The following is a 57,671-nucleotide window of genomic DNA, read 5'->3' as shown; positions in this document are numbered from 1 at the left end:
TGAAGAAGAGGTGAAAGGCAAGGAATACACCACCTACACCAACAGCCGCGTGATTGACCGTCCTTTAAAAATAGGTTTTGTTTCCGCCGACTTTCGTAACCATGCAGTCGCCAAGTTTGTCATTCCATTTTTTGAAGAACTGCACAAGCGTGAAGGTTTTATCACTTACGCCTATTCCAACCATGGAGCGGTCGATGATTCGATGCTGCGGATTAAAGAAAACATGGATGTCTGGCGCACTGTGGTGCAGTGGTCAGATGACAAATTAGCCGAAAAAATCCGGGAAGACCAAATTGATATTCTAGTGGATATGAGTGGCCATACTGCTGGGGACCGACTGAAGGTTTTCGCTCGACATCCAGCACCTGTTCAAATAACCTGGATTGGTTATCCTGGGACGACTGGCTTGAAGGCGATGGATTATATTTTTATAGAAAATACAGTACTGCCAGATAGAAATATAAATAATCAATTTGCTGAAAAAATAATTAGAGTTCCTAGGTCTTATGCATTCGATGCAAGTAGAGAACTGCCTGATTTGAAACAGGAGTTGTCTAATAATAATTACATTACATTTGGTTCGTTCAATCGGTTGAATAAAATTAACCGCGAGATAATAGCTTTATGGTGTGACGTTTTACGAAAAATTCCTGATTCTCGACTCCAAATGGCAGGTATGCCAAGCGGTGGTGCTCCAGAAGAATTATTGGCGTGGTTTAAAGAAGAGGGTATTTCTGAGGATCGGCTTTATTTTTATCCTCGATCTGGATTTATTGAATATCTTAAATTACACAACCAAGTGGATATTTGTTTAGATACTTTTCCTTATACAGGTGGAACTACAACTTTACATGCACTCTGGATGGGCGTTCCAACGCTTACTTTAGCTGGAGATACTTATCCTAGCGCACAAGGTGCGGCTGTTAATAATAGACTTGGGCTGGGTAAGTATCTGGTTGCTAATAATAAAGAAGATTTCGTTGCTAAAGCATTGTTTTTGAAGAAAAATAATCATCTTACTAAGGAAATTAAATCTTCTTTAAGAAGTCATATGCTTGAAAATTATATAAGTGATCTGAATTCTTTAATCAATGGATTTGAAAAAAGTATTTGTATTATTTGGAGTAAATGGTGCAGTGGCCAGAAGCCAACTTACTTCGAAATAAAAAATGAAGATATTTCTTATGAAGAGAAGAAGATTGTTATTTAATCTATTTTTTGAAAGCTTAGAATTCTGGGATCACTTTTTTTATCAGTAATTTTTTTTACGATGCATCCATAATGAAGAGGAAATAAATTTCTTCCTGGGGTATCTAACTTTTGAAAATAAACCATTTCAAAATCGCGCAAGAGAACTTTCAACCCGAACTCTGTGAATCTCCAGCAGTCTGGAATAGGACCATGGATTCTGGCATTGAGCGGAGTCGTGAAAAGAACATGGCCGCCAATTTTAGTTATTCTTTTTATTTCTTCGATGGCGGAAAATGGATCTACAACATGCTCGAGTACCTCGGTGCATACGACTGAATCATATGTTTCGTTATTAATCTTAGAGTTAAATGTTGTTATATCTCCTAAAATATCTGGAGATGTTGTATTTGTAATGTCAAAAGTGTGAGATTGATATTTTTTTTCTTTTTTATACTTTCCTTGATTTCCTATATCCAGCAATAAATCGCCTGGTTTTACATATTGATCAATAAACAATTCTCTTATATCATCAATAAATTTTCTTGAAATTGGAATATGGTGGTTATCAAATTCAGATGGTAGAGGCATTTTTAGAAAAAAGTTAGTTGATAATTCGATATGAGTAATATTTTTTGATTTATTTTTTATTTTTTAAATTTTTCTCATCTACCCCTATTAAACAGAATGCAAGCATAGTATTCTCTATATGATAAATATTCATTCCAATATCTAAGCTATCTATGTAATTGGTTAATTCTGGAAAGTCTTTGCTTTTGTAGTCATGCCAAATAATAGTGCCTGGATTGTTTTTGTCCAACATGGCTAATGCTTTTTCAGTATCATTTTTTACGTATGAAACTTCGTGATTAGCATCTACAAAAATAAATTGAAATTTATTTAAATATGGGGAAGGATCGAATTTTTTTGAATCTGTTAGTAACTGCTTAACTAAATTGCTGTTTTTTGATTCTATATATTTTCTTCGAGATTTTATAGATGTTAAAGCATGTTCTTTATCTGATGCAATAAATTCGACTCCTTCGATATTGGGCAAATCAAGAGTATAGATAACGGGCTCTTGATCATAACTGTTTGGGTAGTTTTCTAAGAGCAATCGTGTTGTAATGCCTTTATATGTTCCAAACTCAAAAATTCTTTTTGCTTTTGTTATACGTAAAAGCTTAATAAGTGAGATGGATTCAAGTGTGGTTAATGAGCCTGCACCTTGTGCAGGAGGCATAAAAAATTTTACCTCTTCTGGAAAGTTGTCCTCAATTGAAAGCAACTGACTAGGCCTTATATTAATGGTGTTCTTCATGATCTATATATAAAAGAGTATTGTGTTTAAAGTGAGATTAGTTTTTTCTGTACCACTGTAAATAATTTTCAATTCCTTTCTGTATATTTATTTCTGGATGCCAATTAAATATTTCTCTTGTTAAACTTATGTCTAATATTACACTTGGTATATCAAAGTTTCTTTTTTCTTTATAAATAATTTTTGGTTTTGTATTTGTGGTAGATGATATTACCTTCACAATTTCATTGATTGATAAGCCAGTGCCGCTACCTGCATTGAATATTCCAGTTTTATCTGTAGTTAAGACAGAAAAAGTTAGACTTGCTAGATCTCTAACATCAAAATAATCACGAATAATTTCACCATCTCCCCAAATTTCTAAAGCTTGTTGTTGTTCTATTTTGTGAACAAAATTGGCAATAATACCTTGTCCGGATAAATAATTTTGTCGAGGACCATAAGGATTAGCAGCTCTGATAATTGAGTAGTTTAGTCCATGTAGTCGATGATAAATTTGCAAATATTTTTCTATTGACAGCTTTGTAATTCCATAAGAGCAGAGTGGATTGGTTGGGTGCTCTTCATTCATAGGAAGGTATTGTGGTATTCCGTATACTGTCCCTCCAGAAGACATAAATATAAATTTTTTAATTTCATATTTAACGCATAAATCCATTATTTTTATGCTTTGTACAACATTGCTTGTTATATCAAAGGGTATATCTTCATTTGAATTTTTTGGTAGTGTTGTGGATATGAGATGAATAATATGAGTTATATTATTCTTTACTATAGTATCTTCTATATATAATAAATCTGAAAAATCACCATTGATATAAAAAGTATTATTTTTATCTTCTTTTGAATTTTTGTCGTAAACAAAGGTTTTTATTAAGTTTTTACTTAATATATCTATGATGTGGCTGCCTATAAATCCGTATCCACCTAAGACTAAGACGTTCATATATCTTCTATCTTGCTGAGTATCCACCATCTACGTTGATGACGGTTCCTGTAATGAAATCACTTGCTTTGGATGCGAGAAAAATTGCAGCGCCTTTGAGGTCTTGAGGTGTTCCCCAACGATTTAAGGGCGTTCTGAGTAAAACTTCTGCACTTCTATTTGGATCTGAAATTAGCTTTGTATTCAAACGCGTATTAATATAACCAGGTGCAATAGCATTCACACAAATACCTTTTTTAGCCCAATCATTAGATAAGGCTTTGGTGAGCTGGGTTACGCCACCCTTTGAGGCTGCGTATGCAGGTATTGTAATACCACCAAAATTCCCCATAATGGATGAAATATTAATGATCTTGCCATATGAATTTTGTAGCATTTTCTGTGCCACTTGCTGAGAATACAAAAAAGTAGCGGTAAGATTAATTTCCAAAACATCATCCCAATCTTTTTCTAGAAAAAATTCACTTGAATTTCTTCGCTGTATCCCAGCAGAATTAACCAAAATATTAATGCTGCCTTGAAAAATATTTTCTGCAGCAGTGATGGATTTTTTTATTTCATCTCTATTTTGTACGTTTGCTTCTAATGCGTGAGCTGATAATTTTTTATCTTTCATAGATGTTGCCAGCTCATGTACTCTAGGGTCTATGTCTAAGACTATTACAGTAGCACCTGCTTCTGCAAGACCTTCTGCGATAGCAAAGCCTATATCTCCAGCGCCACCTACGACGAGTGCACTTTTTCCACTTAGATCAAATAAATTCATAGCTTTATCCCATAAACATGCCACCGTTCACATCTAAAACCGCACCTGTAGTGAAGCTAGATTCTTGACTGGCAAAATAACAAACTGCAGATGCAACTTCCTCTGGAGTACCAATACGACCCAATGGGAATTTTTTAATTAGTTCTTTTTGTGTTTCTATATCGCGCATTCTATTCATCTCTGAGTCTATAGTTCCTGGTGCTACACAATTTACTGTAATCCCATAGGGAGCAAGTTTTCTGGCTAATCCATAGGTTAATGAGATTATGCCACCCTTTGATGCGGTATACGCTAATCCATTGGCATAGCCGCCCATTCTTCCTGCATTTGATGAGATATTGATAACTCGAGGTGCCGTACCCTTTTTTAGATAAGGAAGGCACTTTTGCGTCATAAAAAACGCACCTCTTAAATTAACATCTAAAACACTATCCCAGTCTTCCTCAGTTGTTTGCTCTACACTGGTTATTTCTAATAGAGCCGCATTGTTTACTAATATGTCAATAGATCCATGGTGCTGATTTATATTGGCTATTAATTTTTCCAAGGATGCAGTATGAGTTATATTGCTTTGCCAAAATGAAACGTTAGAGTTGCTTTGGTTTAAGTATTCTTTTGCAGAATCAAGATTGGATTTTTCTGAGCTGATGATAGCAACTTGCATTCCTGCTGCTAGAAATTTTTCTGTGATAGATAAACCAATATTTTTTGACCCTCCAGTAACAATTGCTGTTCTATGAGCATAAGTAAATATATTATTTTTCATGACCATTCCAAAAATCTAAAATCATATCTTGTTTTTTATTGTCTTCAATAATTAAATTATCTTTGATAAAGTTTATTGTTTTTTGTACTTCTGATTTTTCTTTGGCAGTAGTATAAATTCTGCAAAAAACTTGGCGCTCTGTTCCTAGCATATTATTTTCAATAATGTCATTTGAATTAAAGCGTTGAATAAAGTTGATGACATTGGGGTGTGATTTTATTTCAGCTATGCCAGATATTTTTCCAATCGTTCCTGCTTTTAATAAAACCCATAAAGTCGCAGCATGTTCCCCAGAAAATAAGCAATTATTCTTTTCACTGAAGTTGCCACTATACATAGATCCTGTCATGGCAAAATTGATCAACATTTCTCTATGATCAAAATTATTAAAGTGTTTTAAATAAATATGTGGCGCTTCGCCTTGTATCCTAAATCCAGGATCGTAAGCATAAAAATTCTCTTGATCAACAAAGAATTGAATCAGTAAGACTCCATTATGTACACCAAGTTTTTTAAACATTAAAACAAGTTTTGGGTGTATTTTTTCAATGAATATTTCTTTATACTTACTGGGGTATTCTGCTGCAATGCAGACAGAGCTAGATGTTCCTTGTTTTTTTGTTTTATATCTATCGGCAAGAGCTGATAAGTAAACTTCCCCATTGATGAATGTGTAATAGGCAAACATATCATCACATTCCATGTATTTTTCAATAAGATATTCTTTTTTTATCGAGACTTCTAAGGCTTTTTTTATACCAATTTCTGCTTCTATAGGTGTATTGCAAATAGAAATACCAACACCTGCACCACTATCCACGGGTTTGATAACGACAGGATAAGCTAATTTATTTAGATCGCTATCTGTACTATAGCTTGGTATAACATTTATATTATTTTTGCTGCAAATTCCTGCGAAATTGGATTTCGAAGAAAAATAGTTAATAATTTCTTTAGTTGCGTAGCAGGGGAAATTATTCTCTCGGCATATTTTTTCATAATATGGAACTAGTGGATCGGCCACTCCAACTAAAACACCTCCCACTTGTTCATTTTTAATAATTTTATTTATCTTGTCCGTCTCTCTTACGTCAATATTATAAGTGCTGTGCGCATTTTTTTTTGCAGGAGCATTTGGATAAGGATCTATAACAATAGTGTGTAGTCCCATCTTGTTGGCAACGTCAACAATAGCACCTGTTTCTGGATTTCCTCCAAGAATAATAATCTTTTGTTTTTTCATGACTTATTTTAGTGGAGAGAAGTTTTCAGAATTAAATCCAAGTAAATTAATAAAATCATTTGTATTTTTTACTCCTAGTGTCGCAAAACGAATCTTTTCTAAATCTAGGTTGTATTTTTTTGTAATACTTAAAAACTCATTTATTGTTTCTTGATTGAAAGATGGTATTAGCAGGTAATCAAAATCACACGTGTTAATGAATTCTGGAGGTTTTATGGACATTTTTGTCAAATTGTTTTCATGATGATCAATATCAAACCAGTCTTTAATTTTATAGTCTGTATTATTTTGAATTTGCCTATAGGTGTGCTGACCAAATGATCCAGAATTGTAGATGGATATAATTGATTTTTCTTTAATTGATCCAAAAATAAGAAGATTTTTATAAATATCATTATTTCCAATAAATCCGCCTGCTCTTATGATGCAGATCGATTGAAAATACTTTTGAAGTTGTTTTTTTGTATCTTCTGGAAGTGCTGATGCTAAATACTGAAATGCTATAGCTATTTTTTTTATTTCATTATCTGTATTAAAGTTGATGGACTTTAATATAGAGTTTGATCTTTGCCTGTAATTGTATGCATTAATATTTGTTATATATATGGATTTTGAATTAAAAATTATGGGGTATAAAAGTGCGGCATCTTCGCCAACCATGATTTCATTAGGTATAGTTTCTTGAAACTTCTTAACTAAATTGGATTTAAATAATTTTCCCCATGAATAGGTTTTAATGCCATGGTTTGTTATTTGCTCATCCCAGATGATTTTTTGTATCAGGTATTTTTCTATCTCTGCTTGAGTGTATTTACCTGGAGTAATATGATTTTTTATTGTTTTAAATTTTCCTAGCAACTCTCTTTTATAGTTTCCTATAACTAAGTCTACATCATATTCTTGAATATATTTAAGATATTGATCTATGCAGTCAGTATCTATCCAATCATCACCATCAATATAAAAAATATAATCTCCAGATGCCATGCGTACACCGGATTTTCTTGCGGATACAAGACCACTATTTTTTTGTGTAATTATTTTTATTCTGGAGTCGGATTTTCTGAAGAATTCACAAATCTCTAAAGCGTTATCAGTAGATCCATCATCTACTAAAATGATTTCAAGATTTTTATAAGTTTGGTTTGTAATGCTATGAATACATTGAAATAAATATGGCGCTAAGTTATATATTGGGACTACAATAGATATCAAAGGTGTCATTATTGATGCTTGCAGTGTGTGTTGGTATTCCTTGTGTATCATGATTTTTTATTTCAAATAAGTAGCCAGCGAATGGATATTTATTAATTTCATCTTTCTTTATTCCTATACTAGCGGAGCTGACTAATAGATTTTTATTATCTTTCCCGAAAAAACATATATTAGTAATATTTGGTGCTGGTAAATGAATTTTTTTTAAAATATTCCCATTCGGATGAATCCTCATGATACATCCGCTTCCCCACATAGCTACCCATAAATTATTTTCTTTGTCAAAACACATGCCATCAGGAAAACCGTGGGTTGGGCTAAATTTTGAAAAAATTTGTTTATTTTTAATTGTTCCATGATTTACAGAGAAATCATAGCGATAAATAATACCTTCCAAGGTGTCATTGATGTACATAAATTTTTCATCAGGAGAAATCAATGGGCCGTTCACAACGGAGAAGCCTCTGTCATGTATTTTTAGGCCCTCTCCCGTAGAGTAACTTGCAACCTCACCATCTTTGGCAGAGTTATCCACATTGTTCATGCTCCCATACCAAATTCTGGCGTGTGAGTCTATGCAGGCATCATTTAAGCGGCAGTATTTTTTCTCTGGAAAACTTTTGTCAATCCAATTTAAATTCTTTGGGTAATGAGTATTAAATAAAGCAATTCCACTCTGTAGGCCGACTAAGTATATATTTTTTGTTTTTGTTGGAAATACCCAGCCTATAGGTTCTTGGAAAGACCAAGATTCATAAGTTCTGGTTTTAGGATTTATTTTTACAAATAATTTTTTTAATATATCTGTCATTAATATGGATTGATCGTTAGCATCCCATACTAGCCCTTCACCCAGCGTAAATACCTTATTTATATATGGTGTGCATACAGTATCATTCATATTTTTTGAGTTTTGTTCAGAGTGGGTCATGAAGTCTGCTGGATATTCCTCCGCTGATGTCTATACATGCGCCGTGCAAAAATCTAATTTTTTCTGAAGAAATAAAAAAAGCAAGTTCTGCAATTTCATTTGGGGTTGCTATTCTTTTTTGGGGATGATAGCTTTCTAATAGTCTCATGCTTTCTGGGGCATTTTTAAACCCATCGTGCAGCATAGGCGTTTCTACAGATGCTGGTTCTATACAGTTAATTCTTACCGTATCTTCGTAGTCAAGTGCCAAGCCTCTGGTTAATGCAGCCAATGCTGCTTTGGTCGTTGCATAAGCTACAAAGCCGGGTTTGGTGAGTTTTGTGTGTATGCTGCCAATGTTTATAATATTCCCGGTATTTTTGGTCATCTTATTTTTTAAATGTGATATTAGAATATAAGGTGCAATCACATTAATGTTATAAGATGTCATGAATTCTGTTTCATCAATGGGGTGTGAAGTCGATACATACTGATAAGCAGCGTTGTTAATTAATATGTCAATATGATTTTTTTCTAGCCAGGTTTCTATTTTTTTAAAAGTAATTTCTTGTATATTTTTATTCAGAACAAATTGATTCAAATCTGTTTTTATGAAAAAATCTACATTCTGGTCTTGTATTTCTTTGATATCAATAGCGCATATTTTATATCCAGATCTTTTAAATTTTTCAGCGAGCGCTTGTCCGATAGCACCACTTGTTCCAGTAATAATTGCATGTTTATGCATTGCTTCACCTTATTTCTGAAGATTTAATAATGTCAATAATTTTTATTTGATTTTTTAAAGAAAGTTCTGGAAAGATTGGTGCGCATAAGACTTGCTCCGAAAATTCTTTTGAATTTAAAATGTTGCTTTTGTTTGCTGATGAAAGATTTTTATACATCGGAAAATCAGTAATCAACGGATAAAAATACCGCCGTGCATAAATACCATGCTCTTTGAGCTTTTCATACAAAGCATCTCGGCTTAAAGGGTATTCAGGCCCAACAAGAATCGGAAAGTATGAATGATTGGCCACAGTCTGGTGGCCTTGGGGTAAGCAGGTAATTCCTGGCACATGGGCCAGTTGCTCGCGGTAATAGGCATCAATTTCGGCCCGGCGCTGCATGACATGTGGCATGTGTTCCAGTTGCAGCAGGCCAAAAGCGGCGTTGATTTCACTCATTTTGGCGTTGATGCCTGGGGCGACTACGGTGACCTCGTCCACAAAGCCAAAGTTTTTCAGGTGATCAATGCGCTGTTTGGTTTTGGCATCGTGGCAGATGATGGCGCCGCCTTCAAAGGTGTTGAAGACCTTGGTGGCGTGAAAGCTCAGTACCGATAGGTCGCCGTGGCGCAAGATGCTGCCTCCGGCATCTTGCACGCCAAAGGCATGGGCCGCGTCGTAGATGACGCGCAGGTTGTAGTTGTCGGCAATTTTTTGAATCGCTGCGGTGTCGCAGGGGTTGCCGTAGCAGTGCACGGGCAGGATGGCGGTGGTTTGCGGGGTGATCGCCGCTTCGATTTTGGCGGGGTCCAGGTTGAGGGTGTGCGGCTCGATATCGACAAACACGGGTGTGCAGTTTTGCCACAGCAGGGCGTGGGCCGTGGCGACAAAAGAGTAGGGGGTGGTAATCACTTCCCCCTTAATGCGCAGCGCTTGCAGGGCCGTAATAAGGGCCAGGGTGCCGTTGCTAAACAGGCTGATGTGCGGCACCCCCAGATAGCGGCACAGTGCTTGTTCGAGTTGCTGGTGAAAGGGGCCGCCGTTGGTCAGTACTTTATTGGCCCAGATTTGCTCCAGGTAGGGGATGAACTCCTCCAAGGGGGGCAGGTAGGGCTGGGTAACGTAGATTTTTTCTGCTGCCATGGCGCGGTCAGTCCCTTGTGGTGGTTTTTCAGGGGGATGGGGATGTGCATAAAGAGTAGCAGCATCTGCTTGCGCTAAAGGGCAGAGAAGGCCAGAGAAAAGGCCAGTTTTGAGGGTGCATGCGGGGGTGTACACCATAAAAAATAGCTGCTAGCGCTTTATTAGCTTTAATTTCAGATAAAAAACTACCTGAAATAAAGCAATACCAAGCGGTAGCAGCTAATTTTTTTAAAGCGATCGGCTTAGAACGTGTTCACGATCTGCGCGCGAAGGGGTGCGGGATGCGGATCGGGATGGGCTGCAAGGCGCAAACCACAGACATAGCCGTAGCTATGGCGAGGATTTGCAACGCCGCAGACCGCCCGAGGCCGCGACCGCACACCCGCGAGGAGATTGTGAACACGTTCTTAGCCTTGCAGCAGCTGCAGCACGTTTTGCGGAATTTGGTTGGCCTGGGCCACCATGGCGGTGCCCGCCTGTTGCAGGATCTGCGTGCGGCTGAGGTTGGCGGTTTCAACGGCAAAGTCGGCATCAATGATGCGCCCCCGTGCGGCAGCCAGGTTTTCCACCTGGATGTCGATGTTGTTTACGGCCGTCTCAAACCGGGTTTGAATGGCCCCCAGCGTGGCGCGGGCGCTATTGACTTGGTCGATGGCGCTATCGATTTTCTTCAGGCCAATCCACGCCCCTGCTTGGGTGCCCACATCAATGTCGTTGATACCGCGTGCGTCAATTGCTGCACCAGTAGTCGGTCCTGCCGTCGAGCCGCCAATGGTGCCGGTGGCATTCAAAATGCCCGTGGCACTGGCGCTAAAGCCCGCAAAAGTAACCTGCACCGGATCGCCATTGGGGTCGGTTTTGCCAGACATGATTTCAACGGTGTACATCTCTGAACCTTCTTGTTTGGTCAGGTAGGCCACCACGCCGGTGTCAGCGCTTTTGTTGTTGATGGCTTCAATGACCTGGCCCAGACGCTCTTGCGGGCTGCTGGCAGGGGGGAGGGCGGGCAGGTCGGTGGTGCCACCGGGTGTCAAGGTAACCGTCAAGCTGCCTGCTGAAATAGCATCCATATAGCTGGCGATGCTGGCCGTGCCTGCGGTGTCGATATTTGTTTGTGCGGAGGAGGCGTAAGAGATCGACGAGATTTTTTCTGCACGCGTATCCACCAGTGCGCCCAGCGTGATGTTGTCCCCCGAGTTGGCCCCCACCTGAAATACTGCCCCGGCAAAACTACCGTCCAGCACTTTTTGGCCGTTGAAGTTGGTCTGTTTGGCCACGCGGTCCACCTCGTCGGCCAGCTGTTTGACTTCCAGCTGCAGAGCTTCGCGGTCGCCCTTGCTGTTGGTGGCGTTGCCCGCTTGCACGGCCAGCTCGCGCATGCGCTGCAGCATGTCGCCAATTTTGCCCAAAGCGCCTTCGGTGGTTTGCGCCAGTGAGATGCCATCGCTGGCATTGCGCGAGGCCACCGTCAGGCCTTTTACCTGGGTGTTCATGCGCTCAGAGATGGCCAGGCCAGCGGCATCGTCTTTGGCGCTATTGACGCGCAAACCCGAAGACAGGCGCTGCATGGTGGTGTTCAGAGACTGTCCCGAAAACGTCAGGTTGCGCTGCGCGTTGATCGAGGCGATGTTCGTATTGATAGTGGCGGCCATTGCTGTGATTCCTTCAGTTAGGCAAAAAAGTGCAGTTGCTTCGCATCGCTGAGAAAACCTAGGCGTTCAAAAGCGGCAGGCAACGCGAGCGATGGGAAGGATTCTTCCCTTTTCACCCTGGGGAAGTAGGGGAATAAGCACCGGGTTTTGCGGCTTTCTTCGGTGTTTGTGCTGTTTTTGTTTTTAAAAACAAGAGCTGTCTGCGCTTACTGATCAATGGTTTTAGGCCGTTTTTATTAAAAACTGCTAAAGCTTTCTGAACAGCGCCCGATAACTCATCTGTACGCAGCAGGCACCCCATGCCACAACCGCCCACAGAGGCCAGGCAGCCTGCAGCGACAAGCAAAACTTGTTCAAGCAACACACCGACTGTTTAAAGGAATCGCACCATGGCCATGTCAATCAACACCAACGTCGTCTCGATCAACGCCCAGCGCAACCTGGCCTTGTCCGGCGGCTCGCTGGCTACGTCGATGCAGCGCCTGTCCTCGGGTTTGCGCGTCAATAGCGCCAAGGACGATGCCGCTGGCTTGGCCATTGCCGAGCGCATGAGCACCCAGGTGCGTGGTTTGGCAGTGGCCTCGCGCAATGCCAATGATGGGATTTCTTTAGCCCAAACCGCAGAAGGCGCTTTGAGCAAAGTTGGCGACATGCTGCAGCGCATGCGTGAGCTGGCCGTGCAAGCGGGCAACGCCACCAACAGCAAGAGTGACCGCGAAGCGCTCAATGCCGAGCTGGTGCAACTGCGCGATGAGGTGGACCGCGTGGCCAAAACCACCAGTTTTAACGGCAAAAAAGTGCTGGACGGCAGCTTCACTGGTGGCGTATTCCAGGTGGGTGCCAACTCGGGCGACAACATCACGGTGGGGGCGCTGGCCAATACCAAGGTGGATAAGCTGGGCAGCTCCATGTATGGCGCTTCTAAAGTAGCCATCGCCACTGCCAACGTGCAAAACACCACCACAGCGGTTTCTATTACGGTGCAAGGCGCTGCTGGCTCGGCCACGATCACCATTGATGCAGATGCTGACCGTACCGGCGAAGAGTTGCTGGGCAGCATGGTGCAAAGCATCAACTCCAAAACCGCCGATACCGGGGTGGTGGCGTTTTTGAACAAAACAGCGACCGGCTACGACATTGAATACCGCAGCAGCGCCGATGCCGCAGGCTCTACCGCTGTGGCAACGATTACGACGAATGGACAGGGTACCTTGGCCATTGCCGGAGCTACTACAAACTTGGCCGCAGCCGACCAGGCAGGCATCCACAAAATGGACATCAAAACCCAAGCCGCCGCCTGGGAGTCGCTGCAGCGCATTGACAGCGCCCTGGACAAAGTCAGCTCTGCCCGTGCCGAGCTGGGCGCTATCCAGACCCGATTTGAAAAGTCCATCGAGAACATCGACATCCAGCAAGAAAACATCTCAGCGGCTCGCGGTCGGATCACCGATGCGGACTTTGCCCAAGAAACGGCCAACTTGAGCCGCACCCAAATCTTGCAACAAGCGGGCACCGCCATGGTCGCCCAAGCCAACCAATTGCCGCAGCAAGTGCTGCAGCTGCTGCAATAACGGGAGGGCTGCGCAACCGGCAAGAAGCAATCTGACAAGGGGTGAGAAAAAAGCCCCGTGCTTTTTCTCCCACCCCTTTCGATAAAAACGCCTGGCCCAAGCATTTGAAAAACATATTTCAAAGCTTGGGTGCAGGCATATCAACCAACGGTAGATCCATCAAGAAGGGGAATCAACATGGGTATGTCTATCAACACCAACTCGGTGTCCATCAACGCCCAGCGCAATCTGGGCTTGTCAGGCAACTCCTTGGCCACCTCCATGCAGCGCCTGTCTTCGGGCCTGCGTGTGAACAGCGCCAAAGACGATGCTGCTGGCCTGGCCATTGCCGAGCGCATGAACACCCAGGTCAAAGGCCTGGCGGTGGCCTCGCGCAATGCCAACGACGGTATCTCGCTGGCACAAACGGCCGAAGGCGCTTTGGGCAAAGTGGGCGACATGCTGCAGCGCATGCGCGAGCTGGCCGTGCAATCGGGCAACGCCACCAACAGCAAAACCGACCGCGAAGCGCTGCAAGCGGAATTGAAGCAACTGCGCGATGAAGTGGACCGTGTGGCCAAAACCACCAGCTTCAACGGTGCCAAGCTGCTGGACGGCAGCTTCACGGGGGCGGTGTTCCAGGTGGGCGCCAACTCGGGCGACAACATCACGGTGGGGGCGCTGGCCAATACCAAGGTGAATCAGCTGGGCAAGGCCAACTATGCGGAGGCTGGGATTACCGCTCCGTCGATCACAGGCGGCATGATGGCGGGCACCACACCGATCACCGTGACCATTACCGGGGCCGATGGTGCGACGGCAACGGCAACCATTGCCAATTCGAGCGATGCAACCGATAAAGAAGCATTGGGCAAAGTGCTCCAGGCGATCAACTCGAAAACTGCCGATACTGGAGTGACTGCCTTCTTGGAAGATGGCGCGATTCAGTTCCGTGGCACCATCAAAGATGGTGGTACCTACTCGGCGATTAATGTTGCTTTGAGTGGCGGCACCTCTGCATCGCTGGGAACCATTGCTGGTGCTACCCAAAAGAACACTGTGGGTATTCACGATGTGGATATTGGTACCCAAAAAGGTGCGTGGGATGCGCTGCAGAAAATCGACAGTGCCATCAACAAAGTCAATACCGCCCGGGGCGAGCTGGGTGCCATCCAGACGCGTTTTGAGAAAACGGTGGAAAACATCGACATTCAAAACGAGAACCTGACTGCTGCCCGGGGCCGCGTGGTGGATGCCGACTTTGCGCAAGAAACCGCCAACTTGAGCCGCACGCAGATCCTGCAGCAAGCAGGCACTGCCATGGTGGCCCAGGCCAACCAACTGCCCCAGCAGGTCTTGAGCCTGCTGCGTTAAGCGGTGGTGATGCCCACCGGCTTGGCAAAGCGCCTTTGGATGCTTTGCCAGGCAGGTGGGGTGTGATAGTTTTGCTTTTTGATAGCAGCCTTGGGCAACCTGGGCTGCTTTTTTTTGGCTTTTAAAAATTTTTTAGTAGCTATTAGCGCTTGCTGTTCAATGATTTTTAGGCTTTTTTATTAAAAGTTGCTAAAGCTTTCTTAACAGCGCCCGATAACCCATTTGTACGCCGCAGGCACCCTATGCCACAACCGCCCACAGAGGCCAGGCAGCCTGTAGCGACAAGCAAAACTTGTTCAAGCAACACACCGACTGTTTAAAGGAATCGCACCATGGCCATGTCAATCAACACCAACGTCGTCTCGATCAACGCCCAGCGCAACCTGGCCTTGTCCGGCGGCTCGCTGGCTACGTCGATGCAGCGCCTGTCCTCGGGTTTGCGCGTCAATAGCGCCAAAGACGATGCCGCTGGCTTGGCCATTGCCGAGCGCATGAGCACCCAGGTGCGTGGTTTGGCAGTGGCCTCGCGCAATGCCAATGATGGGATTTCTTTGGCCCAAACCGCAGAAGGCGCTTTGGGCAAAGTTGGCGACATGCTGCAGCGCATGCGTGAGTTGGCCGTGCAAGCGGGTAACGCCACCAACAGCACCAGTGACCGCGAAGCGCTCAATGCCGAGCTGGTGCAACTGCGCGATGAGGTGGACCGCGTGGCCAAAACCACCAGTTTTAACGGCAAAAAAGTGCTGGACGGCAGCTTCACTGGTGGCGTATTCCAGGTGGGTGCCAACTCGGGCGACAACATCACGGTGGGGGCGCTGGCCAATACCAAGGTGGATAAGCTGGGCAGCTCCATGTATGGCGCTTCTAAAGTAGCCATCGCCACTGCCAACGTGCAAAACACCACCACAGCGGTTTCTATTACGGTGCAAGGCGCTGCTGGCTCGGCCACGATCACCATTGATGCAGATGCTGACCGTACCGGCGAAGAGTTGCTGGGTAGCATGGTGCAAAGCATCAACTCCAAAACCGCCGATACCGGGGTGGTGGCGTTTTTGAACAAAACAGCGACCGGCTACGACATTGAATACCGCAGCAGCGCCGATGCCGCAGGCTCTACCGCTGTGGCAACGATTACGACGAATGGACAGGGTACCTTGGCCATTGCCGGAGCTACTACAAACTTGGCCGCAGCCGACCAGGCAGGCATCCACAAAATGGACATCAAAACCCAAGCCGCCGCCTGGGAGTCGCTGCAGCGCATTGACAGCGCCCTGGACAAAGTCAGCTCTGCCCGTGCCGAGCTGGGCGCTATCCAGACCCGATTTGAAAAGTCCATCGAGAACATCGACATCCAGCAAGAAAACATCTCAGCGGCTCGCGGTCGGATCACCGATGCGGACTTTGCACAAGAAACGGCCAACTTGAGCCGCACCCAAATCTTGCAACAAGCGGGCACCGCCATGGTCGCCCAAGCCAACCAATTGCCGCAGCAAGTGCTGCAGCTGCTGCAATAACGGGAGGGCTGCGCAACCGGCAAGAAGCAATCTGACAAGGGGTGAGAAAAAAGCCCCGTGCTTTTTCTCCCACCCCTTTCGATAAAAACGCCTGGCCCAAGCATTTGAAAAACATATTTCAAAGCTTGGGTGCAGGCATATCAACCAACGGTAGATCCATCAAGAAGGGGAATCAACATGGGTATGTCTATCAACACCAACTCGGTGTCCATCAACGCCCAGCGCAATCTGGGCTTGTCAGGCAACTCCTTGGCCACCTCCATGCAGCGCCTGTCTTCGGGCCTGCGTGTGAACAGCGCCAAAGACGATGCTGCTGGCCTGGCCATTGCCGAGCGCATGAACACCCAGGTCAAAGGCCTGGCGGTTGCCTCGCGCAATGCCAACGACGGCATCTCGCTGGCACAAACGGCCGAAGGCGCTTTGGGCAAAGTGGGCGACATGCTGCAGCGCATGCGCGAACTGGCCGTGCAATCGGGCAACGCCACCAACAGCAAAACCGACCGCGAAGCGCTGCAAGCGGAGTTGAAGCAACTGCGCGATGAAGTGGACCGTGTGGCCAAAACCACCAGCTTCAACGGTGCCAAGCTGCTGGACGGCAGCTTCACCGGGGCGGTGTTCCAGGTGGGCGCCAACTCGGGCGACAACATCACGGTGGGGGCGCTGGCCAATACCAAGGTGGATCAGCTGGGCAAAACCACTTATGCCGCTGTCAGCCACGCGTCTATTACCGATACGCAAAAGAATGCTGCTGGGGCTGCGCTGACGAGTGCTGCGGCGACGATCACGATTACCGGGGCCAATGGTGTCTCGGTAACGGCAACGGTTGCCAAAGGCGATAGCGTCACAGGTGACGAGGCTTTGGGCCGTGCTTTGCAGGCCATCAACAGCAAAACCTCGGATACTGGCGTGGTGGCTTTCTTGTCCACTGATGGCAAGTCGATTGAATACCGTGCATCGGTGAAAGACGGTGAAACAGCAGCCTCGGTGGCAGTGGGGTCTGCGCAGACGGACTTCAATGCGCTCATTTCTGGCACGGGTGCTGAAAAGAAAGTTACCGGTATTGCAGCCGTCGATATTGGTACCCAAGCTGGCGCGTGGGAAGCTTTGCAGCAAATCGACAAAGCCATCGACAAAGTCAATACCGCCCGGGGCGAGCTGGGTGCCATCCAGACGCGTTTTGAGAAAACGGTGGAAAACATCGACATTCAAAACGAGAACCTGACCGCTGCCCGGGGCCGCGTGGTGGATGCCGACTTTGCGCAAGAAACCGCCAACTTGAGCCGCACGCAGATCCTGCAGCAAGCGGGCACTGCCATGGTGGCCCAGGCCAACCAACTGCCCCAGCAGGTCTTGAGCCTGCTGCGTTAAGCGGTGGTGATGCCCACCGGCTTGGCAAAGCGCCTTTGGATGCTTTGCCAGGCAGGTGGGGTGTGATAGTTTTGCTTTTTGATAGCAGCCTTGGGCAACCTGGGCTGCTTTTTTTTGGGGCGCTTTTTATGCCCAGCCCAAGCTGCTGAGGTCATTGACGGCAATCGGCATGTCGCGCCACAGGCCGCGCAGGCCGGTTTTGGCGATGGTGATCCATTGCGGTTGGTACAAAAAGACGTTCACACAATCTTCGGCCAGCAGGCGCTGGGCATCGGCCAGGAGCTGCAGGCGCTCTTCGGGGTTGGCGCTGGCCTGGATGCGTGCGTACAGCGCGTTGAAGCGGCTCGATTGGTAGCCCCAGTAGTAATCGGGCTTGGCGTAGTTGCCTAAATCCAGCGGTTCGACGTGGCTGATCAGGGTCAGGTCGTACTGTTTGGCACCGTAGGTTTGGCTTAGCCACTGTGCCCATTCCACGTTGATGAGCTGCACTTGCACGCCCACCTGCGCCAGTTGGGCAGCGATGACTTCTCCGCCCTGGCGGGCGTAGGGGGTGGGCGGCAGCGTCATGTGCAGCTTCAGCGGCAAGGTCACACCGGCCTCTTGCAACAGCTGGCGCGCTCGCTCGGGGTTGAAGGGGTTGATGCCGGTGGTGTCGATGTAGCCCGGGGCGTTGGGGGTGTAGTGGCTGCCAATGGGCACGCCAAAGCCTTCGGCCGCGCCGGTGATGACGGCCTGGCGGTCGATGGCCGCAGCCAGGGCGCGGCGCACGCGCACATCGTTCAAGGGCGGGCGGGTGTTGTTGATGCTCAGAATAGTTTTGGCCCGCGAGCCGCTGATGAGCACCTGAAAGCGCGGGTCGCTTTGGAATTGCGCCACGCTGCGCACGCCGATGCGCGGGAAGGCATCCACATCGCCGGCCAGCAAGGCGGTGGCCTGGGCGGCGGCATCGGGGATAAAGCGGAAGGTGACGCGCTGCAGGGCGATGCGCCCGGCTTCGCGCCATTGGGGCCAGGCCAGCAGGGTCAGGCGGCTGCCTTTTTGCCATTGCTGCACGCGGTAGGGGCCGGTGCCGACGGGGGCGGTGGCGTTGGTGGCAGCGCTTTGGGGCTCGACGATGATGGCAGTGGCCTGCCCCAGCAGAAAGAGCAGGTCGGGGTTGCTGTGGGCGCTTTCGATCACCACGGTGAAGCGGTCTTTGGCGGTGACCTTGAGCTGCGCGAACAGGGCTTTGTCCTTGTTGGTGCTGGTGCTGCTGGCGGCGCGGGCAAAGCTGAACTGCACGCTGTCGGCGGTGAGCGGCTGGCCGTTATGAAATTGCGCATCCTGGCGCAGGTGGAAGGTGAAGGTTTTTAAATCGGGGGCCACTTCCCAGCGCTGGGCCAGCAGGGGCAGTACCGTGCCTTCGGGGGTGATTTTGGTGAGGGTTTCAAACAGGTTGTAGTGGACGATTTCGCCAATCGCCGCTGCCGCGCTGACGGTGGGGTCCAGCAGGGGCGGCTCCAGCGCCATGCCCAGGGTGAGGCTGTTTTTGCCGGCGCTGCCTGTGCTGCTTTGGGCCCAGGCGGGCCAGGGCAGGCTGCTGGCCAGGGCGCTGGCCAAAAGGGTGCGGCGATGGAACATGAAAATCTCCTAAAAAAGAAGCTGGTAGCGCTTTGTAGTCAATGTTTAAAAGAGGTTTTTCTTTTGAAACCATTGATTGATCAGCGGTGCCAGCTATTGATTGTGGTGCGCAGCATAGCGCTGGCGGGCGGCGCCGGGCGTGATGGTGGGCACGCTGCGCAACAGGGCTTGCGTGATGGGGTCGTGCGCAGCCCGCTGCAGTTGCTGGGGGCTACCGCTTTCTACCACTTCGCCCGCGTGCAGCACCAGCATGTGGTGGCACAGGTGGCTAATCACCGCCAGGTCGTGGCTAATGAGCAAATAGGCCAGGCCCAGCTCTTGCTGCAGCTGTAGCAGCACATTGAGTACCTGGGCCTGCACCGAAACGTCCAGGGCGCTGACCGGCTCATCCAGCACCAGCAGGCGCGGGCGCGTGATGATGGCCCGCGCAATGGCAATGCGCTGGCGCTGGCCGCCAGAAAAACTGTGGGGATAGCGCTGCGCATCGTGCGGGTGCAGGCCCACATGCTCCAGCGCCTGGGCCACGCGCTGGGCGATGTCTGCGGGCGCAAGATTGCCGTGGGCGGTCAGCGGCTCGGCAATGCTCCAGCCCACACTGCGGCGCGGGTTGAGGGCGGTGGCCGGGTCTTGAAACACCATGGCCATGTGCTGGCGCAGCGGGCGCAAAGCGGCGGCGGGCAGGCGGTGCAGGTCTTGGCCATCGAGGAGCACTTGGCCGCTGGTGGGCGATTCCAGCACCAAAATCAGCCGCGCCAGGGTGGATTTGCCGCTGCCCGAGGCACCCACCAGCCCCAGGCAGCGCCCGGCGTGCAGCTCAAAATCGACGTTGTTGAGCACCCTTTGCTGCGCGGGCAGGGCCAGCCAGTGGCGCCGGGGGGCGGGGTAGCTTTTGCACAGTTGGCGCACTTGCAGCAGCGGCGGGGGCAGGTCGTGAAGGTCCATGGCGGTGCAATCCCTCGTCGTTAATCTTGCCAGTGCTGGGTGTTGCCGCCGCGCAGGGCCTCGGGGCGCAAGCACCAAGCATGGTGGGCTCCCAGGCTGGTGTGCGGGGCTTGGTGTGGAAAGAAGCTGGGAATGGCGATGCGCGGCGGGGTTTGCGCCTGGCACTCGGCCTGGGCAAAGCTGCAGCGGTTGGCAAAGGGGCAGCCGTGGCCCAAGTCGGCCAGGCTGGGCACCTGGCCGGCAATGGTTAAAAGCGGGTAGGGCTGGCCGCTGGGCTGGCGTGGAGCCCCTAAACGGGGTCGGGCGGCCAGCAGGGCGCGGGTGTAGGGGTGGGCCATGTGGCTGAACAGGGCCGCGGTGGGGCCGCTTTCCACCACCTGGCCGCCGTACATGACGAGCAGGTCGTCGGCGTTTTGCGCCACCACGCCCAGGTCGTGGCTGATGAGCAGCAGGGCCATGTCGCGCTCTTGCATCAGGCGGTGCAGCAAATCGAGAATGTGCTGTTGCACCGTGGTGTCCAGGGCGGTGGTGGGCTCGTCGGCCAGCAAAATATCGGGCCCGCAGGCCAGGGCCATGGCAATGGTGATGCGCTGGCGCTGCCCGCCGGAGAACTGGTGCGGGTAGTCGGCAAGGCGGTTGCGGGGGATGCCCACTTGGGCCAGTAAATCGGCGGCCTGCGCCCAGGCGGCCGCGCGGCCCAGGCCCTGGTGCAGGCGCAGGGGCTCGGCCACCTGGCGGCCAATGGGGTGAACGGGGTTGAGCGCACTGCCCGGGTCTTGAAACACCATGGCAATGCGGTTGCCGCGCAGTTTTTGCCAGGCCGCTTCGCTTTGGCCCAGCACTTCGTGCGTGTGCAGGCGGATGCTGCCGCTGACTTGGCTGCCCTCAGGCTGCAGGCCCAGCAAGCTCAGGGCCAGCAGGCTTTTGCCGCAGCCCGATTCGCCCACCACGCCCAGGCAACTGCCGCGCTGCAGTTTGAAGCTGATCTCGCGCAGGGCGTGCAGCCGCCGCCCGTCGGGGGTGGGCAGCAGCAGGTTCAGGCGGGCAACATCCAAAATCACCATGGCGAGCGTCCTTGCGTTGGCGGGGCCAGCAGCTGGCGCAGGCCCTCGCCCACAAGCTGAAAGCCCAGCACGGCCAAGGCAATCGCCAGGCCGGGGTACAGGGCCAATTGCGGGGCCTGGTAGAGCAGGCTTTGCGCCTCGCTCAACATGCGTCCCCACGAGGGTGTTGGCGCCTGCACCCCCAGGCCCAGGTAGGACAGTGCCGCCTCGGCCAAGATGGCCAGGGCAAACTGGCTGCTGGCTTGGGCCATCAGCACCCCGGCGCAGTGGGGCAGGATGTGCTCCCAGGTAATGCGCCACCGGCTTTTGCCGCAGGCGCGGGCCGCAAGCACATAGTTTTGCGCCCACACGCTGGCGGCGCTGGCCCGCGCCAGGCGGGCAAAGATGGGGATGTTGAGCAGCGCAATCGCCAGCACCGCATTGCCCAGGCCCGGCCCGCGCACGGCACTGAGCAAAATGGCCGTGAGCAGCGCCGGAAAGGCCAGGCTGAAATCGGCCAGGCGCAGGGTCAGTTGCTCAACCCAACCGCGCCGGGCGGCGGCCAGCAGGCCCAGGCCCGTGCCCAGCAGCAGCCCCAGGCCCACGGCCACCAGGCCCACGGCCAAGGTGCTGCGGGCACCGACCAGCAATTGGCTGGCAATATCGCGGCCATAGGCATCGGTGCCCAGCCAGTGCTGGGCGCTGGGCGGGGCAAAGCGCTGGGCCAGGTTCATGGCCTCAAAGGCGTGGGGTGTCCACAGCCACGACAGGGCGGCGGCCAGCACTAGGGCGGTGGTGAGCAGCCCGCCCAGGAGCAGGGCAAGCGGGCGCGGCGGCCGTGTTGCGTTCATGGCACTCATCGCCCCGTTCCGGACAGGCGCACACGCGGATCGAGCCAGGCGTGCAGCACATCAACCCAAAAATTCACCACGATGACCATCGCCACCAGCAGGAGCACGCCGTTTTGCACCACCAGCAGGTCGCGGTTGGCAATGGCCTGAAACAGCAAGCGGCCCAGGCCGGGCAGGTAAAACACGTTTTCCACCACGATGGCCCCGGCCAGCAGGTTGGCAAACTGCAGCCCCAGCAGGGTCAAAATCGGCCCCATGGCATTGCGCAGCACATGGCCCCAAAGGATTTGGTGGCGGCCCAGCCCCTTGGCGCGGGCGGTGCGCACAAAGTCTGCGCCCACATGCTCCAGCACCGCCGAGCGCGTCAGCCGCGCCAAAATGGCCGTTTGCACCCCCGCCAGCGCCAGCGTGGGCAGGATCAGTGCCTGCAGGGCGGGCAGCAGGCCGCCGCCAGAATCCTGCGTCCAGCCCGGAAAACCCCCGGCGCTGACCCACTGCAGGCGCACGGCGAACACCACAATCAGCAGCATGGCCAGCCAAAAGCTGGGAATGGCCAGGCCCAGCTGGGTGCTGCCCATGAGCAGCTTGTCCGGCCAGCGGCCCTGGTAGGCGGCGGCGTACAGCCCCATGGGCAGGGCCAGCAGGGCGCTTACGCCCAGGGCCAGCAGGGCCAGCGGCACGGTCAGCTGCAGGCGCTGCAGCAGCAAATCGGCCACGGGCTCGCCATAGGCGTAGCTTTGCCCCAAATCACCGTGCAGCAGGCCGCGCAGCCAGCCGGTAAAGCGCGGCCAGGCGGGGGTGTCCAGGCCCAGCTGGGTGGCCAGGGCGGCCACGGCCTGCGGGTCGGCATCCGGCCCGAGCAGCACCTGGGCGGCATTGCCCGGCAGCAGGTGCAGCACGGCAAAGATCAGGGCCGCCGCAGCCAACAGGGTCAGCAGCAAAGACAATAGCTTTTGCCACAGGAAATAAGCCATATTAAAAGGGTTTTATGCAAAAAATAGCCATGAAATCAGCGTTATCAGCTCTCTTTTTTGACTTCTGGCCGGGGCGGCTTGGGGCGCGGCGGTGTGTTGGTGTTGATTTGTGCGGTGGCCTTGTCCATCGCGCCCGCCACCAGCAGGGGCCAGGCTTTGAGGCTGTGGGCAATGCTCTCTTCAATGGCCTGCTGTTGGTCGCTGGGCGCTTTTTTCAGCACCCAGCTGGTGACTTCGCTTTTGTTGCCCGGATGGCCGATGCCCAGGCGCAGCCGCCAGTAGTCGCCACTGCTCAGCTGGGCGTGGATGTCGCGCAGGCCGTTGTGGCCGCCGTGGCTACCGCCTTTTTTCAGCTTGACTTGGCCGGGGGCAAAGTCCAGCTCGTCGTGTGCCACCAAGATTTGTTCGGGCTGGATTTTAAAAAACCGCGCCAGCGCCCCCACCGATTTGCCCGACAGGTTCATAAACGTTTGCGGCTGCAGCAGCCACAGCGCTTGCCCCTGCACCGTGGCGCGGGCCGCCAGGCCCCAGTAGCTGCGCTCGGGCTGCAACTGGACTTTGAGCTCGCGGGCGAGGGCATCAATCCACCAAAAGCCAGCGTTGTGGCGGGTGGCGGCGTATTCCGGGCCCGGATTGCCCAGGCCGACAAATAACTTAATCATGGGCGGCGATTATCGTAAGCGCGGTAAATCTGCGCAGAGGGTGCAGAAAAGACAATGGCCCACCGAAGTGGGCCATGGCTGGGTTTTTACGCCGGGGCGCAAAAATTATTTTTTGCCTTTTTTGGCAGGGGCGGCGGGGGCCGGTGCAGCGCCTTCGGCCGGGGCCACTTCGGGCAGCTTGATATTGACCAGGGCGGGGTTTTTGTTGGAGCCACGCACCACGGCTTTGACACCGTAGGGCATTTTGGTCAGGTTGTTCAGGCCCAGGGCGCTCTTGACGGTCAGGCCCGACAGATCGACCACGATGTTCTCGGGCAAGTGGGCGGGCATGCACACCACGGCCAGTTCGTGGATCAGCGGGGTGACGGTGCACTTGTCTTCTTTGACGGCGGGCGAGTTCTCGACACCTTCAAAGTGCAGGGGCACGCGCATTTCGATTTTGGTCGTTTCGTCCACGCGCTGGAAGTCCACGTGCAGGATTTGCTGTTTGAAGGGGTGGTATTGCACATCGCGCAGCACCACTTTGGTGGTTTTGCCGTCGATGTCCAAGTCCAGCACGCTGGAGTGGAACACTTCTTTTTTCAGTGCGTGAAAAATCGCGTTGTGGTCCATTTCGATCAGCTGGGGCTGTTCGCCAGCACCGTAAACGATGCCAGGGGTCTTACCGGTAAAGCGCATACGGCGGCTCGCACCCGTACCTTGTTGTGCGCGTGTAGTGGCTGCAAATTGCATGATGTCAAACTCCAAAGTGGTGGGCCGCGACCAGCCTCACCGGGTTAAGAAAAGACGGCAGGTGCCGTCTTTGGGGGGGAAAGCAATAGTGCCCGAGGGCTTTAGTCTTCTTCAAACAGGCTGCTGACTGATTCGCCGTTTTGCACCCGGCGGATGGTTTCGCCAAACAGCGGTGCCACCGAGATCTGGCGAATTTTGCCGCAGGCCTGGGCCGCTGCGGACAGCGGAATGGTGTTGGTTACCACCACCTCGTCCAATGCGCTGCCGCTGGCAATGCGCTCAATGGCCGGGCCCGAGAAAATGGGGTGGGTGCAGTAGGCATACACCTGCTTGGCACCGCGCTCTTTGAGCACTTCGGCCGCTTTGACCAAGGTGCCAGCGGTGTCGATCATGTCGTCCATGATGACGCAGTTGCGCCCTTCAATGTCGCCAATGACGTGCATCACTTCCGAGACGTTGGCCTTGGGGCGGCGCTTGTCAATGATGGCCAGATCGCAACCCAGCTGCTTGGCCAGGGCCCGTGCCCGCACCACGCCACCCACGTCGGGGCTGACCACGATCAGGTTGTCGTAGTGCTGCTGGCGCAGGTCTTTGAGCAGCACCGGCGAGGCAAAGATGTTGTCCACCGGAATGTCGAAAAAGCCCTGGATCTGGTCGGCGTGCAAGTCCATGGTCAGCACGCGCGATACGCCAGCGGCTTGCAGCATGTTGGCCACCACCTTGGCGGTAATGGGCACGCGCGAGGAGCGCACGCGGCGGTCTTGTCGGGCGTAGCCAAAATAGGGGATGACGGCGCAGATGCTCTCGGCCGAGGCGCGTTTGAGGGCATCGACCATGACCAGCAACTCCATCAGGTTGTCGTTGGTCGGGGCGCAGGTGGGCTGGACAATGAAAACGTTGCGCGTGCGCACGTTTTGCTTGATTTCGACGGTGACTTCGCCATCGGAGAAGCGGCCCACATCGGCATCGCCCAGGGTTGTACCGAGGTAGTGGGCGATTTCTTCGGCCATGCCACGGTTGGCATTGCCGGTAAACACCACGAAATTAGAGGGTAAGGAGGGCATAAGCTATCCCCGCGCGGGGTGCTAAAAGAAAAGCAAAAAATGTGGCAGGGGAGGAAGGACTCGAACCCTCGCATGCCGGAATCAAAATCCGGTGCCTTAACCAACTTGGCGACTCCCCTACACGGATCAATTCGTCTCTTGTTTTAATCCTGTGCCCATTCAAGCAATGGGTGTTTTTGCAGATTTTCACAAACCTTGGATTGCCAAGCGGTGCTGGCAATGCAGGTGGTTTGCTCAATTTTGGCAAATACCGCGCTTCCTGAGCCCGTCATTTTAGCGGCAAAACCTTGTTGTCCTAAAAACGCGATGGCGCTTTGAATTTCAGGGCACAGGCTGCTGGCAACGGGCTGCAGGTCATTGTGGCCAAAACCGTAGTGATCTGCTGCAAAGCCCGCTATTGTAGCCAGTTTTGTGGCGCGTTGCAGCGATGGGTTCGAAAAAATTTTTCCTGTGTCCAATCCCGCCTGGGGTTTGAGCACGATGAACCGCGCTGGGGGCAGGGTGGCCGCGCCGGTCAGGGGGGTGATTTGCTCGCCCACGCCTTCCACCCAGGCATTGCGCCCGCGCAGGAAAAAGGGCACGTCGGCCCCCAGCGTCAAGCCAATGCGCTCCAGGTCAGCGCGGGGCAAATGCAGCTGCCACAGGCGGTTCAAGGCCAGCAAGGTGGTGGCGGCGTTGGAGGAGCCGCCGCCCATGCCAGCCTGCGCAGGAATGGATTTTTCCAGGCCAATGTGTGCGCCTTGGGTGCAGCCGGTGGCCGCTTGCAAGGCGCGGGCGGCGCGCACGCACAAATCGTCGGTGGGCAGTGCGGTGGTGCTGGCCAAGTCGCTGCGGGAGATGGTGGGGCTGGCGGTGCGCTCAAAGTGCAGTTGGTCTTGCCAGTCGATCAGCATGAAGACCGATTGCAGTAGGTGGTAGCCATCGCTGCGCCGACCGGTGATGTGCAGAAATAAATTGAGTTTGGCCGGGGCGGGAACGTCGTACAGGGTGCGCATGGGGAAGGGGAGCGATAGGGAGTTTGCGCAGAACACGCGCCAAGCCCGCGTTGCTTAAGGGGCGGGTTGCAAAATAATTTTCAACTGCGCTTGCGGCAGCGGGTCGGTGCGGCGGGCGCTGATGCGGCCTTGGGTGTATTGGCCCAGGTCGGCGTGCCAGCCTTGGGCTTGCAGGGGGTGGCCTTGCAGCCAGGCGAAGAAAGCCTCAATCGGCACGGCGGTGCCCAAGCTGCGCTCAATCAGGGCGGGCAGGGAGTCGGACGCGGTTTCTTCGCTGCCCTGGCGCAGCCAGGCCCCGTCTGGGCTCCAGTGCAGCAAGGCCAATTGCGAGCCCAGGGGGCTGAAAATATCCAGCTGCCCGGCGCTGGGCGTGCCTTGCAGCTGAAAGCTGGCGCTCCAGCTGTCTTGCGGGCTGCCGTCGGGGTTGAGTATTTGTAGTGCCATCCGCCCATTCCACGTGTTTTCAGTATCTTTTGATACTGAAGTTGTTGTAGAGCAAGCGGCTAAAGCACTTAAAAGAATAGCGCAGACCAGGCGCTGCCACCAGCGACTGAGCGAGGGATGGCGGGCCAGCGCGGGGCGCAGTGTGGGCGTGTGGGCCATGGAGTGCATAGAGTGCGCGAAAGGCTTAGGGCTGGACGTTCAGGCGCTGCAAAGTTTCGCGCAGCACGGCGTTGTCTGGGTCGCGCTGCAAGGCGGCGCGCCACAGGCTGCGGGCGCGTGCGGGGTCGCCAGAGACCCACAGCACTTCGGCCAGGTGGGTGGCAATTTCGACATCGTCGCGCAGGCGGTAGGCGTGTTCGAGCAGGGACAGGGCTTCGGGCAGATTGCCCTCGCGGTAGGTGAGCCAGCCCAGGCTGTCGGTGATAAAGGGGTCGTTGGGGGCGTACTCCAGTGCTTTTTTAATCAGGCGGCGTGCCTCGGGCAGTTGCTCGCCGCGATCGGCCAGTGAATAGCCCAGCGCGTTGTAGGCGTGGTGGTAGTCGGGGTGGCGCGCCATGATGCTGCGCAGCAGCTGTTCCATGGTGTCGAGTTGGCCAATTTTTTCGGCCAACAGGGCGGTTTCATAGGTGATGTCGGGGTTTTCCGGGTCTTGGGCTTGCAGCTGCGCTTGCAGAGCATAGGCCTGGGCGTAGGCCCCGGCATCGCGCAGCAGTTGCACTTCAGCTTGCTGTTTGCGCTGGGTTTGTTGCTTGCCTTCGGCGGGCAGGGCGTGCAGCAGCTGGCGCGCTTGCTTGAGCTTGCCCTGGCGGGCCAAGACGGTGGCCCTCAGGGCTTGCACGGTGAAATCGTTTTCAGTTGGCGGGATGCGCTCCAGCCATTGCTGGGCCAGGCCATGATTTTTGGCCGCCAAAGCGCTGCGGGCACCGAGCAGGCCCGCTTGCTTCCAGGCGGCGCTGCGCTGCTCTGGCGTGGCCAGGGTGGGGATGAGGTCGGTAAAGCGTTGCAGCGATTGCTCGGCATCGTTCCACTGGCCTTGTTGGGCGTGGGTGGCGGCCAGGGTGAACCAAGCTTCTAAATTGTCGGGGGCTTGGGCGACGGCGGCATCGAGCTGGACTTGGGCCGGGGCCAGGCGCTGCTGGTCGAGCAAGACTTTGGCATAGGCCAGGCGGATGGCCAGCGCGGGGGTGCGCTCTAAATAGGCTTGCACCAAGGGCTCGGCCTGGGGGACGTGGTTTTCTAGCAACTCCAGCGCCAACAGGGCGGCGGCCCCATTGTCGGGGGCCAGTTGCTGGGCGTGTCGGGCCGCTTCTAGGGCGGATTCTTTTTGCCCTGCGGCCAAGCGCATGTGGCCCAGCATGGCCCATGCGGCAGGGGCATTGGCGGTGTCGTTCAAATCGGCTTGCAGGGCTTGCTCGACCACGGCGGCGGCCAGCTTTTTATCGCTGGCATGGCGGTAGAGCTGGGCAATGGCCAGGTAGGCGGCGGCTTTGCTGCCGGGTGGGGTGGCGGCCAGTTCTTGGCTGAGGGGCTCGACCGTGTCAGAGACGCGGTTGAGCATGAGCAAAATTTGCAGCAGGTAGCGGTTGGCCAGGCGCGATTGCGGGAAGGCTTGCTGCCACGCCCGTGCCGAGCGCAAAGCCAAGGGGCCGGAGCGGGCACGCAAGGCCACTTCGGTGGCGCGTTGGTACAAGGCTTGGAGGTTGGTTTTGCCCGCCGCATCCAGGAGCAAGGCCACGGCATCTTGGGCATCGCCTTGGGCGGCCGTCATCTCGCCCAGCAGCAATTCGTACAGCAGCGGCGCATCCAGTGGGATGCGGCTGACTTCATCGGCAGGCTCGGCATCTACAGTGGGGCTGGGCGCTTGGGCGCTGGCATGCCAAGCGCTGAACAAGGCGGCACTGAGCGTGAGCAAGCGCCAAACGCGGGAAAAGGTGCTGGGGCGAAGTAGTGAGGCCATCTGGCCATAATAATCGCGGATGCGCTTGGCCTTTTTGATCCTCTCCTTGATTTTTCTGCCCCACCATGCCTGAGTTACCCGAAGTTGAAGCCACGCGGCGCAGTTTTGCCGATGCCATTGCGGGCGCGCGCATTCTGTCGGTGTCCCTGGGCAAGCCGCTGCGCTGGCCGCTGGGGTGTGCGCCGCAGGATTTGGTGGGGCGCCGGGTGCTGCAGGTGCGTCGCCGGGGCAAATACCTGCTGCTGGACTTAAGCCAAGGCCTGTTGCTGCTGCACCTGGGGATGTCGGGCAGTTTGCGCTTTGCGCCGCACTCCCCGCAGGCCCCCGGTTTGCCGGCCGCTGGGGCGCACGAGCATTTTGAGTTGGTCACCAGCCAGGGCACGCTGCGCTTGCACGATCCGCGCCGCTTTGGTGCGGTGGTGGCCGTCAGCGGGGAAGACGACCCCCGGGCCCGCAAGCTGCTGGATGGTTTGGGCATGGAGCCTTTGGACCCCAGCAGTTTTACCTGGGCGCGTTTTGCCGCCGGATTGCAGGCCCGCCGGGCCCCGATCAAAACGGTGTTGCTGGCGGGCAAGCTGGTGGTGGGGGTGGGCAATATCTATGCCAGCGAGGTGTTGTTTCTCAGCCGCATTCACCCGGCCACACCGGCCTGCGACATCAGCGCGGTCAAGGCGCGGCGCTTGTTCACGGCCATTGGGCAGGTGATGGCGCAGGCGGTGGAGTTGGGCGGCACCACGCTGCGTGATTTTTCCAACGCCTTGGGTGTGAATGGGCACTTTCAGCATGCAGCGCAGGTGTATGGCCGGGCGGGGCAAGCCTGCCACGCCTGTAGCCAGCCGATACAACTTTTACGCCAAGGCCAGCGCAGTAGCTATTACTGCCCGCGCTGCCAGAAAACGCCGTGAAAGCGGGCCCATGGCGGCCCCAACCGCCGGCTGTTTTGCCAGTGGCGCGGTTATAGTTCCCCGAATATGCATCGACACTTCTTCAGGAGAACCACAGGTGGGCCCATCGTTTAACGAGCAATTTGACCAGCTGGGCGAATGGCGCAAAGGCTTTGCCAACCAATTGGCGCAGTTTCGCAGCTGGTTGGGGGAGCACGAGTTGCTGGATGCTGCGGTGCAAGAGCATCTGCACCGCCTGGAGGCCCAGCTGCTGGATGACAAGGTGTGCGTGGCCTTTGTCGCCGAGTTCTCCCGGGGCAAGTCGGAGCTGATCAACGCCATCTTTTTTGCCCATTACGGGCGGCGCATCATGCCTGCATCGCCGGGACGCACCACCATGTGCCCCACAGAATTGGGCTATGACCCGGCCCTGCCCGCCTGCATGCGGCTGTTGCCCATTGAAACGCGCGAGCAGACCTACAGCTTGGCGCAGTGGCGTAGCCGCCCCTCCACCTGGGTGCAGTTGCCGCTGGATGTGAACGACCCTGAGCAGATGGCGGTGCAAATCTCCAAAGTGGCAGAAACCCGCACCGTTACGGTGCAGGAAGCCCGTGCCCTGGGTTTTTGGAACGATGAGCTGCCCCAAGACAACCCCATGGTCAATGCGCAAGGGCTGGTCGAGATTCCCCGCTGGCGGCACGCGTTGGTGAACATCGCCCATCCCCTGCTCAAGCAAGGGCTGGTGATTTTGGACACCCCAGGCTTGAACGCCGTCGGGGCCGAGCCAGAGCTGACCGTCAATCAGATTGCCCAGGCCCATGCCGTGGTGTTTTTGCTGGGGGCCGATACCGGGGTGACCAAGTCGGACCTGGCCATTTGGCAAGAGCATTTGTTGCCCAGCCACCGCGAGGGCGAATCGCACCTGGTGGTGTTGAACAAAATTGATGCGCTGTGGAACGGCATCGACAGCACAGAAAAAGTGCAGCAGCAGCTGGAGCGCCAGCGCCAGCTCAGTGCCCAAATGCTGAAAATATCGCCCCAGCGCATCTTGCCGCTGTCGGCGCAAAAAGGGCTGCAGGCCAAGCTGGAGCGCCGCAACGATTTGCTGCAGGAAAGCGGCCTGCCCGCCTTTGAGGATGCCCTAGCCCAGGGCATCTTGGCGCACCGCCAGGCGATCTTGCTCTCGGCGGTCACCGGCGGGGTGCAGCAAATGCGCGCCCAGGTGCGCCGGGCGATTCAAATCCGCCGCCGCGATTTGGATGAGCAGATGATGGAGCTCAACAGCCTGCGCGGCAAAAACACCACGGTGATCGACAGCATGCGCCAGCGCATCGAGCAAGAGCAACGCAGCTTTGAGGCCAGCAGCACCCGCATCCTGGCCTTGCGCACGGTGCATTTGCGCTTGATGAACCAGGCGTTTCAGCATTTGGGCTCTACTTCGCAGCGCAAAGAGCTGGAGCAACTGGCCCAGGCGCTGGAGCATTCGGGCCTGAAGCTGGGCGTGCGCAAGGTGTACGCCGCCACCTTCGAGCGCCTGCGCGAGCTGGGCAACCAGGTGCGCGCCGCCGGCACCGAGGTGCAATCCATGCTGGGGGCCAGCTTTAAAGACTTGAACGCAGAGTTTGGCTTTTCCCTGCTGCCGCCCGAGCCGTTGCAGCTGCACGATTTTGAAAAAAATCTGGCGGAATTGGAAGAAAGCTATTTGCAATACCTGGGCTTTGGCAACGTCTTCAAACTGGCCAACCCGCTGTTTGGCGAGCGCCTGATCAAAGCCCTGGGCATGCGGCTGCGCTCGATTTTTGAAAACGCCGCCAACGACCTGGATTTGTGGAGCAAAGGGGCCACCGCCCAGCTTGATGCCCAATTAAAAGAGCGCAAACGCAGTTTTGCCCGGCGCATTGAGGCCGTTGATCGCATTCAAAGCGCGGCCAGCGGCTTGATGGAGCACATCGCGCAAATTGAAAGCGCAGAAGCGCAGCTGCACGCCATCGACCAGATGCTGACGGACAAGACCGAACTGCTGCTGCACCTGCCGGTGCTGGAAGGGGCCGCCTGTGCAGTGCAGCCCCTCCAGGACTAAGCCATCCCCAGCCGCTACACTGCACCGTTTTTTTGACTGCGCCGCCCAAACCCTGGGGTTTTGAGGCGGCGCTGTGTTTATGGATGCTTTTGCTTTGACCCCGCCGCGCACAGCCCCTGTGATGCCCCCTGTGATCGCCCCCACTTTGGTGCAATGGCAAGCCCAGCATGGGCGCAACCACCTGCCCTGGCAGGCCACGCGCGATCCGTACCGCGTTTGGCTCTCTGAAATCATGCTGCAGCAAACCCAGGTGGCCACCGTGCTGGGCTACTACAGCCGGTTTTTGGCGGCGCTGCCCGATGTGGCGGCTTTGGCCGCCGCCTCCACCGATGACGTGATGGCGCTGTGGAGCGGCCTGGGCTACTACAGCCGCGCCCGCAACCTGCACCGCTGCGCCCAGGCCGTCATGCGCGAGCACGGTGGGCAATTTCCGCGCAGCGCCGCCGTGTTGGCCACGCTGCCGGGTATTGGCCGCACCACGGCGGCGGCGATTGCGGCGTTTTGCTTTGAGGAGCGCTCCGCCATTTTGGATGCCAACGTCAAGCGCGTATTAACGCGCGTGCTGGCCTTTGAGGGCGATTTGGCCCAGGCCGCCCAGGAAAAAGCCCTGTGGGCGCTGGCCGAGCAGCTCTTGCCCGAACACGGTCACGATATGCCGCGCTACACCCAAGCGCTGATGGACTTGGGGGCCACCGTGTGCACCCCGCGCCAGCCCGCTTGCAGCCAATGCCCGCTGCAAGCGGTTTGCCAAGCCCACCAGGCCCACGCGGCCGAGCGCTACCCCATCAAAACCCGCAAATTACGCCGCAGCAGCCAAGCCTGGTGGCTGCTGTTTTTGCGCGACAGTGCCGGGCGCTTTTGGCTGCAGCGCCGCCCCGAAAAAGGCGGTGCCAATGCCATCTGGGCCGGCTTGTTCAGCCCCTTGATTTACCCCGACGCGCCGGCGCTGGAGCAGGCCTTGGCCAGTTTGCCAACTACTTTGACAAGCACTGTGCGCATCGCCCAGCGCCGCGATCTGCCCGTGCTGGCGCATGTGCTGACGCACCGTGATTTGTTTTTGCACCCGGTGGTGGTGCAGCTGGAGGCGGATGCCCACGTGCTGGATGTGGCCAGGGACGAGGGCGCTTGGTGCTCGCCCGCGCAGGCCTTGGCCTTGGGGCTGCCCGCTCCGGTGCGCAAGTTGATGCTTGAGTTTTAAGAGCTTCTTCCGCTTTAAATACAATGTTTTTAGGTATTTTTGTGCTAAAAATGTTGTAAATAAAGCGGGTCTAGCTCTTTTATTATTTTATGGTTTGCTGGCCACCCGCGCATCCATCTCCCGATGGCGCAGCAAGGTGTTCCATTGCGTGCGGAAATGCGCCGCCAATTGCTCGGTTAAAAACACCGACCGGTGCTGCCCCCCTGTGCAGCCGACGGCCACCGTCACATAGCTGCGGTGGTTGGCCTGCAGGGCGGGCAACCAGTGGCTGACAAATTGCGTGATGTGCGTTTGCATGGTTTGCACATTGGCCTGCTGGCGCAGGAATTCTTGCACCGGGGCATCTTTGCCGGTAAGTGGGCGCAAACTGGGGTCGTAGAACGGGTTGGGCAGCATGCGCACGTCAAACACGTAATCGGCATCCAGGGGCAGGCCGTACTTGAAGCCGAAGGACTGAAAAATCAGCGTCAGTTGGTTGGCCGGGGCTTCAATAAATGCCTTGACGTAGTTTTGCAGTTGCGGCCCCCGGATGTTGCTGGTGTCGATCACGTGGGCGCATTCGCGCAGGCTGCTGAGCAGTTCACGCTCGTGCTCAATCACCTGGGCCAAGGCCCCGCCATCGGGCCAGTCGGTGGGGGCCAGCGGGTGGCGGCGGCGCGTTTCAGAGAAGCGCCGCACCAAGGTGGGCGTGTTGGCATCCAGAAACAGCGTGTGCAGTTGCACGCCCTCGCCCCCTAAGCGTTGCAATTGTTCCAACTGTTTGGGCAAGTGCGGCAGGCTGGTGGCGCTGCGCGCATCAATGGCAATGGCCACGCGCTGGCCGTGGTGGGCATGCTGCAGGCGCACAAACGCCGGGAGCAGCTCGGGCGGCAGGTTGTCCACGCAGTAGTAGCCGGCATCTTCCAGCGCTTTGAGGGCGATGGATTTGCCCGAGCCGGACAGGCCGGTGATGAGTACAACTTCCAGGGTCATAGCGCAGCTTTCCCAATGGCAGCAGGTGCGGCCTGTGCCTGATTGTGTGCCTGGGCCAGCATTTCGCGGGCGTGGGCCAAGGTGGTGGGGGAGATGGTTTGCCCGCCCAGCATGCGGGCGATTTCTTGTTCGCGCTGCTGGGCGTTGGTGGGCAGCACTTGGCTGGTGGTGCCAGTTTTGCGCCGCTGTTTGCGCACCACGCAATGCTGGTGGGCAAAGGCGGCCACTTGCGGCAAATGCGTGACGGCCAGCACTTGGCGGTTGGCACCCAGGCGCTGCATGAGCGCCCCCACGGTTTGGGCCACTGCGCCGCCAATGCCGGCATCGACTTCGTCAAAAATCAAGGTGCCCGCGCTGCCTTGGGCACTGGTGGCCACGGCCAGCGCCAGAGAGATGCGCGACAGCTCTCCGCCCGAGGCGACTTTGCCAATCGGCCGGGGCGTGGCCCCCGGGTGGGCGGCCACCAGAAACTGCACCTCGTCCAGGCCGTGGGCGCTGGGCTCGGCCAGGGGCAGCACCTGGGCGCAAAAACGGCCCCCCTGCATGCCCAATTCCTGCATGGCGCTGGTAATGGCCGCCTCCAGCTGGGCAGCGGCGTGGTGGCGCTGGGCAGACACCGCTTGTGCCGTGCTGCGGTAGCGCTCCAGCGCGTGGGTGACGGCCTGGGCCAGGGCGGGCAGGTCGGTGGCAGCGTCCAGGTCGGCCAGCTGTGCGTGCCAGGTGTTCAGCAGCTGCGGCAGTTCTTGCGGCGGGTGTTTGAAGCGCCGGGCCAGTTGCAGCCACAGGCCCAGGCGCTCATCCAGGGCGGCCAGGCGCTCGGGGTCCAGGTCGGCACGCTCTAAGTAGCGTTGCAGGCTGTGCTGGGCATCGTCAAGCTGTGCCAGGCACGATTGCAGCGTGGCGCTGATGTCGGCAAAGCCTGGCTCCAGGTGGGCGTGGGCATCGAGTTGGTGGCTGGCGTAGGCCAGGGGGCGCTCGGCCCCGGTTTCTTCGTTATTCAGGGCGGCCAAGGCGTGTTGCGCTGCTTCTAGCAGGGTTTGGGCATGGGCCAGGCGGGTGTGTTGGGTGTTCAGTTCTTCCCACTCATCGGCTTGGGGGGCGAGTTTTTCCAATTCGTCGATGTGCCACTGCAGGCGCTCGCGCTCTTGCTGGCGTTGCGCTTGGCGCTGTTGGGCGTGCTCGAGTTGCTGCCGGGCTTGGCGCCAATCGTGGTAGCGCTGGCGCAGTTCGGTGCTGTGAATGCCGGCATAGGCATCGAGCAGGCCGCGCACGCTGTCAGCGTGCATCAGGTTTTGCCAGGCGTGCTGGCCGTGGATGTTCACCAGTTGTTCGCCCACCTGGCGCAATTGCGTGGCGGTGGCGGGCTTGCCGTTAATCCAGGCGCGGCTGCGGCTTTGGGTGTCGATGGTGCGGCGCAGGGTCAGCGCCTGGGCGCTGGGCAATTCTTGGCTTTGCAGCCAGGCGGCGGTCGTGGCGTGCGGGGTGAAGACCAGGGTGATTTCGGCCTGCTCCGCCCCTTCGCGCACCACGCTGGCATCGGCACGCGCGCCCAGGGCCAGTTGCAGGGCATCGAGCAAAATGGATTTGCCAGCGCCCGTCTCGCCGGTCAGGGCGGTAAAGCCGGTGGCCAAGTCCAAGTCCAGCGCCTGCACGATGACAAAGTCGCGCAGCGTGATGCGTTTGAGTGTCATGGTCGGTAGCTTCTTTCGTTCCAGCCCAATTTTTTGCGCAAGGTGGCAAAGTAATTCCAACCCCGGGGGTGCAAAAAACGCACGCTGTGCTCGGAGCGGCGCACGTAGATGCGGTCGCCATGCAAGATGGTGGGCAGTGACTGCATGTCGAAATTGGCGCTGGCATCGCGCCCGCCAATGACTTGCAGCATGACCTCGCCGCTGTCCGGAATCACGATGGGCCGGTTCGAGAGCATGTGGGGCGCAATCGGCGCAATCACCCACGCGGGCGTGCTGGGGTGCATCATCGGCCCGCCCGCCGAGAGGGCGTAGGCCGTCGATCCCGTGGGCGTGGCCACAATCAGGCCATCGGCACGCTGGTCGGACAAAAAGCGCCCATCAACCTCGATGCGCAGCTCCAGCATGCCTGCGGTCGCGCCGCGATTGACCACCACATCGTTTACCGCCAAGGTTTCAAACACGCAGTTGCCCTCGCGCACCACGCGGGCGTGCATGAGCGGGCGCACGTCTTCGTCGTATTCACCCAGCAAAATCGGAAACAGCGTTTCGCGGTAACTGCTCAAAGGGATGTCGGTCACAAAGCCCAAGCGCCCTTGGTTGATGCCCACCAGCGCCGTGCCGTACTTGGCCAAATGGCGGCTGATGCCCAGCATGGTGCCATCGCCCCCCACCACCACCGCCAAAGCGCAGTGCTGGCCCAGTTCATCGACCGTCAGCGTCGGAAAGCGCTGGTGCAGCCCGGTGTGCAGGGCGGTATCCGCTTCCACCACCACCTCGCAGCCTTTGGCGTGCAAGAACTCGGCAATCTCGGCCAACGGCTGGTGCGCCGGGTTGGTCGGGGCGCTGTAGCCAGACAGTTGGTGGTACTTGCCGATCAAGGCAACATGGCGGAATGTGGGACTCATACTGAGAAATTACATCATATTAAAATGCCCGGATGCTCGATGATCGCGCCAAGTTGCTGCTCAAAGTGTTGGTAGAACGTTATATCGCCGATGGTCAGCCCATCGGCTCGCGCACGCTGTCGCGCTCTTCCGGCCTGGAGTTGTCACCAGCGACCATCCGCAACGTCATGGCCGACCTCGAAGAGCTGGGCCTGATTGCCAGCCCGCACACCTCGGCAGGTCGCATCCCCACGGCCCGGGGCTACCGCCTGTTTGTCGATACCATGCTCACCGCCCAGCGCCAAGCCTTGGTGGCCCCCCAGCTGCCGGCCGAGCAACCGCAAAAAGTCATCGCCAACGCGGCCCATCTGCTGTCCAACTTGTCGCAATTTGTCGGCGTGGTCATGGCCCCCAAGCGCAGCTCGGTCTTCAAGCAGATCGAGTTCGTCAAACTCTCTGAGCGGCGGGTGCTGGTCATCATCGTCGCCCCCGATGGCGACGTGCAAAACCGCGTCATGTTCACCGATAGCGAGCTGGACAGCAGCCAGCTCATCGAAGCGGCCAACTACCTCAACAGCCACTACGCCGGGCTGGACATCGAACAAGTGCGCGAACGCCTGCGCACCGAAGTGGAACAACTGCGCAGCCAAGTGGCCGATTTAATGCAGGCGGCCGTGAATATCAGCGCCGAGGCGCTCAGCCCCGCCACGCAAGAGGAGCAAGTGGTGATTGCCGGGCAAAGCAATTTGCTGGCCGTCAGCGATTTCTCCCACGACATGCACAACCTGCGCCGCGCGTTTGATTTGTTTGAGCAAAAAACCCAAATCCTGCGCCTGCTGGACTTTTCCAGCCAGGCCGAAGGCGTGCGCATCTTTATCGGCGGCGAAAGCCACATCGTGCCCATCGAGGAGCTGTCGGTGGTCAGCGCCCCCTACGAGGTGGACGGCCAAATCGTCGGCACCCTGGGCGTGATCGGCCCCACGCGCATGCCCTACGACAAGATGATTCAGATTGTGGACATCACCTCCAAGCTGGTGAGCAACGCGCTTAGCCACCAGCGCTAGCCGTTGGCCATGGTTTTGACCGCTACAATGCAAGCCCTCTTGGGCCCCTAGCTCATGCTTGGTTAGAGCAGCGGACTCATAATCCGTTGGTGCGGGGTTCGACTCCCCGGGGGCCCACCAAAAATTGAAAAGCCACTCTTTGCAGTGGCTTTTTTTACGTGCTTGAGCTTGGGCACCGCGTTGGAAAAGTGGGGGCTGTTGGCTCAGAGTGCGCATAAAAACTCCGGTTGGCAGCTGTCACAATGTTTGATTGCGACAAAAAATGTCGCAATTCATAGTATTGCGTCATACTACGCGCCATGAATAGCGTCAAACCACAGCAAGAACTCGACGTGTTGGCCAATGTCATTGCGCATCACCCTGAAGGGGTGAACGCTCAAGAAGTGTTGCAGGAATCAGGGCTGGCCTTGCAACGCCGAAGCCTTCAGCGCAGATTGGCTGTATTGGTTGAGCAAGAGCGTATTCGGGTGCAGGGGCAAGCCAGGGCCGTGCGCTACTTTCCAGTTCTGCAAGGTGAAAGCCCAAGTGGTGTGGATGCTTCAAGCGCAAAGATGGAGACCGGGCCATATGTTCCCATCAGCGCTGAAGGTGAAGCCATCAAGGCGTATGTGCGTCAGCCCCGGCACCTGCGCAAGCCTGTGGTCTATCGCACAGAATTTTTGGAGCAGTACCACCCCAACCACACCGCGTACCTGCCTTTGAAGTTGCGTGAGCAGCTGCATGCCCTGGGGCGCTCACCTGCCGAACAAACACCCGCTGGCACCTTTGCCAGAGACATTCTCAACCGCCTGCTGATTGATCTTTCCTGGGCTTCTTCGCAACTCGAAGGCAACACCTACAGCCGCTTGGATACCGCACGGCTGATTGAGTTTGGCCAGGTGGCGGAGGGCAAGGATGCGTTTGAAACGCAGATGATTCTGAACCACAAGCAGGCCATCGAATTTTTGGTGCATTCGCCCGAGCAAGCTGTGGTGTCGCAGGACACCATCGTGGCCTTGCATGCGCTGCTCTCTGATGGCTTGATGCCTGACCCCGCCATGTGTGGCCGCATTCGCAGTCGTGCCGTAGAAATTGGTGGCAGCGTGTACCTACCAGTGGCTTTGCCCCAACGCTTGGAAGAGTTGTTCGGCATCGTGGTGGGCATGGCCGCAGAAATAGAAGACCCGTTCGAGCAAGCGTTCTTCCTCATGGTGCACCTGCCGTATTTGCAGCCCTTTGAGGACGTGAACAAGCGGGTGTCGCGCTTGGCTGCCAACATTCCTTTCATTCGCCACAACCTGTGCCCACTGTCATTCATTGATGTGCCGCCGCAAGCGTACGTGGACGCGATGATCGGTGTGTACGAACTCAATCAGGTTGATCTGCTGCGGGATGTCTTTGTGTGGGCCTATGAGCGTTCATGCCAGCAGTACGTGGCTGTGCAGCAAAGTTTGGTGCCGCCAGACATCTTGCGCTTGCGCTACCGGCACGTGCTGGGTGAAGTGATTGCAGCTGTTGTTCGCAGCGGCCAGCCAATCAATGCGGTGAGTGTCAGCGCCATGCTGCCTGCAAGTGTGCAGCCTGAAGACCGCGCGCACTTCACACAGTTGGTGCTCAAAGAACTAGCGGGCTTGCATGCCGGCAATGCCGTGCGGTTTGGATTGAGGCCGCTAGAGCTGCTTGGGTGGAAGCAAGGCACATGTGAACCCTGACGGGGCTGCACGGATCGAGCGCGATGGCCAAGTGCAGGCGACGTCGCAGTTGTAGCAAGAAGCGTGTGACATCTTCTTGCTCTCTTACCAGTGTTGTATGGGGTCAAGACAGTCGCTCTTTGGCCAGCTTGGCACCTTCGGCCAGGGCTTGGAGCTTGCGCCATGCGATGTTGCGATCCATCGGGGCCAGGCCGCAGTTGGTGCAGGGGAACAGGCGCTCTTTGGGCACAAACTCCAGCGCCCGGGCAATGGTGTCGGCTACTTCTTCAGGGGTTTCGACCACCTCGGTGGCCACATCAATCACGCCGACCAGCACGTCCTTGCCCGCCAGCAACTGCATCAGATGGGGCGGCACGTGGGAGTGGATGCATTCCAGGCTGACCTGGTCGATGCGGCTTTGGGCCAGTGCCGGGAAGATGGTTTCGTACTGCCGCCACTCATCGCCCAGGGTGCTTTTCCAGTCGGTATTGGCTTTAATACCGTAGCCGTAGCAGATATGCACGGCCGTGGTGCAGGTCAGGCCCTGGGCGGCGCGTTCCAGTGCCTGCACGCCCCATTCGGCGGCCTCTTGCATATAGACGTTGAAGGCGGGTTCATCAAACTGGATGATGTCCACCCCATCGGCCTGCAGGGCCAGTGCTTCTTGGTTGAGCAGCTCGGCAAAGGCGAAGGCCATTTTGACTTTGTCGCCATAGAAGCGGTCGGCCACCGTATCGACGATGGTCATGGGGCCAGGCAGGGTGAATTTGAGTTTTTTCTTGGTATGGGCGCGGGCCAGTTGGGCTTCAAAAGCGTGCACCCGGCCTTTGAGGCGCAGCGGGGCCACCACCTGCGGCACCATCGCGTCGTAGCGGTTGTTGCGGATGCCCATCGTGACTTTGTTCTGAAAGTCGATGCCTTCGACCTGCTCCAAAAAGCCATGCACAAAGTGCTGACGCGCTTGCTCGCCATCGCACACGATGTCCAAGCCTGCATCTTCCTGGGCCTTGATCCACAGCAAGGTGGCATCGGCTTTGGCTTGCAACAGCGCATCGCCCTCGGCTTTCCATTGGGGCCAGAGTTTGTGGGTTTCGGCCAGCCAGGCGGGTTTGGGCAAGCTGCCGGCGATGGAGGTTGCAAACATGCGGGGGATTCCTTTCATACCAATAAAAAGCCGTGCGCACTGGCTGCAGGGGGCGCAGCGGTGCGCACGGACTGGGTGGCCCGCATGGTAGAGGGGTCTGTGAGTGAAAGAAAATGGTTTTATTTCACCCATCTATGAATGGTAGTCATGTGAGCACCCCCAACCCGCTGGGCTGATCTGTGCTGATTTGGGGCGATCTGGGCTGCTGGCTACTCCACCACCGTCAATTTAGCAATCGCCAGCGCCAGCCATTTGCTGCCGTGGCGCGGGAAGTTCACTTGGGCGCGGGCATCGTCGCCCACGCCTTCGATGGCCAGGACGCGGCCTTCGCCAAACTTGGCGTGGAACACGGTTTGGCCTTTGGTAATGCTGCCAGTGTTCTTTGAAGCAAGAGCTGTATCCGCTGATTTAATAATGTTTTCAGAATTAAATGTATTTGAAAACCTTGTTGAGTAAGCGGAAGCAGCTTCTTTTTTAGGACTAAAACTGCCAAACCCGCGTGCGCTGAGGTGCTTTACGCAGGCGCTGGGCAGCTCATCGAGAAAGCGGCTGGGCAGGTTGAAGCTGGTGCGCCCGTGCAGCATGCGGCTTTGCGCGTGGCTCAGGTACAGGCGCTGGCGGGCGCGGGTGATGGCCACGTACATCAGGCGGCGCTCTTCCTCCAGACCGCCCTTGTCGCTCAGGGCGTTTTCGTGGGGGAACAGGCCTTCTTCCAGGCCGACGATGAACACGGCATCAAACTCCAGCCCCTTGCTGGCGTGTACGGTCATGAGCTGCACGGCATCCTGCCCGGCCTGGGCCTGGTTGTCGCCCGCCTCCAGTGCAGCGTGGACGAGGAAGGCTTGCAGCGGCGAGAGGGTTTCGCCGGTGTCGGCATCGGTGCCAGCCAGCGGTTGGTTGAGCAGCGGCAGGCGGGGGTCAATGCCCTGGCTGGCCGGGCTTTGCGTGAGCGCGGCGGGGGCGGCGCTGGCCGTTTCATCCAGCGGCAGGGCGATGGCATCTTTGCCAAAGCCTTCTTGCAGCACAAAGCTTTCGGCGGCGTTGATGAGTTCGTCCAGGTTTTCCAGGCGCTCCTGACCTTCTTTGTCGGCGCGGTAATGCTCTTGCAGGCCGCTGGCGTGCAGCACATGTTCGATGGTGTGGCGCAGGCTTTGCCCGGCCACGGCTTCGCGCATCACGTCGATCAGGGCGTGAAAGCTGCGCAGCTTGGCCCCGGCCGCGCCGCTGACCAAGGTGGTGGCATCCAGCAGGCTGCAGCCGGTCTGGCGGGCTTCTTCCTGCAAGGCTTCGATGCTGCGGGCGCCGATGCCCCGGGCCGGAAAGTTCACCACGCGCAAAAAGCTGGTGTCGTCCTGCGGGTTCTCCAGCAGGCGCAGGTAGGCCAGGGCGTGCTTGATTTCCGCGCGTTCAAAAAAGCGCAGGCCGCCATACACGCGGTAGGGGATGCCGGCATTGAACAGGCGGCTTTCCAGCACGCGGCTTTGGGCGTTGCTGCGGTAGAGCAGGGCGATTTCCTGGCGCGGGAAGCCGTCGTTTTTGGTGAGCGCCTGGATTTCCTCGACCAGCCAACGCGCTTCGTCCAGATCGGTGGGCGCTTCGTGGATGCGCACCGGTTCGCCCGCGCCCTGGTCGGTGGTCAGGTTTTTGCCCAGGCGCTGGCTGTTGTTTTCAATCAAGGCGTTGGCGCAGTCCAGGATGTTGCCGTGGCTGCGGTAGTTGCGCTCCAGCTTGATCTGGTGCGGCACGGCAAATTCGCGCAAAAAGTCTTGCATATTGCCCACGCGTGCGCCGCGAAAGGCGTAGATGCTTTGGTCGTCATCGCCCACGGCCAGCACGCTGCTGGTGCCGACGATGCGCCCGTCTTCCATTTCCCCGGCCAGCAGTTTGAGCCACTGGTATTGCAGCTTGTTGGTGTCCTGGAACTCATCGACCAGCAGGTAGCGAAAGCGCTGTTGGTAGTGCTGGCGCAAGGCCGGGTGGTCGCGCAGCAGCTCGTAAGAGCGCAGCAGCAGTTCGGCAAAATCAACCACGCCCTCGCGCTGGCACTGGTCTTCGTAAAGTTGGTACAGCTCGACCTTTTTGCGCGTATCCGGGTCGTGCGTAGGCACATCTTTGGGGCGCAGGCCGTCTTCTTTGCAACTGGCAAAAAACCAGCCCAGCTGCTTGGGCGGGTAGCGCTCGGTATCCACGTTGAAGGCCTTGCACAGCCGCTTGATGGCCGAGAGCTGGTCTTGCATATCCAGAATCTGAAACGTGGCGGGCAGCCCCGCCGCCTGGTGGTGCGCCCGCAGCAGGCGGTTGCACAGGCCGTGGAAGGTGCCCATCCACATGCCGCGCAGGCTGATGGGCAGCAGGGCGGACAGGCGCGTTTGCATCTCTTTGGCCGCTTTGTTGGTGAAGGTGACGGCCATGATGCCGCCGGGCGAGGCATACCCCATGTGCAGCAACCAGGCAATGCGCGTGGTCAGCACCCGCGTTTTGCCAGAACCGGCCCCTGCCAAAATCAGCGCATGGCCTTGGGGCAGGGTGACGGCGGCCAGTTGCTCGGGGTTGAGGCCGTGCAGCAGGGGCAGGTCAGGGGCGTTGGGGGAGGAGGGAGAAAAAAGTGGGGCAGACAAAGGCATCGGGCGATTGTAGGAGGGGCCGCCGCCGGGGCACTGCCGCCAGGTTGGTTTATTGCGACGCAATTTGTCGTAGCAGGCAGGCATCATGGCCTCCAGATGAATGGAGCTGCTATGGTGAAAAAATATTTTCGTACTCGACCCACTTACAACGCCACCGAGGCCCTTGCTCCGATTGTGCGGTTGTGGATTTTGCGCATCTTGCACCCTCTGGGGGGCTACAAAGAGTGGGTGCAAAACCACGGTTTTCGCTGCGATGAGTTGGCCAGCGCCCTGGGGCTGCAGGCGTGGCTGGACGAAGGCGAACGCCCTTTTGATGCGCGAGCGGTGCGTCTAGAGCTGCGCCAACGCTATAGCGCCGCCGAAAGGCAACGCCACCGAGTCCACCCCCACGCCATCATGCGCAGCAACACCCAGCGGCTGGCCGCGCTGGCTAACCTGAGTCCTGTGGATGAGCAGATTTTGGCGTTTGCCTGTGCCATTCACCAAGAGCCGTTGTTGGAGTCTGCGGCGGATTATTTGGGTAATTTGTCTTCTGCCCGCGTAGCGGCTTGCTTGGCGGTGATTTTGGATTTTCCCGTGCAGGACATTCGCACCGCTTTGGCACCGCAAGCCGTTTTGAGCCGCACCGGCTTGGTGGTGCTGGACCGCAGTGGCCCACGCCAATTGCGGGGGTGTTTGGACTTGCTCTCAGGCAGCTTTGCCGACCGCATGCACAGCGAAACCAACGACATCTTGCAACTGCTGCGTGGTGTCGTGCAAGCGGCCCCACCTGCGCAATTGGCTCTGGAGGACTATCCCCACATCCAGCCCCAGCTGGACATCGCCCTGCCTTACCTGCGCCAAGCCAGCCAGCAAGGCCAGCACGGCGTGAATTTTTTCATCCATGGCAGCCCCGGCACGGGCAAAACCGAATTGGCCCGCACCCTGGCTGCGGCCTTGGGCTGTGAGCTGTTTGAAGTGGCCAGCGAAGACAGTGATGGCGATCCCATCAATGCCGAACGGCGTTTGCGTGCTTTGCAAGCGGCACAAAGCTTTTTCAGTCAGCGCCGGGCGCTATTGATGTTTGATGAAGTCGAAGATGTTTTTAACGATAGCACCCACCCACTGGGGGGCAAAAGCACCGCCCAGCAGCGCAAGGCCTGGGTCAATCGCATGCTGGAAAGCAATCCGATGCCCACCTTGTGGCTCTCAAACAGCGGGGCGCTGGATGCGGCCTTTATCCGCCGCTTTGATATGGTGTTTGAGTTGCCCGTACCGCCGCAAAGCCAGCGCTTGCGCATCATCGACCAGCAGTGCCAAGGCTTGTTGGATAGCCCAGCGATGCACCGCATGAGTCAGTCCGAGCACCTGGCTCCTGCCGTAGTGGCCCGGGCGGCCAAAGTGGTGCGCAGCATGCAAGCATGCCCCCTCGAGCAAGACCAAAGTCAAACACCATGCCCTGCCGTGGCGCTGGAGCGCTTGGTCAATAACACCCTGCAAGCCCAGGGCCACCCCAGTTTGCAGCGCCAAGCAGCCAACCAACTGCCCCAGGTGTACGACCCGGCCTTCATCCATGCCGATGCTGACCTGGCCGCCATTGCCCAAGGCGTCGCCAGACACAAAAGCGCCCGCTTGTGCCTGTACGGGCCACCAGGTACCGGTAAAACCGCTTATGGCCGCTGGCTGGCGCAGCAGCTGGATATGCCACTGCTGGTCAAGCAGGCCTCTGATCTGCAATCGATGTGGGTGGGGGAATGCGAGAAAAACCTTGCCCACGCCTTTCGTGCCGCCGAACAGGATGGTGCGCTGCTGTTGATCGACGAGGTGGACGGCTTTTTGCAAGACCGCCGTGGCGCACAGCGCAGTTGGGAAGTGAGCCAAGTCAATGAAATGCTCACGCAAATGGAAAGCTTCAGCGGCGTATTCATCGCCACCACCAATTTGATGCACGGGCTGGATCAGGCCGCGCTGCGGCGCTTTGACCTGAAAGTGAAACTCGATTTTTTGCGCCCTGAGCAAGCCTGGGCGCTACTGCTGCGCCACTGTGCGCAGCTGGGGTTGGCCACGCCTGGCAGTTCTGAGCAATCCCGCCTGGCACGGCTGCGCTATGTCACGCCAGGGGATTTTGCGGCGGTGCTGCGCCAGGGGCGATTCAGGCCGCTGGCCGATGCGGCGGCGCTGGTGGCGCAGTTGGAAGCGGAGTGTGCCTTGAAGGAGGGAGCGAAAGGGGTGATGGGATTTGTGTGAGCAGCCTCACAGATCAGTAAAAATGAATCTGATTGCAAAAACAATAGCATTTGAAAAGACAAGGACAAGCACATGACCATCCAAGCCACTGGGGTGAGCGCCATCAGCATCGGCGACCTGCTGGAGCAAAACCTGCGCATTCCTCAATACCAGCGCCCCTACAGTTGGCAACCCGCCACCGCTTTGCAATTGCTGGATGACCTGCGAGATGCGCAGGCCAGCAAGGCACAAATCCCTTACGTCCTGGGAGCGGTCATTCTTCATGCGCGTGCGGGCTGGCTCGATGTGGTCGATGGCCAGCAAAGGTTGCTGACCTTGAAGATGATTTTTGCCATCCTTCAATCCGACCACGCCCTGGCCCTAGACAAAGCGGCTGACAACAATCCGGTCAAACTGGTTTGGCAGGCGCTTGAGCAGAAATTGGCAAGGCTGGATGGAAAGGGAAAAGACGATCTTCTGGACTTCATCCGCACCCGCTGCCAGTTGGTGCGCATCGTGACCGACGATGTGGATGAAGCCTTTCGGGTGTTCGATTCCCAAAATTACCGAGGCAAACCACTGGCCCCCCACGATCTACTCAAGGCCTACCACCTGCGCGAGATGCGTGGCGAATCGACGGCAATGCAAGCGGCTGTGGTGCAAGCCTGGGAATCGGTCGATGACAAACAACTCAACCGACTGTTCTCAACCTTTCTGTACCGCATTGCCTGCTGGTCGCGTGGCAAGAGTGCGCCGGGATTTTCGATACACGATATTGGAATGTTCAAGGGTATTTCGCCCAAAGCCCGCAGTGGATTTTTGCTGCCCAGCGAACGCTATCACCTGGCTGCGCAAGCCGCGATGCCGCTTTTAACGGCCTGGATCCCCTCGACGGAGCACGATGCCCGGGATGTAGGCCGCAGCCGTTTCCAACTGGATGCCCCGCCAATTGCAGGCCGCCCTTTTTTTGAAATGGTGTCGTTCATGCTCCAGGAATTGGCGGTGCTGGAAAAAGAGGCCAAGGAATATGCGGGTGCGTTTGATGGCTCGCAAAGCCGCTATCGCTATGTCTATGAGCTATTCATTGCTGCGTTGCTGTATTTCACCAATAAATGCGGCACCCACGAATTTAGGCATGCGCGTGACACCTTGTTTGCATGGGCCTACGCCCTACGCGTAGCCATGACCCGCGTGCAATTCGCCTCTGCCGACAACCGGGCGCGGGGCAAGGATGCTGCATCGCCCTTCGTCCTCATGCGCAACACCGCCCCTGTGCAGGCACTCAGACAACTTTCCGTGCAGCTCAAGCCACCCCACGCAGAACACGAAAAAGCCCTCGTGGCCTTTATTACCAAGACAAATACACCATGAGTGCCAACGCAATGAATCCCGATGCATTGAAACCCGAGTTGCTGACAGTGGATGAGCTATTCAGCCATGGCAACGTGTACACCGTGCCGATCTATCAGCGCAACTACGCTTGGCGGGCAGTGCAGATTGAACAGCTCATCAGCGATATTCAAGATGCGGCAATGGGCCATGAGAGCAGCTATTTCTTGGGCAACCTCGTCGTCACACCAAGAGCCAAGCCCAACGACTTTGAAGTGATTGACGGCCAACAGCGCCTGACCACGCTGTACCTGCTTTTGACTTTTTTGGAGCATGTCGGTCCCCAACCCTACGACCGCCATAAAGGTCGACTGCAATATGAATCACGGGCGCGCGCTTCAGAGGCGCTGCGGCGGGTGGGTCAGGCATCCTATCGAGACGGCAGGCAGGTGCAAGATTCTTTGACTGAGGAAGATGGCGGTATCCATGAGGGCTTCAATATCATCCACCAAACCATTGAAACAAAATTTCGTGACTCGGTCAGCCGGGGGAAGTTTGCCGAGTTCTTGCGTTTCAAAGTCACCGTGGTGCGTGCGTCGCTGCCGCCGACAACCGACCTGAACCGTTATTTCGAGATCATGAATACACGCGGCCAGCAGTTGCTGCAGGTGGATATCGTCAAAGCGCGACTGATGAGCAAGCTGCCGGATGCCGAGCGTGCCGGCTTCGCCTGGATTTGGGATGCCTGTGCCGACATGGACACTTACGTGCAAATGTCATTGGCCCGGGGCGATACAGGCTTGCGCAGCACGATCTTTGGCGATGACTGGTGCTGGCTGGTGCCTGCGGACTTCAACGCATTGCTCCGTATGCGTTCGCAATTCGATGCCTCTACCTCTACCTTTTCAGCAGTCGCAGCCTTGTCGCTGGAGGATGCATTGCAAAAATACGCCCAGGCCCATGTGCAGAAATCCAGCGCTGATGAAGGTAACGAGCGTTTTCGCTCAACCATCGAATTTTCGGTTTTTCTGCTGCATGTCTTAAAGGTCAAAAATGGCCAGGGTGATGAAAACGAAGGGCAGCTCGACGATAAGCACTTGATCGCATCGTTCACCAATGCCATGCCCACAGATCATGAGGTGCAATGGGTGCGGGACTTCGCTTTTACCCTGCTCAAATGCCGCAACCTTTTTGATGCTTTCATTTTGAAGCGCCAGTTCACGGCCAGCACCGACAGTGAAGAGGGCGACTGGTCTTTGCAGCGCCTGCAGAAAAACACCAGCAGCGCGAGACCCGACTATCCGCCTACCTTCTGGCAAAACGCTACGACCGATGAGAGAGAGCCCGACACCACGACCCGCGATGCGTTGCTACTGCAGTCTATGCTGCGCATCACCTACACCTCGCCGCGCACCATGCACTGGATCACCCAGACCCTGCAGTGGTTGGTCCGGCAAGAGAAGCCAGGCACCATTACCAGTGCTGGTCTGGTCGATTTATTGCAGAACTATGCCCGCGCCAAAGTGAAATCTGCTTTTTTTGACACTAAGGAGCCGTCCGACGAGCAGCCCAATGCGCATCCACAAGGCTTTGGCATTGCCCGGATTGTTTTCACCTACCTAGACTATTTGTTGCTGGACGAGGCAACGAAAAAGGACTTCAAATTTCAATTTCGCACCTCGATCGAGCATTTTTATCCGCAGCACCCAGATAAACAGCAGTCCGGTGCTGAGGTCACAGACAAAAAACTGCACCTTCTGGGCAATCTTGCGCTGGTAAGCGTCGGCGCAAACTCCAAATTCAGCAATAGTTTTCCAAAGGCCAAGGCCGAGAACTTCAAAGACATCATCGCCCAACAAAGCCCCAAGTTGCGGCAGATGGCAGACATTGCCCTGCGCGATGGCTGGGGCGACGCACAGGTGCAAGCCCACCACAGTGCGATGCTTACAACACTGCAAAACGCGCTAGGGTCGCATCTGAATATGCGAGACTGAAAGGCATGCCCCAACGCTCCGACACCCTGGAAACCACCCTGCTGGCGCTGGAAATCCTGCGCCACATTCCACGCAAACACAAAATCACCGCCAAGGAGTTGCAGCAGAAACTGCAGTGCGCGGGCATCAAACGTGACCTGCGCAGCGTGCAGCGGCTGATGGCGGCGCTCAGTGACAGCGCAGCGCTGGGCATAGAGCGCGATGACCGCAGCAAGCCCTATGGTTTTCGCTGGCAAGAACAGGCACGCGGCATGGCCCTGGGTCAGCTCACGTTGCACGAATCGCTCTTGCTGCAATTGGCACAGGAGCACCTCAAGCACCTGCTGCCGGTTCATCTGATGCAATCCATGGATGGCTTTTTTGCCCAGGCACGGCGCAATCTGGATGGGCAGAGCCCCAACGAACGCCTGGCCCGGCAATGGTCGAGCAAGGTGCGCGTGGTGGCTACCAGCCAGCCTTTGCTGCCTCCGGCGATTGCTCCGGGTGTGCTGGAAGAAGTCAGTGAGGCGCTGTACGCCAACCGCTGGTTGGAGCTGGATTACCAAAATGCGGCCGGGGTGCGCAAGGCCGTCAAAGTCATGCCCCTTGGATTGGCCCAGCAAGGCCCACGCCTGTACCTGGTGTGTCGGTACGAGGGCTTTGATAACGAGCGCAGCTTGGCGCTGCACCGCATTCGCAAGGCGCAAGCCTCCACCCTGGGTTTTGAGCGCCCGACAAATTTTGATTTTCAGCGGTATGACGACGATGGCCGGTTTGGCTTTGGTGAGGGAGAGCGGGTGCGTTTGACATTTGAAGTTGAACGCGATGCTGGATTTCACCTGCGTGAAACGCCTCTGTCGCATGACCAGCAGGTTGAAGATTTGGCCGATGACTGGCTGCGCATTACGGCCACTGTGGTCGATAGCGCCATGCTGCACTGGTGGCTGCGTGGCTTTGGGACTGCTGTGCGAGCAGTGCAGCGCGACCCCATTCTTGCGTGAGCACGGCCCCTCATCGGTACAATCAAGCACCGGGCCCAAGTTTCTTGCGGCTCGGTTTTTTTATGCCTGTACGGTTTTGCAGGCATGGCCGAGCCTTTCAAGCCAAGCGCCCCAGCGCACAGGATGCCCCTGCTGCAGCCTTACTTTTTGGAGCTTGGATTCTTTATGGAAATTTTTGACTACGACAACATCCTGCTGCTGCCGCGCAAGTGCCGGGTAGAGAGCCGCTCAGAGTGCGATGCCAGCGTGCAACTGGGCGCACGGCGCTTCAAGTTGCCGGTGGTGCCAGCGAATATGAAAACGGTGCTGGACGAATCCATTTGCCGCTTTCTGGCAGCCAATGGCTACTTCTACGTCATGCACCGCTTTGACGTGGACAACGTGGCCTTTACCCGCGATATGCAAGAGCGCGGGCTGTTCGCCTCGATCTCGCTGGGGGTGAAAGCGCCGGATTACGCCACGGTGGATCGGTTTGTGGCCGAGGGGCTGTGCCCGGAATACATCACCATCGACATCGCCCACGGCCATGCCGAGAGCGTGCAGAAGATGATCGCCTACCTGAAGGCGAAGATTCCCGCCGCCTTCGTCATCGCCGGCAACGTGGGCACGCCCGAGGCGGTGATTGACCTGGAAAACTGGGGCGCGGATGCCACCAAGGTGGGCATTGGCCCCGGCAAGGTGTGCATCACCAAGCTGAAAACGGGCTTTGGCACCGGCGGCTGGCAGTTGTCTGCGCTGAAGTGGTGCGCCCGTGTGGCGACCAAACCCATCATTGCCGATGGCGGCATTCGCAGCCACGGCGACATTGCCAAGAGCGTGCGCTTTGGCGCGACCATGGTGATGGTCGGTTCGCTGTTTGCCGGGCATGAGGAATCGCCCGGCCAGACGGTGGAGGTGGATGGGCAGCGCTTTAAGGAGTATTACGGCTCGGCCAGCGACTTCAACAAGGGCGAGTACAAGCACGTTGAAGGCAAGCGCATCCTGGAGCCGATCAAGGGCCTGCTGGCCGATACGCTGATCGAGATGGAGCAGGACGTGCAAAGCTCCATCAGCTACGCCGGGGGCACGCAGTTGATGGACATCCGCAAGGTCAATTACGTGATCTTGGGCGGCGGCAACGATGCCGAGCACATCTTGATGTAAGCGCCCAGGCCAGTCGCGTTGCACGGGCGCTGCACCCGGCTAGGCACCGCCCGGCCCGCGATCGCGATAAGGCTCTGGGGGCGTTGGGTCCCTAGGGAAAAAACGCCGTGGGTCTTGGTGCTGCGCTGGGGGCGGGACGTGCCCATGGGGGCGCTCAGGCCTGGCCCCAGGCGGCGCTGGGACGCGGTGCCCCCTGGGCGGATGTTGGGCATGTGGGGGCGGCCCAGGGCGATGGGCGTGGGGTGGTGGCCCAGGGCGCACGTGCGGTGGCGGTGCCGGGCGCACGTAGTGCCAGCGGCCCGGTTGCCAATGGTAGCGCTGGCCGCTCCAGACCCAGCGGCCCTGGCTCCAGGCATAGCCCGGCCCTGGCGGGCGGGGGCGGCGCTCAGCACGTGGCGGCGGTGGATGGCCATAGCGGTGGACGTGATGGCCTTCGTAGCGATCATGGCTTTCGTAGTTTTCGTAGCGATCGTGGTGACGATAGCCCCCTTCCACAGGCATGACCACACAGCCCGACAGCAGCGCTGCGCTGGCCAGTACAGCGCCCATGCGGGCGGAAAAAACAGCAGATAAGCGCTTCATGGCAAAACTCCTTGGGTATCTGGGTGGGCAAGACTGCGCAGTGCAGTGTGGCGTGTAGCCCTGCAATCTCCCATAACGAAACAGCCCGGTCATATGCTGACCGGGCTGGGTATCGTTGTGCTAAAGCGCAAGTAAAGTTTGTATCTGTGCCGTAACGATCAATTGCCCCGGGACTGCAGGGCGGCAATGCGCTCTTCGATCGGCGGGTGGGTGGAGAACAGTTTGCCAATGCTCCCGGCAATGCCCATGGCCGCCATGTTTTTGGGCATTTCGCCCGGATGCATGCCGCCCAGACGGGCCAGGGCGTGCTGCATGGGTAGGCTACTGCCCATCATGTCGGCGGCCCCGGCATCAGCGCGAAATTCGCGCTGGCGCGAGAACCAGGCCACGATGATGGCGGCGACAAAGCCCAGCAAAATGTCCAGCACAATCGTCGAGACGTAGTAGCCAATGCCCGGGCCGCTGGATTCGCGGTCATCACCCTTGCGCAAAAAGCTATCGACCGCATACCCAATCAGGCGCGAGAGGAAGACGACAAACGTGTTCATCACCCCCTGAATCAGCGTCATGGTGACCATGTCGCCATTGGCCACGTGGGCCACCTCGTGGCCGATCACCGCCTCAACTTCCTCGCGCGTCATGCCTTGCAGCAGACCGGTAGAGACCGCCACCAAGGCACTGTTTTTAAACGCGCCGGTAGCAAAGGCGTTGGGCTCCCCCTCGTAAATGCCCACTTCCGGCATGCCAATGCCCGCTTTCAGGGCAAAGTTGTGTACGGTTTGCACAATCCAGGCCTCATCGGCATTGCTGGGCTGGTTGATGATGCGCACGCCCATGCTCATCTTGGCCATGGGCTTGCTCATCAAGAGCGAAATAATCGCCCCGCCAAACCCCATGATGAAGGCAAAGCCCAGCAAAGCGCCTAAATTAAGCCCATTGGACGTTAAGAATCGGTTCACCCCCAACAAGTTGGCGGTAATCCCCAACACCGCCACCACGGCAATATTGGTCAATAAAAATAAAGCGATGCGTTTCATACAAGCAAGGTGAAGTAGGTTGGTGCTGCCTTAGGTAAGGCAGGGTTACAGGACTTCAAGCGCCGCCCGCGCGGGACGGAAGACCATGGAGTCATCATAGAAATAAAAGTTCGCATTCTCTGCGCACCACCCCGGAATGCCCAGCACCGGCAGCGGAAAGAAGGGCTTGGTAGCCAAGTGCTCAGCCTGCAAGGCATGGGCCCAGCTGGTGTCGATAGATTGATCTTTTTTGATAGCTGTTGGCGCTTGGTAGATATGCGCCGTAATGCCTTTTCTTGGATAAACAAGTTTTTCCAATAAAGCATGCCCTAGGGGGTACAACTGCGCCTGCTGCCACAGTGGCCGCAGGGTCACAAACGCCAGCTGCCACTGCCGCGTCTGCAGCGCGTGCAGCAAGGCGGCCGGGGCGACGAGCAAAGCAGCATTCTCATCCAGCAACGTGAGCGCATCGCGCAGCGGCCCGCGCCGGGCTTGCACCCCTTGGGCCTGCACCGCTGCGCCGTGAATCTGGTTCATCCGCCGCTTGGTCTGCGGCCAATGCAGCCACATCAACCCATTGAAAAAATCATGCAAGTTATCCCGCGTGGGCACCTGGGCGCGCTCTAGGATGAATTGCTCATAAGCCATGCCCGAGGGCAAATCTGCCTGCGGCACAAAGCGCACCCCAGGATCGGGGGCTGCGCCCTGCGCTACCAAGTGATTAAAGGCCTGCGCCACCGTGGCACCAGCAAGCACCTGCTGCGCCGCAGCCTCTCCCAGTGCCGCATAGCGCTCTAGCCACGGGGCGTGCCAGTTGATGGCTGCCAAAGGGGTGCGTTTATCGTGGTTCATTTTTTGTTTTTTTGCGCACGGCCACCAGCGAGGTGCCTTCGTTTTTGAATTCAAAATCTTCGACCGCCACCAGCAGCTTGGTCAAAGTGGCATAGCCGTAGTTGCGCGGATCAAACGATGCCTTGTTGCCAATTTGTGTGCGCAAGGCACTGACTGGCACCCAGCCCGCGTCGTCTTGCAAAGCCTGCACGGCAGAGCGCAGCAAATTCATTAAGCGCGTGTTTTGGCGTAGCTGCGCCGTTTGCATGCGCCCGGTAGCTGCGGTTTTAGGAGCTTCTTGCGCTTTATTAGTAGTCTTTTCAGGCTGTTTTTCCTCTAAAGCCAAGTCTAGTTCAGTGGTTGGGACTGCACAATTTGTGTTTTCTTCGGCACTGGGCACCTCCTGCGGCCCGCCCAACGATTCCAGATACAAAAACCGCGAGCAGGCGTTCACAAACGCCTTGGGTGTCTGGTCGGCACCAAAGCCATAAACCTGCACTCCTTTGGCCCGCAGGTGCATGACCAGCGGGGTGAAGTCGCAGTCGGACGAGACGATGCCAAAGGCATTGGGCCGCTCGGTATACAGCAGCTCCATCGCATCCACCGTCATGGCCATGTCGGTAGCGTTTTTGCCCTTGGCGTAATCGAACTGCTGCATAGGCCGCAGCGCGTAATCGAGCAGCTTGCTCTGCCAGCCGCTCAGGTGCGGCTTGGTCCAGTTGCCGTAAATGCGGCGGATGCTGATCTCGCCCAGGGTGGACAACTCTGTCAGGATGTCGTCCACCTTCTCGGCTGGCGCATTGTCGGCATCAATGAGCAAGGCAATGCGCGGCTGCGGCGTGCTGTGCATGTCAGGCCGCCAGCAGCTTCCACCCCAGCGCCTCGCCCGCCGCCAAGGGTTTGAGTTCAGCGCCTTCGCCAAAGGCAAAGCTTTCGGGCGGGGTCCAGGTTTGCTTGACCAGGGTAACGGTGCTGGTGTTGCGCGGCAGGCCGTAGAAGTCGGGGCCATGGAAGCTGGCAAAGCCTTCTAACTTATCCAGCGCACCCGCCGCCTCGAAGGCGGTGGCGTACAGCTCCAGCGCGGCGTGCGCCGAGTAGCAGCCGGCGCAGCCGCTGGCGTGCTCTTTCAGGTGCGCGGCGTGGGGGGCGCTGTCGGTGCCCAGGAAGAATTTGCTGCTACCGCTGGTGGCCACTTGCACCAGCGCTTGGCGGTGCTCTTCGCGCTTGAGCACGGGCAGGCAGTAGTAGTGCGGGCGAATGCCACCGGTAAAGATGGCGTTGCGGTTGAACAGCAGGTGCTGCGGCGTGATGGTGGCACCGACAAAGCGGTCGGCCTCGCGCACGTAGTGGGCGGCTTCTTTGGTGGTGATGTGTTCGAAGACGATTTTCAGCTCGGGGAAGTCGCGGCGCAGCGGGATCAATTGCTGGTCGATAAAGGCCGCCTCGCGGTCGAACAGGTCGATGTCGCTGCTGGTGACTTCGCCGTGGACGAGCAGCAGCAGGCCCTCGCGCTGCATGGCTTCCAGCACCGGATAAATTTTGCGCAGATCGGTCACGCCAAAGTCGCTGTTGGTGGTGGCACCGGCCGGGTAGAGCTTGCAGGCGACGATGCCGGCCGCCTTGGCGCGGGCGATTTCCTCGGGGGCGAGGTTGTCGGTCAGGTACAGCGTCATCAGCGGCTCAAACGGCACGCCTGCGGGCACGGCGGCCAGGATGCGTGCTTTGTAGGCCAGTGCCTGCGCGGTGGTGGTCACCGGCGGTTTGAGGTTGGGCATGATGATGGCGCGGGCAAATTGCGCTGCCGTGTGCGGCACGACGGCGTGCATGGCAGCGCCATCGCGCACGTGCAGGTGCCAGTCGTCGGGGCGGGTGAGGGTCAGGGTGGTGGTGGTCATGGCAGGGGTGGTTCAGGGCGCAGGAGCGCAGGTTGTCGATGGCGGTGTGGTGGCTGTGGCCGTGGATTGCTGCTTAAAGGAGCTGTATCCGCTTGTATTTCAATAGATTTACAAACTTATGTCTAAAAATCATTGATATACATGCGGATGCAGCTCTTTTTTTACTGGCTTGACAAGGCTTCCCAGCGCTCCAGGGCCAGCATGAGCGCCGCTTCAATCTCTGCATCGCGTGCATGCAGGGCCAAAGCGCGGGCATTGTCTTGGGCGTAGATTTGCGGGTCTGCCAGCGTGGTGCGCAGGCTGGCTTGCTCGGCCTCCAGCGCTTCAATGTGTGCGGGCAGTTGCTCCAATTCGCGTTGCTCTTTGTAGCTGAGCTTGCGCTTGGGGGGCGTGGCGGCGGGAGGGGTGATTTTTTCTTCCTTGATGGAAGGGGCGGATGCGGCAGTCGGCGTGGCCGGGGTTTTTTGGGCTTGTTCGGCCCAGGCCTGGCTGCGCTGTGATTGGGTGAGCCAGTCTTGCACGCTGCCTTCGTACTCGCGCCACAGGCCATTGCCCTCGGCGGCGATGATGCTGGTGACTACGTTGTCCAAAAAAGTGCGGTCGTGGCTGACCAGGAAGACGGTGCCCTCGTACTGCTGCAGCAAGTCTTCGAGCAACTCCAGGGTTTCAATGTCCAAATCGTTGGTTGGCTCATCCAGCACCAAAACGTTGGCCGGGCGGGCAAACAGGCGGGCCAGCAGCAGGCGGTTGCGCTCTCCGCCGGACAACGAGCGCACCGGTGAGTGGGCCCGGGCAGGAGAGAATAAGAAATCCTGCAAATAGCTTTTCACATGCTTTTTGCTCTTGCCAATCTCAATCCATTCGCTGCCCGGACTGATGAAATCCTCCAGCGTGGCATCTAGGTCGATTTGTGCCCGCATCTGGTCAAAGTAAGCCACCTGCAGGTTGTTGCCCAAGCGCACTTGGCCGCTATCGGGGGCCAGCTCGCCCAGAATCATCTTGAGCAGGGTGGTTTTGCCAGCGCCATTGGCCCCCAGCAGGCCCACCTTATCCCCCCGCAAAATGGTTCCGCTGAAGCGGCTAACGATGGTTTTATCGCCAAATTGCTTAGAAACATCGCTTAATTCAGCCACGATCTTGCCCTGGTAGCTACTGTCTTTGCCAGAAGCAAGCTCCATCTGCACATTGCCCAGGGTCACGCGCCGCGCTTCGCGGTTGGCCCGCAAGGCTTTGAGGCGCTCTATCCGGCTGACGCTGCGGGTGCGCCGGGCCTCTACCCCTTTGCGAATCCAGATTTCTTCTTGTGCCAACAGCTTGTCGGCCTTGGCGTTGAGCACCGCTTCTTGCTGCAGCTGCTCGGCCTTGAGCTGCTGGTACTGCGAGAAATTACCCGGATAAGAGCGCAGCTGCCCCCGGTCTAACTCAACAATGCGTGTGGCAATGCGATCGAGGAAGGCCCGGTCGTGGGTAATCGTGACCACGCTGCCTTTGAAGCCGAGCAGCAAATCCTCTAGCCAGGCAATCGAGTCCAGGTCCAAATGGTTGGTTGGCTCGTCCAAGAGCAAGACATCCGGCTTGGCGACCAAGGCTTGCGCCAAGGCCACCCGCTTTTTGGTGCCCCCGGAGAGATCGCCCACTTTCGCCGAGGGATCCAGGTGCAGGCGCTGCAGCGTGGCCTGCACCCGCTGCTCCCAATTCCACGCATCCAGCGCCTCAATGCGTGATTGCAGCTGGTCCAAATCAACACCAGGGTCGTGCGCCAGGTATTTTTCGCGCAAAGCAGCCGCTTCGGCCAAGCCCAGTGCCGCAGCCTCAAAAACGCTGTGGGTCGGCTCCAGATCAGGCTCTTGGGCCACATAGGCAATGCGCAAATCGGTTTGCAGCTGCAATTGCCCATCGTCTGCGTGGGCCAAGCCGCCAAGAATTTTTAGCAAGGAAGATTTGCCCGCCCCATTGCGCCCAATCAGGCCTACGCGCTCAGCACCCTCAAGAGAAAAATCCGTGTGGTCTAACAAAGCAACGTGGCCAAACGCCAGTTGCGCATTTAATAGTGTGATGAGTGCCATAAGGGGTAAATTATCCAAGGGAAGCTTGTGCCAGCGTGCAAGGATAAAGAAGTCCAGAATTTCCGGGAAAACCCCAATCTCATGCTATAGTTCGCCCCCTCGCAACGACAAGCGGCGGGGCGGTGATTCAGAAGAATCGCTGGCCCGGAAGAAAATTTTCTTCACCACTTGTCAGGTGCACAAATTTCTGTGTACAATGCAAGGCTTCGCTAAACAAGCAGCTTGAAAGAGTTCAAAAGTTAGCGAAAAGTTTTAAAAAATCTTTTTTGCTTTTTTAAAACAAACAGCAAAACGCTGTGCTAGAATACAAGGCTTCGCTGATTACAGCGGTGCTTAGAAGTTGCAAAACTTCTGTTTGAGATCTTTAACAAGATACAGCCGATAAGCGTGGGTATTTGGTGGTGGATAGAAGTTTGCCATTAAATACTCATGTGAATATGAAGTGAAGTTC

The 57,671-nt window shown here is 56.2% G+C and carries 49 protein-coding genes and 2 tRNA genes (1 of these 51 running past the window's edge); 16 read left to right on the top strand and 35 right to left on the bottom strand.

Going from position 1 to position 57,671, the window contains the following annotated elements; translation table 11 throughout:
• On the top strand, positions 1-1,210 hold the 3' portion of the coding sequence (locus J1777_RS07155; protein WP_207575128.1) for an O-linked N-acetylglucosamine transferase family protein. Its footprint begins 1,667 nt before the window's first position; only the last 1,210 of its 2,877 coding nucleotides appear in the window; the start codon falls outside the window, past its left edge; its stop codon occupies positions 1,208-1,210.
• Here J1777_RS07155 and J1777_RS07150 read toward each other — a convergent pair.
• The 12 genes from J1777_RS07150 to J1777_RS07095 form a co-directional block, all read right to left on the bottom strand.
• The gene (locus tag J1777_RS07150; RefSeq protein ID WP_207575127.1) at positions 1,207-1,779 is read right to left on the bottom strand and encodes a class I SAM-dependent methyltransferase; all 573 of its coding nucleotides are present in this window, start codon (positions 1,777-1,779) and stop codon (positions 1,207-1,209) included. The genes J1777_RS07155 and J1777_RS07150 overlap by 4 nt on opposite strands.
• Positions 1,780-1,828: 49 nt before the next feature.
• A complete protein-coding gene (locus J1777_RS07145; RefSeq protein WP_207575126.1) occupies positions 1,829-2,509 on the bottom strand; it encodes a class I SAM-dependent methyltransferase in 681 nt (226 codons plus the stop codon).
• A gap of 37 nt (positions 2,510-2,546) precedes the next feature.
• Positions 2,547-3,455, bottom strand: coding sequence for an NAD-dependent epimerase/dehydratase family protein (locus J1777_RS07140; RefSeq protein ID WP_207575125.1), 909 nt, complete (start codon positions 3,453-3,455; stop codon positions 2,547-2,549).
• 7 nt (positions 3,456-3,462) lie between these two features.
• Positions 3,463-4,221, bottom strand: a complete 759-nt coding sequence (locus J1777_RS07135; RefSeq protein WP_207575124.1) for an SDR family oxidoreductase — start codon at positions 4,219-4,221, stop codon at positions 3,463-3,465.
• A 4-nt stretch (positions 4,222-4,225) separates the two neighbouring features.
• Positions 4,226-4,987 carry an SDR family NAD(P)-dependent oxidoreductase gene (locus tag J1777_RS07130; RefSeq protein WP_207575123.1) on the bottom strand — a complete coding sequence of 254 codons (762 nt, stop codon included), beginning with the start codon at positions 4,985-4,987 and terminating at the stop codon, positions 4,226-4,228.
• A complete protein-coding gene (locus J1777_RS07125; protein WP_207575122.1) occupies positions 4,977-6,230 on the bottom strand; it encodes an ATP-grasp domain-containing protein in 1,254 nt (417 codons plus the stop codon). The genes J1777_RS07130 and J1777_RS07125 overlap by 11 nt, the downstream gene beginning before the upstream one ends.
• 3 nt (positions 6,231-6,233) lie before the next feature.
• Positions 6,234-7,454 carry a glycosyltransferase family 2 protein gene (locus J1777_RS07120; protein ID WP_207575121.1) on the bottom strand — a complete coding sequence of 407 codons (1,221 nt, stop codon included), beginning with the start codon at positions 7,452-7,454 and terminating at the stop codon, positions 6,234-6,236.
• Positions 7,417-8,376: an SMP-30/gluconolactonase/LRE family protein gene (locus J1777_RS07115; RefSeq protein WP_207575120.1), complete on the bottom strand. Its 960-nt coding sequence runs from the start codon at positions 8,374-8,376 to the stop codon at positions 7,417-7,419. The genes J1777_RS07120 and J1777_RS07115 overlap by 38 nt, the downstream gene beginning before the upstream one ends.
• Positions 8,363-9,103, bottom strand: coding sequence for an SDR family NAD(P)-dependent oxidoreductase (locus J1777_RS07110; RefSeq protein ID WP_207575119.1), 741 nt, complete (start codon positions 9,101-9,103; stop codon positions 8,363-8,365). Before J1777_RS07110 ends, J1777_RS07115 begins: the two co-directional genes overlap by 14 nt.
• Positions 9,104-9,107: 4 nt before the next feature.
• On the bottom strand, positions 9,108-10,226 hold the full coding sequence (locus J1777_RS07105; RefSeq protein WP_207575118.1) for a DegT/DnrJ/EryC1/StrS family aminotransferase: 1,119 nt from the start codon (positions 10,224-10,226) through the stop codon (positions 9,108-9,110).
• Positions 10,227-10,633: 407 nt separating this feature from the next.
• Positions 10,634-11,878, bottom strand: coding sequence for a flagellin N-terminal helical domain-containing protein (locus J1777_RS07100; RefSeq protein ID WP_207575117.1), 1,245 nt, complete (start codon positions 11,876-11,878; stop codon positions 10,634-10,636).
• A gap of 112 nt (positions 11,879-11,990) precedes the next feature.
• A complete protein-coding gene (locus J1777_RS07095; protein WP_207575116.1) occupies positions 11,991-12,242 on the bottom strand; it encodes a hypothetical protein in 252 nt (83 codons plus the stop codon).
• Positions 12,243-12,267: 25 nt separating this feature from the next.
• Between J1777_RS07095 and J1777_RS07090 the strand changes: the two genes are divergently transcribed.
• The 4 genes from J1777_RS07090 to J1777_RS07075 all read left to right on the top strand — a co-directional run bounded on the left by J1777_RS07090 (position 12,268) and on the right by J1777_RS07075 (position 17,684).
• Entirely contained in the window at positions 12,268-13,449 is a 1,182-nt protein-coding gene (locus J1777_RS07090) for a flagellin N-terminal helical domain-containing protein (protein ID WP_207575115.1), read from the top strand.
• 177 nt (positions 13,450-13,626) lie between these two features.
• Positions 13,627-14,802, top strand: coding sequence for a flagellin (locus tag J1777_RS07085; protein ID WP_207575114.1), 1,176 nt, complete (start codon positions 13,627-13,629; stop codon positions 14,800-14,802).
• A 332-nt stretch (positions 14,803-15,134) separates the two neighbouring features.
• Positions 15,135-16,316, top strand: coding sequence for a flagellin N-terminal helical domain-containing protein (locus J1777_RS07080; RefSeq protein WP_207575113.1), 1,182 nt, complete (start codon positions 15,135-15,137; stop codon positions 16,314-16,316).
• A gap of 177 nt (positions 16,317-16,493) precedes the next feature.
• The gene (locus J1777_RS07075; protein ID WP_207575112.1) at positions 16,494-17,684 is read left to right on the top strand and encodes a flagellin N-terminal helical domain-containing protein; all 1,191 of its coding nucleotides are present in this window, start codon (positions 16,494-16,496) and stop codon (positions 17,682-17,684) included.
• Positions 17,685-17,810: 126 nt separating this feature from the next.
• Here J1777_RS07075 and J1777_RS07070 read toward each other — a convergent pair whose 3' ends face one another.
• The 12 genes from J1777_RS07070 to J1777_RS07015 form a co-directional block, all read right to left on the bottom strand.
• Entirely contained in the window at positions 17,811-19,304 is a 1,494-nt protein-coding gene (locus J1777_RS07070) for an ABC transporter substrate-binding protein (RefSeq protein ID WP_207575111.1), read from the bottom strand.
• 93 nt (positions 19,305-19,397) lie between these two features.
• Positions 19,398-20,246 (bottom strand): ABC transporter ATP-binding protein, encoded by an 849-nt coding sequence (locus J1777_RS07065; protein WP_207575110.1) that lies wholly within the window; start codon positions 20,244-20,246, stop codon positions 19,398-19,400.
• A gap of 20 nt (positions 20,247-20,266) precedes the next feature.
• Positions 20,267-21,310, bottom strand: coding sequence for an ABC transporter ATP-binding protein (locus J1777_RS07060; protein ID WP_207575109.1), 1,044 nt, complete (start codon positions 21,308-21,310; stop codon positions 20,267-20,269).
• Positions 21,304-22,140, bottom strand: coding sequence for an ABC transporter permease (locus J1777_RS07055; RefSeq protein ID WP_242700434.1), 837 nt, complete (start codon positions 22,138-22,140; stop codon positions 21,304-21,306). Before J1777_RS07055 ends, J1777_RS07060 begins: the two co-directional genes overlap by 7 nt.
• A 5-nt stretch (positions 22,141-22,145) precedes the next feature.
• Complete coding sequence (locus J1777_RS07050; protein ID WP_207575107.1) at positions 22,146-23,114, bottom strand: ABC transporter permease; 969 nt, start codon at positions 23,112-23,114, stop codon at positions 22,146-22,148.
• Positions 23,115-23,158: 44 nt separating this feature from the next.
• Positions 23,159-23,776, bottom strand: coding sequence for an aminoacyl-tRNA hydrolase (gene pth, locus J1777_RS07045; RefSeq protein WP_207575106.1), 618 nt, complete (start codon positions 23,774-23,776; stop codon positions 23,159-23,161).
• Between the two features lie 105 nt (positions 23,777-23,881).
• Positions 23,882-24,508: a 50S ribosomal protein L25/general stress protein Ctc gene (locus J1777_RS07040; protein WP_207575105.1), complete on the bottom strand. Its 627-nt coding sequence runs from the start codon at positions 24,506-24,508 to the stop codon at positions 23,882-23,884.
• Between the two features lie 101 nt (positions 24,509-24,609).
• Entirely contained in the window at positions 24,610-25,572 is a 963-nt protein-coding gene (locus tag J1777_RS07035; protein WP_207575104.1) for a ribose-phosphate pyrophosphokinase, read from the bottom strand.
• Between the two features lie 42 nt (positions 25,573-25,614).
• Positions 25,615-25,691, bottom strand: a tRNA-Gln gene (locus tag J1777_RS07030).
• A 24-nt stretch (positions 25,692-25,715) separates the two neighbouring features.
• Positions 25,716-26,567, bottom strand: coding sequence for a 4-(cytidine 5'-diphospho)-2-C-methyl-D-erythritol kinase (ispE, locus tag J1777_RS07025; protein ID WP_207575103.1), 852 nt, complete (start codon positions 26,565-26,567; stop codon positions 25,716-25,718).
• Positions 26,568-26,621: 54 nt separating this feature from the next.
• On the bottom strand, positions 26,622-27,011 hold the full coding sequence (locus tag J1777_RS07020) for a lipoprotein insertase outer membrane protein LolB (protein WP_207575102.1): 390 nt from the start codon (positions 27,009-27,011) through the stop codon (positions 26,622-26,624).
• Between the two features lie 184 nt (positions 27,012-27,195).
• Positions 27,196-28,968: a tetratricopeptide repeat protein gene (locus J1777_RS07015; protein WP_207575101.1), complete on the bottom strand. Its 1,773-nt coding sequence runs from the start codon at positions 28,966-28,968 to the stop codon at positions 27,196-27,198.
• 65 nt (positions 28,969-29,033) lie between these two features.
• On the opposite strand from J1777_RS07015, the gene mutM reads away from it, so the two are divergent.
• The 3 genes from mutM to mutY all read left to right on the top strand — a co-directional run bounded on the left by mutM (position 29,034) and on the right by mutY (position 33,130).
• A complete protein-coding gene (mutM, locus tag J1777_RS07010) occupies positions 29,034-29,873 on the top strand; it encodes a bifunctional DNA-formamidopyrimidine glycosylase/DNA-(apurinic or apyrimidinic site) lyase (RefSeq protein WP_207575100.1) in 840 nt (279 codons plus the stop codon).
• Positions 29,874-29,970: 97 nt separating this feature from the next.
• The gene (locus tag J1777_RS07005; RefSeq protein WP_207575099.1) at positions 29,971-31,932 is read left to right on the top strand and encodes a dynamin family protein; all 1,962 of its coding nucleotides are present in this window, start codon (positions 29,971-29,973) and stop codon (positions 31,930-31,932) included.
• A gap of 118 nt (positions 31,933-32,050) precedes the next feature.
• The gene (gene mutY, locus J1777_RS07000) at positions 32,051-33,130 is read left to right on the top strand and encodes an A/G-specific adenine glycosylase (RefSeq protein ID WP_423220536.1); all 1,080 of its coding nucleotides are present in this window, start codon (positions 32,051-32,053) and stop codon (positions 33,128-33,130) included.
• 87 nt (positions 33,131-33,217) lie between these two features.
• Here mutY and rapZ read toward each other — a convergent pair whose 3' ends face one another.
• Genes rapZ through J1777_RS06985 form a run of 3 tightly spaced genes read right to left on the bottom strand, consistent with a single transcriptional unit; the run spans position 33,218 to position 36,698 of the window.
• Positions 33,218-34,102 (bottom strand): RNase adapter RapZ, encoded by an 885-nt coding sequence (gene rapZ / locus J1777_RS06995; RefSeq protein WP_207575098.1) that lies wholly within the window; start codon positions 34,100-34,102, stop codon positions 33,218-33,220.
• Positions 34,099-35,793 carry a DNA repair protein RecN gene (recN, locus tag J1777_RS06990; RefSeq protein WP_207575097.1) on the bottom strand — a complete coding sequence of 565 codons (1,695 nt, stop codon included), beginning with the start codon at positions 35,791-35,793 and terminating at the stop codon, positions 34,099-34,101. The genes rapZ and recN overlap by 4 nt, the downstream gene beginning before the upstream one ends.
• On the bottom strand, positions 35,790-36,698 hold the full coding sequence (locus J1777_RS06985; protein ID WP_207575096.1) for an NAD kinase: 909 nt from the start codon (positions 36,696-36,698) through the stop codon (positions 35,790-35,792). The genes recN and J1777_RS06985 overlap by 4 nt, the downstream gene beginning before the upstream one ends.
• A gap of 32 nt (positions 36,699-36,730) precedes the next feature.
• Between J1777_RS06985 and hrcA the strand changes: the two genes are divergently transcribed.
• The 3 genes from hrcA (at position 36,731) to J1777_RS06970 (ending at position 39,432) form a co-directional block, all read left to right on the top strand.
• The gene (gene hrcA / locus J1777_RS06980; protein WP_207575095.1) at positions 36,731-37,741 is read left to right on the top strand and encodes a heat-inducible transcriptional repressor HrcA; all 1,011 of its coding nucleotides are present in this window, start codon (positions 36,731-36,733) and stop codon (positions 37,739-37,741) included.
• 41 nt (positions 37,742-37,782) lie between these two features.
• Positions 37,783-37,861: transfer RNA gene (locus J1777_RS06975), tRNA-Ile, on the top strand.
• A gap of 179 nt (positions 37,862-38,040) precedes the next feature.
• Complete coding sequence (locus J1777_RS06970) at positions 38,041-39,432, top strand: Fic family protein (RefSeq protein ID WP_207575094.1); 1,392 nt, start codon at positions 38,041-38,043, stop codon at positions 39,430-39,432.
• 103 nt (positions 39,433-39,535) lie between these two features.
• Here J1777_RS06970 and J1777_RS06965 read toward each other — a convergent pair whose 3' ends face one another.
• Positions 39,536-40,555: a methionine synthase gene (locus tag J1777_RS06965; RefSeq protein WP_207575093.1), complete on the bottom strand. Its 1,020-nt coding sequence runs from the start codon at positions 40,553-40,555 to the stop codon at positions 39,536-39,538.
• 209 nt (positions 40,556-40,764) lie between these two features.
• On the bottom strand, positions 40,765-43,179 hold the full coding sequence (locus tag J1777_RS06960; RefSeq protein ID WP_207575092.1) for a UvrD-helicase domain-containing protein: 2,415 nt from the start codon (positions 43,177-43,179) through the stop codon (positions 40,765-40,767).
• 111 nt (positions 43,180-43,290) lie between these two features.
• On the opposite strand from J1777_RS06960, the gene J1777_RS06955 reads away from it, so the two are divergent.
• From J1777_RS06955 to J1777_RS06935, 5 genes are all read left to right on the top strand, one after another.
• A complete protein-coding gene (locus J1777_RS06955) occupies positions 43,291-45,405 on the top strand; it encodes an AAA family ATPase (protein WP_242700433.1) in 2,115 nt (704 codons plus the stop codon).
• A 72-nt stretch (positions 45,406-45,477) separates the two neighbouring features.
• Positions 45,478-46,755, top strand: coding sequence for a DUF262 domain-containing protein (locus tag J1777_RS06950; RefSeq protein ID WP_207575091.1), 1,278 nt, complete (start codon positions 45,478-45,480; stop codon positions 46,753-46,755).
• Positions 46,752-48,707, top strand: coding sequence for a DUF262 domain-containing protein (locus tag J1777_RS06945; protein WP_242700432.1), 1,956 nt, complete (start codon positions 46,752-46,754; stop codon positions 48,705-48,707). The genes J1777_RS06950 and J1777_RS06945 overlap by 4 nt, the downstream gene beginning before the upstream one ends.
• 5 nt (positions 48,708-48,712) lie before the next feature.
• Positions 48,713-49,687 carry a helix-turn-helix transcriptional regulator gene (locus J1777_RS06940; protein WP_207575090.1) on the top strand — a complete coding sequence of 325 codons (975 nt, stop codon included), beginning with the start codon at positions 48,713-48,715 and terminating at the stop codon, positions 49,685-49,687.
• 165 nt (positions 49,688-49,852) lie between these two features.
• The gene (locus tag J1777_RS06935) at positions 49,853-50,830 is read left to right on the top strand and encodes a GMP reductase (RefSeq protein WP_207575089.1); all 978 of its coding nucleotides are present in this window, start codon (positions 49,853-49,855) and stop codon (positions 50,828-50,830) included.
• A 39-nt stretch (positions 50,831-50,869) separates the two neighbouring features.
• Here J1777_RS06935 and J1777_RS14460 read toward each other — a convergent pair whose 3' ends face one another.
• From J1777_RS14460 to J1777_RS06905, 6 genes are all read right to left on the bottom strand, one after another.
• Positions 50,870-51,331, bottom strand: coding sequence for a hypothetical protein (locus J1777_RS14460; protein WP_278253497.1), 462 nt, complete (start codon positions 51,329-51,331; stop codon positions 50,870-50,872).
• Positions 51,332-51,570: 239 nt separating this feature from the next.
• A complete protein-coding gene (htpX, locus tag J1777_RS06925; RefSeq protein WP_207575088.1) occupies positions 51,571-52,449 on the bottom strand; it encodes a protease HtpX in 879 nt (292 codons plus the stop codon).
• A 45-nt stretch (positions 52,450-52,494) separates the two neighbouring features.
• Entirely contained in the window at positions 52,495-53,280 is a 786-nt protein-coding gene (locus tag J1777_RS06920; RefSeq protein WP_207575087.1) for a DUF3025 domain-containing protein, read from the bottom strand.
• Positions 53,267-54,109 carry an NYN domain-containing protein gene (locus tag J1777_RS06915; protein ID WP_207575086.1) on the bottom strand — a complete coding sequence of 281 codons (843 nt, stop codon included), beginning with the start codon at positions 54,107-54,109 and terminating at the stop codon, positions 53,267-53,269. Before J1777_RS06915 ends, J1777_RS06920 begins: the two co-directional genes overlap by 14 nt.
• 1 nt (position 54,110) lies before the next feature.
• Positions 54,111-55,154 carry a dihydroorotase gene (gene pyrC / locus J1777_RS06910; protein WP_207575085.1) on the bottom strand — a complete coding sequence of 348 codons (1,044 nt, stop codon included), beginning with the start codon at positions 55,152-55,154 and terminating at the stop codon, positions 54,111-54,113.
• A gap of 161 nt (positions 55,155-55,315) precedes the next feature.
• The gene (locus J1777_RS06905) at positions 55,316-57,220 is read right to left on the bottom strand and encodes an ATP-binding cassette domain-containing protein (RefSeq protein ID WP_207575084.1); all 1,905 of its coding nucleotides are present in this window, start codon (positions 57,218-57,220) and stop codon (positions 55,316-55,318) included.
• Positions 57,221-57,671: the final 451 nt, after the last annotated feature.

The sequence above is a fragment of the Comamonas denitrificans genome (genome assembly GCF_017368815.1).
Taxonomy (GTDB): Bacteria; Pseudomonadota; Gammaproteobacteria; order Burkholderiales; family Burkholderiaceae_C; genus Comamonas; species Comamonas denitrificans.
The sequence above is the reverse complement of the archived record's forward strand: the minus strand, read 5'-3'. Positions and strand labels throughout refer to the sequence as shown.

Excerpts from the sequence above, each read along its gene's own strand:
- J1777_RS07060 (WP_207575109.1), bottom strand. The coding sequence starts at position 21,310 with ATGGTGATTTTGGATGTTGCCCGCCTGAACCTGCTGCTGCCCACCCCC.
- J1777_RS07055 (WP_242700434.1), bottom strand. The coding sequence starts at position 22,140 with ATGAACGCAACACGGCCGCCGCGCCCGCTTGCCCTGCTCCTGGGCGGG.
- ispE (WP_207575103.1), bottom strand. The coding sequence starts at position 26,567 with ATGCGCACCCTGTACGACGTTCCCGCCCCGGCCAAACTCAATTTATTT.
- J1777_RS06905 (WP_207575084.1), bottom strand. The coding sequence starts at position 57,220 with ATGGCACTCATCACACTATTAAATGCGCAACTGGCGTTTGGCCACGTT.
- J1777_RS06960 (WP_207575092.1), bottom strand. The coding sequence starts at position 43,179 with ATGCCTTTGTCTGCCCCACTTTTTTCTCCCTCCTCCCCCAACGCCCCT.
- J1777_RS07145 (WP_207575126.1), bottom strand. The coding sequence starts at position 2,509 with ATGAAGAACACCATTAATATAAGGCCTAGTCAGTTGCTTTCAATTGAG.
- J1777_RS06985 (WP_207575096.1), bottom strand. The coding sequence starts at position 36,698 with ATGAGTCCCACATTCCGCCATGTTGCCTTGATCGGCAAGTACCACCAA.
- J1777_RS06935 (WP_207575089.1), top strand. The coding sequence starts at position 49,853 with ATGGAAATTTTTGACTACGACAACATCCTGCTGCTGCCGCGCAAGTGC.
- J1777_RS07020 (WP_207575102.1), bottom strand. The coding sequence starts at position 27,011 with ATGGCACTACAAATACTCAACCCCGACGGCAGCCCGCAAGACAGCTGG.
- J1777_RS07110 (WP_207575119.1), bottom strand. The coding sequence starts at position 9,103 with ATGCATAAACATGCAATTATTACTGGAACAAGTGGTGCTATCGGACAA.
- J1777_RS07115 (WP_207575120.1), bottom strand. The coding sequence starts at position 8,376 with ATGACCCACTCTGAACAAAACTCAAAAAATATGAATGATACTGTATGC.
- J1777_RS06920 (WP_207575087.1), bottom strand. The coding sequence starts at position 53,280 with ATGAACCACGATAAACGCACCCCTTTGGCAGCCATCAACTGGCACGCC.
- J1777_RS07080 (WP_207575113.1), top strand. The coding sequence starts at position 15,135 with ATGGCCATGTCAATCAACACCAACGTCGTCTCGATCAACGCCCAGCGC.
- J1777_RS06955 (WP_242700433.1), top strand. The coding sequence starts at position 43,291 with ATGGTGAAAAAATATTTTCGTACTCGACCCACTTACAACGCCACCGAG.
- J1777_RS07050 (WP_207575107.1), bottom strand. The coding sequence starts at position 23,114 with ATGGCTTATTTCCTGTGGCAAAAGCTATTGTCTTTGCTGCTGACCCTG.
- J1777_RS07085 (WP_207575114.1), top strand. The coding sequence starts at position 13,627 with ATGGGTATGTCTATCAACACCAACTCGGTGTCCATCAACGCCCAGCGC.
- pyrC (WP_207575085.1), bottom strand. The coding sequence starts at position 55,154 with ATGACCACCACCACCCTGACCCTCACCCGCCCCGACGACTGGCACCTG.
- J1777_RS07065 (WP_207575110.1), bottom strand. The coding sequence starts at position 20,246 with ATGGACCTTCACGACCTGCCCCCGCCGCTGCTGCAAGTGCGCCAACTG.
- J1777_RS07135 (WP_207575124.1), bottom strand. The coding sequence starts at position 4,221 with ATGAATTTATTTGATCTAAGTGGAAAAAGTGCACTCGTCGTAGGTGGC.
- J1777_RS07015 (WP_207575101.1), bottom strand. The coding sequence starts at position 28,968 with ATGGCCTCACTACTTCGCCCCAGCACCTTTTCCCGCGTTTGGCGCTTG.
- J1777_RS06970 (WP_207575094.1), top strand. The coding sequence starts at position 38,041 with ATGAATAGCGTCAAACCACAGCAAGAACTCGACGTGTTGGCCAATGTC.
- J1777_RS14460 (WP_278253497.1), bottom strand. The coding sequence starts at position 51,331 with ATGCCTGTGGAAGGGGGCTATCGTCACCACGATCGCTACGAAAACTAC.
- J1777_RS07100 (WP_207575117.1), bottom strand. The coding sequence starts at position 11,878 with ATGGCCGCCACTATCAATACGAACATCGCCTCGATCAACGCGCAGCGC.
- J1777_RS07105 (WP_207575118.1), bottom strand. The coding sequence starts at position 10,226 with ATGGCAGCAGAAAAAATCTACGTTACCCAGCCCTACCTGCCCCCCTTG.
- J1777_RS07040 (WP_207575105.1), bottom strand. The coding sequence starts at position 24,508 with ATGCAATTTGCAGCCACTACACGCGCACAACAAGGTACGGGTGCGAGC.
- mutM (WP_207575100.1), top strand. The coding sequence starts at position 29,034 with ATGCCTGAGTTACCCGAAGTTGAAGCCACGCGGCGCAGTTTTGCCGAT.
- J1777_RS07150 (WP_207575127.1), bottom strand. The coding sequence starts at position 1,779 with ATGCCTCTACCATCTGAATTTGATAACCACCATATTCCAATTTCAAGA.
- hrcA (WP_207575095.1), top strand. The coding sequence starts at position 36,731 with ATGCTCGATGATCGCGCCAAGTTGCTGCTCAAAGTGTTGGTAGAACGT.
- J1777_RS07035 (WP_207575104.1), bottom strand. The coding sequence starts at position 25,572 with ATGCCCTCCTTACCCTCTAATTTCGTGGTGTTTACCGGCAATGCCAAC.
- J1777_RS07125 (WP_207575122.1), bottom strand. The coding sequence starts at position 6,230 with ATGAAAAAACAAAAGATTATTATTCTTGGAGGAAATCCAGAAACAGGT.
- J1777_RS07130 (WP_207575123.1), bottom strand. The coding sequence starts at position 4,987 with ATGAAAAATAATATATTTACTTATGCTCATAGAACAGCAATTGTTACT.
- J1777_RS07120 (WP_207575121.1), bottom strand. The coding sequence starts at position 7,454 with ATGACACCTTTGATATCTATTGTAGTCCCAATATATAACTTAGCGCCA.
- htpX (WP_207575088.1), bottom strand. The coding sequence starts at position 52,449 with ATGAAACGCATCGCTTTATTTTTATTGACCAATATTGCCGTGGTGGCG.
- J1777_RS06915 (WP_207575086.1), bottom strand. The coding sequence starts at position 54,109 with ATGCACAGCACGCCGCAGCCGCGCATTGCCTTGCTCATTGATGCCGAC.
- J1777_RS06965 (WP_207575093.1), bottom strand. The coding sequence starts at position 40,555 with ATGTTTGCAACCTCCATCGCCGGCAGCTTGCCCAAACCCGCCTGGCTG.
- J1777_RS07140 (WP_207575125.1), bottom strand. The coding sequence starts at position 3,455 with ATGAACGTCTTAGTCTTAGGTGGATACGGATTTATAGGCAGCCACATC.
- J1777_RS06950 (WP_207575091.1), top strand. The coding sequence starts at position 45,478 with ATGACCATCCAAGCCACTGGGGTGAGCGCCATCAGCATCGGCGACCTG.
- recN (WP_207575097.1), bottom strand. The coding sequence starts at position 35,793 with ATGACACTCAAACGCATCACGCTGCGCGACTTTGTCATCGTGCAGGCG.
- pth (WP_207575106.1), bottom strand. The coding sequence starts at position 23,776 with ATGATTAAGTTATTTGTCGGCCTGGGCAATCCGGGCCCGGAATACGCC.
- J1777_RS07075 (WP_207575112.1), top strand. The coding sequence starts at position 16,494 with ATGGGTATGTCTATCAACACCAACTCGGTGTCCATCAACGCCCAGCGC.
- J1777_RS07090 (WP_207575115.1), top strand. The coding sequence starts at position 12,268 with ATGGCCATGTCAATCAACACCAACGTCGTCTCGATCAACGCCCAGCGC.
- J1777_RS06945 (WP_242700432.1), top strand. The coding sequence starts at position 46,752 with ATGAGTGCCAACGCAATGAATCCCGATGCATTGAAACCCGAGTTGCTG.
- J1777_RS06940 (WP_207575090.1), top strand. The coding sequence starts at position 48,713 with ATGCCCCAACGCTCCGACACCCTGGAAACCACCCTGCTGGCGCTGGAA.
- rapZ (WP_207575098.1), bottom strand. The coding sequence starts at position 34,102 with ATGACCCTGGAAGTTGTACTCATCACCGGCCTGTCCGGCTCGGGCAAA.
- J1777_RS07070 (WP_207575111.1), bottom strand. The coding sequence starts at position 19,304 with ATGTTCCATCGCCGCACCCTTTTGGCCAGCGCCCTGGCCAGCAGCCTG.